Annotated in this window: 37 protein-coding genes; 18 read left to right on the forward strand and 19 right to left on the reverse strand. The window is 68.8% G+C overall.

Annotated elements, in window-relative coordinates:
* Positions 1-243 precede the first annotated feature (243 nt).
* From ACXAHD_RS14025 to serC, 7 genes are all read right to left on the reverse strand, one after another.
* Positions 244-1911, reverse strand: a complete 1668-nt coding sequence (locus ACXAHD_RS14025; protein ID WP_281550503.1) for a phospholipid carrier-dependent glycosyltransferase — start codon at positions 1909-1911, stop codon at positions 244-246.
* A 389-nt stretch (positions 1912-2300) separates the two neighbouring features.
* Positions 2301-3485 carry an acyl-CoA dehydrogenase family protein gene (locus ACXAHD_RS14030; RefSeq protein WP_281550505.1) on the reverse strand — a complete coding sequence of 395 codons (1185 nt, stop codon included), beginning with the start codon at positions 3483-3485 and terminating at the stop codon, positions 2301-2303.
* A gap of 122 nt (positions 3486-3607) precedes the next feature.
* Positions 3608-4270, reverse strand: coding sequence for a hypothetical protein (locus ACXAHD_RS14035; protein ID WP_281550506.1), 663 nt, complete (start codon positions 4268-4270; stop codon positions 3608-3610).
* 182 nt (positions 4271-4452) lie between these two features.
* Positions 4453-5067, reverse strand: coding sequence for a hypothetical protein (locus ACXAHD_RS14040; protein ID WP_281550507.1), 615 nt, complete (start codon positions 5065-5067; stop codon positions 4453-4455).
* Positions 5064-6401: a cytochrome P450 gene (locus ACXAHD_RS14045; protein WP_289213128.1), complete on the reverse strand. Its 1338-nt coding sequence runs from the start codon at positions 6399-6401 to the stop codon at positions 5064-5066. Before ACXAHD_RS14045 ends, ACXAHD_RS14040 begins: the two co-directional genes overlap by 4 nt.
* Positions 6388-7230 (reverse strand): 2-oxo acid dehydrogenase subunit E2, encoded by an 843-nt coding sequence (locus tag ACXAHD_RS14050; RefSeq protein ID WP_289213129.1) that lies wholly within the window; start codon positions 7228-7230, stop codon positions 6388-6390. Before ACXAHD_RS14050 ends, ACXAHD_RS14045 begins: the two co-directional genes overlap by 14 nt.
* Positions 7231-7242: 12 nt before the next feature.
* Positions 7243-8367 (reverse strand): 3-phosphoserine/phosphohydroxythreonine transaminase, encoded by a 1125-nt coding sequence (gene serC / locus ACXAHD_RS14055; protein WP_289213130.1) that lies wholly within the window; start codon positions 8365-8367, stop codon positions 7243-7245.
* A 115-nt stretch (positions 8368-8482) separates the two neighbouring features.
* Here serC and ACXAHD_RS14060 point away from each other — a divergent pair, with 115 nt between their 5' ends.
* Positions 8483-9052, forward strand: a complete 570-nt coding sequence (locus tag ACXAHD_RS14060; protein ID WP_289213131.1) for a hypothetical protein — start codon at positions 8483-8485, stop codon at positions 9050-9052.
* A 179-nt stretch (positions 9053-9231) separates the two neighbouring features.
* Positions 9232-11466, forward strand: coding sequence for a S8 family serine peptidase (locus tag ACXAHD_RS14065; protein ID WP_475050984.1), 2235 nt, complete (start codon positions 9232-9234; stop codon positions 11464-11466).
* Positions 11467-11541: 75 nt separating this feature from the next.
* Here the strand turns inward: ACXAHD_RS14065 and ACXAHD_RS14070 are convergent, their stop codons facing one another.
* Positions 11542-14220 carry an ATP-binding protein gene (locus tag ACXAHD_RS14070; RefSeq protein ID WP_475050986.1) on the reverse strand — a complete coding sequence of 893 codons (2679 nt, stop codon included), beginning with the start codon at positions 14218-14220 and terminating at the stop codon, positions 11542-11544.
* Positions 14221-14353: 133 nt separating this feature from the next.
* On the opposite strand from ACXAHD_RS14070, the gene ACXAHD_RS14075 reads away from it, so the two are divergent.
* Genes ACXAHD_RS14075 through ACXAHD_RS14085 form a run of 3 tightly spaced genes read left to right on the forward strand, consistent with a single transcriptional unit; the run spans position 14354 to position 16349 of the window.
* Positions 14354-15175, forward strand: coding sequence for a S1C family serine protease (locus ACXAHD_RS14075; RefSeq protein ID WP_475050988.1), 822 nt, complete (start codon positions 14354-14356; stop codon positions 15173-15175).
* A gap of 20 nt (positions 15176-15195) precedes the next feature.
* The gene (locus ACXAHD_RS14080; protein ID WP_475050990.1) at positions 15196-15843 is read left to right on the forward strand and encodes a hypothetical protein; all 648 of its coding nucleotides are present in this window, start codon (positions 15196-15198) and stop codon (positions 15841-15843) included.
* The gene (locus ACXAHD_RS14085; RefSeq protein WP_475050992.1) at positions 15843-16349 is read left to right on the forward strand and encodes a hypothetical protein; all 507 of its coding nucleotides are present in this window, start codon (positions 15843-15845) and stop codon (positions 16347-16349) included. Before ACXAHD_RS14080 ends, ACXAHD_RS14085 begins: the two co-directional genes overlap by 1 nt.
* On the opposite strand, the gene ACXAHD_RS14090 is transcribed toward ACXAHD_RS14085, so the two are convergent.
* Positions 16346-17224: a helix-turn-helix transcriptional regulator gene (locus ACXAHD_RS14090; RefSeq protein ID WP_475050994.1), complete on the reverse strand. Its 879-nt coding sequence runs from the start codon at positions 17222-17224 to the stop codon at positions 16346-16348. The genes ACXAHD_RS14085 and ACXAHD_RS14090 overlap by 4 nt on opposite strands.
* A gap of 176 nt (positions 17225-17400) precedes the next feature.
* On the opposite strand from ACXAHD_RS14090, the gene ACXAHD_RS14095 reads away from it, so the two are divergent.
* Positions 17401-18423: a zinc-dependent alcohol dehydrogenase family protein gene (locus ACXAHD_RS14095; RefSeq protein WP_475050996.1), complete on the forward strand. Its 1023-nt coding sequence runs from the start codon at positions 17401-17403 to the stop codon at positions 18421-18423.
* Here the strand turns inward: ACXAHD_RS14095 and ACXAHD_RS14100 are convergent.
* Positions 18401-19615, reverse strand: coding sequence for an NAD(P)/FAD-dependent oxidoreductase (locus ACXAHD_RS14100; protein WP_475050998.1), 1215 nt, complete (start codon positions 19613-19615; stop codon positions 18401-18403). The two genes, ACXAHD_RS14095 and ACXAHD_RS14100, sit on opposite strands and share 23 nt — an antisense overlap.
* Positions 19616-19716: 101 nt before the next feature.
* Entirely contained in the window at positions 19717-20661 is a 945-nt protein-coding gene (locus tag ACXAHD_RS14105; protein ID WP_475051000.1) for an RNA polymerase sigma-70 factor, read from the reverse strand.
* Positions 20662-20710: 49 nt separating this feature from the next.
* Between ACXAHD_RS14105 and ACXAHD_RS14110 the strand changes: the two genes are divergently transcribed.
* Positions 20711-21268: a dihydrofolate reductase family protein gene (locus tag ACXAHD_RS14110; RefSeq protein WP_475051002.1), complete on the forward strand. Its 558-nt coding sequence runs from the start codon at positions 20711-20713 to the stop codon at positions 21266-21268.
* A 14-nt stretch (positions 21269-21282) separates the two neighbouring features.
* On the opposite strand, the gene ACXAHD_RS14115 is transcribed toward ACXAHD_RS14110, so the two are convergent.
* From ACXAHD_RS14115 to ACXAHD_RS14140, 6 genes are all read right to left on the reverse strand, one after another.
* Positions 21283-22146, reverse strand: a complete 864-nt coding sequence (locus tag ACXAHD_RS14115; protein ID WP_475051004.1) for an MOSC domain-containing protein — start codon at positions 22144-22146, stop codon at positions 21283-21285.
* A 35-nt stretch (positions 22147-22181) separates the two neighbouring features.
* Positions 22182-23063 (reverse strand): hypothetical protein, encoded by an 882-nt coding sequence (locus tag ACXAHD_RS14120; RefSeq protein WP_475051006.1) that lies wholly within the window; start codon positions 23061-23063, stop codon positions 22182-22184.
* Positions 23063-24190: a hypothetical protein gene (locus ACXAHD_RS14125; protein WP_475051009.1), complete on the reverse strand. Its 1128-nt coding sequence runs from the start codon at positions 24188-24190 to the stop codon at positions 23063-23065. The genes ACXAHD_RS14120 and ACXAHD_RS14125 overlap by 1 nt, the downstream gene beginning before the upstream one ends.
* Before the next feature lie 87 nt (positions 24191-24277).
* Positions 24278-25123 (reverse strand): alpha/beta fold hydrolase, encoded by an 846-nt coding sequence (locus ACXAHD_RS14130; protein ID WP_281550518.1) that lies wholly within the window; start codon positions 25121-25123, stop codon positions 24278-24280.
* A 314-nt stretch (positions 25124-25437) separates the two neighbouring features.
* A complete protein-coding gene (locus tag ACXAHD_RS14135) occupies positions 25438-26799 on the reverse strand; it encodes a hypothetical protein (protein ID WP_281550519.1) in 1362 nt (453 codons plus the stop codon).
* Positions 26800-26842: 43 nt separating this feature from the next.
* Complete coding sequence (locus tag ACXAHD_RS14140) at positions 26843-27445, reverse strand: XRE family transcriptional regulator (protein WP_281550520.1); 603 nt, start codon at positions 27443-27445, stop codon at positions 26843-26845.
* 181 nt (positions 27446-27626) lie between these two features.
* Here ACXAHD_RS14140 and ACXAHD_RS14145 point away from each other — a divergent pair, with 181 nt between their 5' ends.
* The 5 genes from ACXAHD_RS14145 to ACXAHD_RS14165 all read left to right on the forward strand — a co-directional run bounded on the left by ACXAHD_RS14145 (position 27627) and on the right by ACXAHD_RS14165 (position 32958).
* Complete coding sequence (locus ACXAHD_RS14145) at positions 27627-28556, forward strand: HNH endonuclease (protein ID WP_475051012.1); 930 nt, start codon at positions 27627-27629, stop codon at positions 28554-28556.
* Between the two features lie 25 nt (positions 28557-28581).
* Positions 28582-29430: an endo alpha-1,4 polygalactosaminidase gene (locus ACXAHD_RS14150; protein ID WP_475051015.1), complete on the forward strand. Its 849-nt coding sequence runs from the start codon at positions 28582-28584 to the stop codon at positions 29428-29430.
* An 855-nt stretch (positions 29431-30285) separates the two neighbouring features.
* Positions 30286-31032, forward strand: coding sequence for an ATP-binding cassette domain-containing protein (locus ACXAHD_RS14155; protein WP_416596258.1), 747 nt, complete (start codon positions 30286-30288; stop codon positions 31030-31032).
* Positions 31029-32318, forward strand: a complete 1290-nt coding sequence (locus ACXAHD_RS14160) for a hypothetical protein (protein ID WP_475051017.1) — start codon at positions 31029-31031, stop codon at positions 32316-32318. The genes ACXAHD_RS14155 and ACXAHD_RS14160 overlap by 4 nt, the downstream gene beginning before the upstream one ends.
* A 355-nt stretch (positions 32319-32673) precedes the next feature.
* Positions 32674-32958, forward strand: coding sequence for a hypothetical protein (locus ACXAHD_RS14165; RefSeq protein ID WP_281550526.1), 285 nt, complete (start codon positions 32674-32676; stop codon positions 32956-32958).
* Between the two features lie 541 nt (positions 32959-33499).
* Here the strand turns inward: ACXAHD_RS14165 and ACXAHD_RS14170 are convergent.
* Positions 33500-35098, reverse strand: coding sequence for a 3'-5' exonuclease (locus ACXAHD_RS14170; protein ID WP_475051020.1), 1599 nt, complete (start codon positions 35096-35098; stop codon positions 33500-33502).
* A 394-nt stretch (positions 35099-35492) separates the two neighbouring features.
* Here ACXAHD_RS14170 and ACXAHD_RS14175 point away from each other — a divergent pair, with 394 nt between their 5' ends.
* From ACXAHD_RS14175 to ACXAHD_RS14190, 4 genes are all read left to right on the forward strand, one after another.
* Complete coding sequence (locus tag ACXAHD_RS14175) at positions 35493-35753, forward strand: hypothetical protein (RefSeq protein ID WP_282231370.1); 261 nt, start codon at positions 35493-35495, stop codon at positions 35751-35753.
* 20 nt (positions 35754-35773) lie between these two features.
* The gene (locus tag ACXAHD_RS14180; protein ID WP_475051021.1) at positions 35774-36412 is read left to right on the forward strand and encodes a hypothetical protein; all 639 of its coding nucleotides are present in this window, start codon (positions 35774-35776) and stop codon (positions 36410-36412) included.
* On the forward strand, positions 36409-37110 hold the full coding sequence (locus tag ACXAHD_RS14185) for a hypothetical protein (RefSeq protein WP_289213148.1): 702 nt from the start codon (positions 36409-36411) through the stop codon (positions 37108-37110). The genes ACXAHD_RS14180 and ACXAHD_RS14185 overlap by 4 nt, the downstream gene beginning before the upstream one ends.
* 229 nt (positions 37111-37339) lie before the next feature.
* On the forward strand, positions 37340-38650 hold the full coding sequence (locus tag ACXAHD_RS14190) for a hypothetical protein (protein ID WP_475051024.1): 1311 nt from the start codon (positions 37340-37342) through the stop codon (positions 38648-38650).
* A gap of 503 nt (positions 38651-39153) precedes the next feature.
* On the opposite strand, the gene ACXAHD_RS14195 is transcribed toward ACXAHD_RS14190, so the two are convergent.
* Positions 39154-39387, reverse strand: a complete 234-nt coding sequence (locus ACXAHD_RS14195; RefSeq protein ID WP_289213150.1) for a winged helix-turn-helix domain-containing protein — start codon at positions 39385-39387, stop codon at positions 39154-39156.
* A gap of 272 nt (positions 39388-39659) precedes the next feature.
* On the opposite strand from ACXAHD_RS14195, the gene ACXAHD_RS14200 reads away from it, so the two are divergent.
* Together ACXAHD_RS14200 and ACXAHD_RS14205 are read left to right on the forward strand one after the other, a co-directional pair.
* Entirely contained in the window at positions 39660-40001 is a 342-nt protein-coding gene (locus ACXAHD_RS14200; RefSeq protein ID WP_281550530.1) for a hypothetical protein, read from the forward strand.
* The coding region (locus ACXAHD_RS14205) for a hypothetical protein (protein WP_475051026.1) at positions 39998-40405 on the forward strand (408 nt) is incomplete at its 3' end. The genes ACXAHD_RS14200 and ACXAHD_RS14205, both read left to right, overlap by 4 nt.

The following is a 40405-nucleotide window of genomic DNA, read 5'->3' on the forward strand; positions in this document are numbered from 1 at the left end:
AGACCGGCACCGTCTACGACGAGGCGACCGCGTGGTCGCATCACCTCAGCAAGGCTGCTGCTTGACATTCAAGCTCCTGGGATGTCTTTCGACGCTGGACCACCCGATCGAACATAGAGGAAAGAACACCGGCGCCACACCTCCGCTCTTCGGCGCTGGTTCCGAGGCCGTACGGACGATCAGCGCCAGATGCAGTGATGCTCGCCGATCGGCGATGTGGAATCGGGACAGGCGGTCGCCGGGTCAGCGGCGAAAGATGGTGATCGAGTGACCGACCTGGTCGATCGGCTCACTGCTGTCGATCAGCTCGCGCAACTCACCGCCGGTGGTCGCCACCCAGGTGTTGGACACCACCAGCAGTCCGCGTACCTCCTCAGGCGGCACCTCGCGCGGATCGGTGGCGGTGATGCCGTAGTACTCCGGCACGCCGGCGCCCTTGTAGGCCAGCCACACCCGCTCGTCCGGGTACCGCTGCCGCAGCCGGTCGGCCAACCGGCTCAGGTCCTGCCCCCAGTCCACGTTCGAGTCGTGCAGGTGGTGGTAGGTGCGCGCCGGGCCGCCGAACGCCTCGTTGGCGTACGGCAGGTAGAACGGGAACGCGCGGGCCGAACTTGCCGCGACCAGCGCGACCAGCACCACCGCGGCCGGCCGGGCGTACCGGGCGGCCGCGGCGGGCCACCGTACGGCGGTCACGGCCGCCGCCGACACGGCCAGACAGACCGGGACGACGATCGCGTACCGGACGCCGAGGTCGCGGGATCCGGTCATCGCGACGGCCAGCAGTAGGCCGGCCGGCAGCAGCAGGTACCCGGCGGCCGGGCGCAGCCGGGGCACCGACAGCATCGCCACCGCGCCGACCAGCCACAGCACCAGCGCCCCGAGCGGCGTCTTCACCAGCAGCGCGGCCGGCAGGTAGTACCACCGGTGGCCGGAGTAGGGCTCACCGAACAGGTACCCGCCCCATTGCCAGTCCTCGAAGCCGAACTGAATCCGCATGCCGTCGCGGAACGACTCCGGAAACGGCAGCCAGTCGACCACGGTTCCGCGCAGCCCGCCGATCGCCGGCACCGAGCCGGAGGGCACCGTCTGCAGCCGTGGGTCGACGACGAGATAGCTGGCCCACACGGTCAGCAACGCGAGGAGTCCAATCGCGGTCGCGGCCGCGCCGGTGACGACGTACCGCCGGGCCCGGGGTGAGGACGGGCGGGGCGGCCAGGCCGGCCGGGCGTGCCGGACCGACCAGGCGGCCAGCGCCAGCAGCACCGGCACCGCCGCCAACGCGCTCATCTTGGTGGCCAGTGCCGCGCCGAGCGCCAGGCCGGCCAACGGCAGGTAGAGCCACGGTCGCCGCCGCGCCCGCCACAGCAGCCAGACCGAGGTCAGCAGGAACCCGGCGGTGGGCACGTCGAGGGTGGCCAGCGAGCCGTGCGCGATCACGTCGGGCGTGAACGCGTACACCGCCAGGGCAATCAGGGCACCGGCCCGGCCGGTGATGTCGCGGGCGAACGCGAAGACCACCAACCCGAACGCCAGGGTCAGCAGAATCATCGGCAGCCGGGCCAGTAGCAGCAGCCGGTCGGCGTCGTTGCCCGCTTCGTACAGCACGTGCCGCCCGAGGTCCGTCTGGTTGCCCTGGAAGGACGGCTCGATGTACGGGTCGGCGAACGCCAGGCCGGCCCCGATGATCAGTTTGCCCAGCGGCGGATGTTCCGGATTGACCTGCAGACCACCGCCCTGCAGGTAGAGCGCCGCCGCACCCACGTACACCGGCTCGTCGATGGTCGGCGCCTGCGCCACCGCAGTGGCGACCATCGCGAACGCCATCTGCCCCAGCAGCAACGCCACGACCAGCGGATACCACCAACGCCGGTGCCGTCGCAGCCAGCCGGGCCGATCCGAGTTCTCCGTCACCGTGGCCGGCTGGTCATCCGGGGTAACGGGTACATCCCGGTCGAGGGCTCCCGACCTGCGAAAAAGACTCACGGGCCGGCAGCCTACCCGTCACCCGACTACGATCGTCACCTCGCTTGGATGATGCCCCCGGGGGAAGGACGGACGACGGTGGCCCGGGGTAGCTGAAGCCGGCTACCTACCGAGGATCGCAAAGACTCCGGGGCCGAGTCGGGAGGCCGGCACGGTTCGATCGGAGTTCGGACGCCCTTAGCCATTTCCGCTCCGGCGAGCGGAACCGCCGCCGGCTCACCTGCCGGCGGCGGTTCCGCCTGCGATGCGGACCGTAGTGAGTAGACCGAGCAGGGGTGTTCAGGTGACCCGGGCGCCCCTGCCGGACACGGCCGTCCTCAGATCAAGTGCGTGTTGGGCTCCAGCCCGCACAGCACGCGCCCGTACAGCTCGAGGTTCGTGTCCGGGTGCACGACGCCATGCAGACTGATCGTCTGGACATCACGCTCAATGCGTTGCATCGGCTTGTCCGAATAGATGGACGACCCACCGCTGGCGGTGTTAAGGATCTCCACCGCCTCTTTTGCAAGTTGGGTGGACACACCCAACTCCATGCGCGCGAGGGCACGCTCCTGAATGCTCCAGGACTCGCCATTGCGGACCTTGCTGTCCACTCGCTCGGCGGCGCGGCGCACATGGAACTCGGCCTCGTCGATTTTCATTGCGGCCCGAGCCACCTGCAGATGAGTGAGAGCGGATTCGGCCTGGTGTTCGTTGCTGGTGTAGGCGATCTTCCGGCTCGGTAGTTGCTCGAAGAAGGCGTCTCGCGCAGCCTTGGCCATGCCCAACGGGACAGCGGCGGCGCCAGCTGCAGTAATTGGAGAGAAAGGCGCCCTCCACATCAGTGAACCGGCATTCAGCCTGGAACGATGCTGGTTCTGCATCACCAAGGGGGCGATCGGCAGAATGCGCCCCTCGGGGACGAACAGGTCCGCCACGATGGTCGTCACGCTACCCGTACCGCGCAGACCCACGGTGTGCCAGTCGTCGACGATCGTCATGTCCGAGGTGGGCACGGCGAGCATCGCCGGAGCGGGCTCGCCGTCTGCACCGGCCAGTACGGCCGAGTGGATGAACCACTGGCTGTGCAGCACACCGGTGCTGAACGCCCACCTGCCGTTGAGGACGGCACCACCCTCGACCGGGGTGGCGACACCGTTCGGGCTGACGCTGCTGCCGATGAGGACGTCGGGGTCGGCGAAGATCTCGTCCTGCGTCTCGTCCGGCAACAGGCCGGCCAACCATGAGCTAATCGTCATCGTGCTCACTGCCCACCCGACGGAGCCGTCGCCGCGGGCAAGCTCGGAGATCACGTCGCAGACGGCGCCCACAGAGGACTCGAAGCCGCCGTAGCGGATCGGTACCCGCATCTTCATCAGCCCAGCATCGGCGATCGCCTGGAGCACCTCCTCGTGCAGGACCCGGTTCTCCTCCTGCCACGTTGCGTACCTGCGGATTAGCGGTACCAGCTCAGTTGCCCGGTGGACGAGCTCGGCGCTCGTCGGCGCCTCGATAGCCGTCATCAATACTCCCAACAGGATGCGAGGAAGGAACATTGCCCCTCCAAGCTGGGCGCCGATTAATTACCGGCATTAACAACTTTGACATGCTGTTACATTAGCCAACTTCTCTCAAGTTGCCGAGTTTACACTGCATCCGCATGGCCCATTAACCACAGTTTCGATAGCCGAACAGAAGACACTCCAAAGACGGAACTCGCACCATTTCTGCGGAGTGGAGGATCATTGAATGCCTTTGCCGTACGCAGAACCCGGAATGTTGTCGCAGGTCCGGGTGATGTCGGCAGACTGCCGATGATCGCATCACGGCTCAGTTCGACATCGCCCTGATCGGCCAGCGACGCCAGCGTCTGCGCCGGGCCAACCATGGACAACCAGATCCTGCGGGACCTGTTCGACGGGGTCGCCCGGGCCAGCGAGGTCCTCGTGGCTGGCCGACTGGGTCGAGCCGGAGCGCAACCACCGGCACGTCTCCCAGTCTGCCCGATCATCGGCAGCCGGGCCAGCGACAGCACCTGGTCGGCGTCGTTGCCCGCCTCGTACAGCACGTGCCGGCCAAGGTCCGACTGGTTGCCCCGGAAACCGGGGTCGATGCGGGGCTCGGCGAACATCAGACCCGCCCCGATGATTAGCTTGCCGAGCGGCGGATGTTCCGGGTTGACCTGCAGACCGCCGCCCTGCAGGTACAGCGCGGCCGCGCCCACGTACACCGGCTCGTCGATGGTCGGTGCCTGCGCCAGGGCGGTGGTGACCATCGCGAACGCCATCTGGCCCAGCAGCACGACCACGACCAGCGGTTACCACCAGCGCCGGTGCCGCCGCAGCCAACTTGGCCGCCGCTGCGGGTCCTGCGCCGCCGGGGTCGGAGGGTCATCCGGGACGTGGGGTGCATCCCGGTCGAGGACTCCCGGCTTACGCAAATGAATCACGGGCAGCGAGCCTACCGTCAGCCGCCGATCGCCAGCGCCGCCTACTCTGCCGGACGACCTGGTCTGGTTCGGTACGTCATCGATCCGATCGGCCAGCGCAGGAACATCCGCTCCTCGCCGTCGACGGTCCGGCGGTCCAGCAGTTCGGCGCCGAGCAGCAGGTACGGGCGCAGCCGCCGACGGGTGCAGGTGGCGTAGGCGACGTCGAAGCCGCGCGACGCCAGGTCGCGGTAGCCGACGTCGCGGATGAACCCGGTGTACGTGGCACGGGTCCAAGTGCGCCCGCCACCGGCGTGCATGACGTTGAGGATCTCGCAGACCCGACCACCGGCACGGCCCGCGTCCGGTGACATGGGCGGGCTGAACCCGAAGGAGGCGGACTGCAACCCGCGTTCGACGGCGACGCTGACCGCCATGGCCCCGATCAGCCGGCCGGTGGGCTGCCGCCAGCAGTAGACGACCTGGTCCTGGTACGGGATCCGGGTCCGCAGCCGTCGCCCGGTGTCGTCCCACTCCCAGATCAGCCGGACCAGCCGGTTGTCGGTCAGGCCGACGTAGGCCCGGTAGAAGTCCCCTTCGTACTCGGCGACCTGTGCCGGGTCGGCCGGGTCGAGCACGCCGTAGAAGGTGCCGTCGCCCGCAGCGAGGGCGTTCATGCCGGACCCACCAGTTCGACGTTCATGAGCAGCCCGTGCCGGAGATACTGGGTGACCGCCGGTGCCGCCTCGACCGGATGCCCGTCGACCGGTGTCAGCCGCACCCGCTGCCCGGCGACCGCCAGCACCGTCAGCATCTCGGTGATCGCGAAGTTCGTGCCGATGCACTTGCGCTGCCCGGCGGCGAACGGCAGGTAGGCGCGCCGCTGGTCGGTGGTCAGCCGGCCCGGCGCGAAGCGGTGCGGGCAGAAGGAGTCCGGCTCCGGCCAGTACTGCGGCATCCGGTGCAGGGTGTGCAGCGGGATCACGAGGTTGTCGCCCTGGTGGATCCGCCGGCCGTCGATGTCGTCGTCGGCGGTGGCGGTGCGGGTGAGGGTGTAGACCGGCGGGTAGAGCCGCATCGACTCCTGGATCACCTGCCGGGTGTAGTCCAGGGTGCCCAGGTCGTCGTAGGTCGGGGCCCGTCCGCCGAGCACCCGGGCCAGTTCCTCACGGAACCGGCCCGCGATCTCGTCGTCGTGTTGGCCGAGCAGGTGCCAGGTCCAGGCCAGCGCGGTCCCGGTCGTCTCGAAGCCGGCGAAGAACAGGGTGACGACCTGGTCGCGCAGTTCCCGGCGGCGCCGGCCGGCCTGTTCGCCGTAGGCGCGGATCAGATCGCTCAGGATGTCGGGGTACCGGTCGGTGTCGGCCAGCCGTTCCTCGATCCGCTCCGCCACGAAGTCGTCCACCGCCCGCAGATGGCGGGCGAACCGGCGGTGCAGCCGGGTGGGGAACCACAGTGGCACCGTCACCGGGCTGATGTTGCGGCGGACCACCACTTCCAACCCGACCCGTACGGTGTCGACGAAGTCGTTGGCGGTCGTCTTCGGATCGTGGCTGAACAGCGCCACGGCCATGACCCGCATGGCCAGGGTCTGCATGTCGCTGAACACGTCGACCGGTTCGCCCCGCTCGCGGGCGCGGTCCCAGCCGTCGACGACCTCGGTCACCAGGGTGGCGGTGATCTCGACGACGCGTTCGAGCAGCGCCCGGTTGAACACCGGCTGGGTCAGCGTCCGCTGCCGCCGCCACATCTCGCCGTCACTGCAGATCAGTCCCTGGCCGATGATCAGCGACAGGTTGTCGTGCTGCAGGCTGCGACCGTAGCCGGGCAGGTTCCCGATGAACACCCGCTGGTTGGCGTCCGCATCGGCCAGCAGCGTGAAGACCCGGTGCAGTACGCGGTACCGGACGAATCCGTCGTGGTCGGCGACCAGTCGCTTCTGCACGCCCAGCAGGTCGGTACGCAGGGCGCTGAGCCGCAGCCGCAGCGGCGGGTGGTCACTTCGCGGCACTGTCTTCGCCTCCCTGCAGTGTGAGGGTCTCGGTGACGAACGTGTCGTCGAGACCGGCGGCGTTCTCGATCAGCCCGGCCAACGTCTCGCCGAACCGGGCTCCGGGTGCACCGTCGACGATGTCGTGGTCGACCGTGACGGTGGCGCTGAGGGTCTTACGGGGCGCGGCGGCACCGTCGATCCACCGCACCTTGTCGAACATTCCGCCGACGATGAGCGTGCTGGTCAGGAACGAGATCGAGATCCCCCAGGACGGGCGCGGGCTGATGAAGGAGCCGACATTGGACAGTCCGACGGTGCCCCACTGACGTTTGACCCGGGCCGGGTCGCGCCGCATCCACCACCAGAGCGCCCGCCGGGCCGGGCGCGGCAGCCGCAGGAGCTGGCGGCGTCGACGGACCCCTTCGTCGTCGTACAGGTCGGTACGGGCAGCGGCGCGCATCTCGTGGTTGACCTGCGCCAGACTCTTGCGGTTCGCGGCCCGGACCACGTAGATGACCGGTACCAGCGATCCGTCGGGCTTGCGCTTCTCCAGCAGTGTGTTGACGTCCACATCGTCGAAGACGACCAGCTTGCGACGGCCCTTGCGGAAGGCGTGCAGCATCTTGTGTTCGTCGACCGCGTGACCGAGGCAGTAAACCAGAAAGGCGGTGAACGACAGCCCGTCGGGCACCTGGGCCCGGTAGTGCGCGACCAACTCCATCGGGCGGGACACGTCGAACTCCACCATGCCGTGCGCCATGTGGGTTCGGTGACCGACGCTCAGCGCGTCAACCACGAGTTCCCGGATACGCGGCCAGGGCAGTTCCTGGAACGGAGCAGCATTCATCGTGGCTTGTCTCTATCGTTCGGTGGACGGTTCGGGTGGCAGGTCCGTCGTCCGGTTGCGGCGCTCGAAAGTGTGCAGGAAGTCGACCAGCCGTTCGACCGACTCGACGGTCACCGCATTGAACAGGCTGGCCCGGCAGCCACCCACCGAGCGGTGCCCGGCCAGCCCGGCGATACCGGCCTGCTGCGCCTCGGCCAGGAACTCCGCCAGCAGCTGCGGGGTGGGCAGGTCGAACACCACGTTCATCAGCGAGCGCGACGCCGGGTCGACGGTGGTGCGGTAGAACGGGACGCCGTCCAGGTAGTCGTAGAGGATCTGCGCCTTGCGTCGGTTGATCCCGCCCATGCTGGCCAGCCCGCCGATTTCGTCGGCCAACCAGCCCAGCATCAACCAGGTGACGTAGATGGCGAAGGTCGGCGGGGTGTGGAAGTTCGACCCGTGTCGTCGGTGCACCCGGTAGTCGAGCACCGCCGGCAGCTCACCGACGATGCCGTCCAGCATGCACCGACGCGCGACCACGACGGTCACTCCGGCGACGCCGATGTTCTTCTGCGCGTGGGCGTAGACGACGTCGTACGCCGCCGGGTCGAAGGTGTCGGACATCAGGTCGGAGCTCATGTCCGCGATCACCGGCACCGCGACGGCGGGTGCCTGGTGGAACTGGGTGCCCTCCACCGTGTTGTTGGTGACCAGGTGCAGGTAGCGGGCGTCCGGCCGGGGCCGGATCGAGCCGTCCGGTGGAACGTAGGTGTGGTCCCGGTCGGCGGAGGAGGCCACTACCGCCACGTCGCGTCCGAGGGTCCGTGGCTCACGGATCGCCTTGGCTGCCCAGTACCCGGTGTCGACGTAGTCGACCGGGTCACCGGGTGCCGAGAAGTTCATCGGGACCATTGCGAACTGGAGCGATCCGCCACCCTGCAGCAGCAGAACGTCGGACTCGTCGCCGAGGCCCAGCAGGCGACGGACCCGTTCGGTCGTGTCGGCCAGGAGGAACTCGACCTCGGGTGCCCGGTGGCTGATCTCCATCACGCTCATCCCGGTGCCCTGGAAGTCGTCGAGTTCGACGCGGATGCGTTCCATGACGCTGCGGGGCAGGCCGGTAGGTCCCGCGTAGAAGTTGAGAACCGCACGGTCCATCGACACTGCTGCCACCTCACCACCGCCCCCGCCCGGTCGGGCTGCGCCAAGATCGTCGCACAGTCGCTCCACCCGATGTCTGAGGCGGTGCTGAGGGAAAAATGAGGATTCCCTGGTGGGCTCCGGCCGTCCAGCGGCGGAGTACGGGTCGGCGGTAGCGTCCGAATTGTCCCGCGACGGCGACATGCTCGCCGCCATGCAGGCCGCGATGCACGGCCTCAGCTCCGAACGGACCAGCAAACAGCGGGTCGTCGTGCGTGGCTCCGGCAACGTACCGACCAGCTCCCGGCTGTCGCTGCCCAGCTACACCGTGCTGGACGTGTGCGGCACCATCAACGTGACCGGCTCCGGCTCCGGTGACATGGCCCTCGGTGTACCTGCGGCACCACCGATGTCAAGGTGCAGAACCTGCGGCTGTCCGGCGGGCTCGGCATCCGCATCGACAACCACGGCGACGACCGCGCGGTCAAGGTGCGCAACGGTCATCGCCAGCGGCGGCGGACGCGGCATCTTCTGCTTGTCCGAAAGCGGCGGGCGGGCCCGCAGCGAGTTTCCCGATCTCCCCCGGGATCACCTTCCAGAACCTGACCGTCACCAACATCGAATCGTGCAGAGCCCCTGCGGCGGTGCCAACAACGTCATCCGCAACGTCACCCGGGTCAACTTGTCGTTGAGCTGGTGCTGACCCTGGCCAGCTGATGTCGGCGTCCAATCCGGGCGTCGACCGGACGCCGACGCCACCCGCCGCCGCGCCACCCGGCAATCCGGCGCGGCGGCGGCTCTCAGAAGGCTCTGAATTTCCCGCCGCATGCTGTTGACGCAGATCCATGAAACGTCAGCTTCGACGCACCGGGAGGAACGAGCATGGTGTCGGCAAGAGCAGGAGTGCTGTTGACGGCGCTGCTGGCCCTGGTCCCAGCGGCACCCGGGGCGGCCGCCGCGCCACCGGAGGCGACCGTGCACGGCGTCGGCGGCGCCACCGCCGTGGCGGACTCGTACATCGTCGTCCTCGCCGACACGGTGGCCGGCGGCGCCGCCGACACCGCCAGCGGGGTCGAACGCACCGTGTCCGCGCTCGCCGACCGGTACCGGGGTGACGTCGCCCAGGTCTACCGGCACGCGCTGCGTGGCTTCGAGGTCCGGCTCCCACAGCGCCAGGCCCGCCGCCTGGCCGCCGACCCCCGGGTGGCCTCGGTGACGCAGAACCACACCGTGACGGCGGCGGACGTGCAGACGCCGGTGCCGTCCTGGGGCCTCGACCGGATCGACCAGCGGACCGGACCGCTCGACGACGCGTACGCCTATCCGGACGTCGCGCCGGTCGTGCGGGCCTACATCATCGACACCGGCATGCGACTGACCCACCACGAGTTCACCGGACGGGTCCGTTCCGGGCGGGACACCATCGACAGCGACGACGACGCCAGCGACTGTCGCGGGCACGGCACGCACGTCGCCGGCACGGTCGGCGGCACCACCTACGGGGTGGCCAAGAACGTGGAGCTGGTCGCCGTACGGGTGCTCAACTGCAACGGCGAAGGCAACGTCGCCACCGTGATCGGCGGCATCGACTGGGTCACCGCCGACCACGACCCGGGCGAGCCGGCGGTGGCCAACATGAGCCTCGGCGGTTTCTCCTACACGCCGATGGACCAGGCCGTGGCCCGGTCCGTCGCCGACGGCATCACCTACGTCGTGGCGGCCGGCAACGACGGCACCGACGCCTGCACCAGGTCCCCGGCCAGGGTGCCGGAGGCGATCACGGTCGGTGCCACCGGTCCCGACGACGCCCGCGCCCCGTTCTCCAATGTGGGCGGCTGTGTCGACATCTTCGCCCCGGGCGTCGACATCGTCTCGGCCGGTCTCGACAGCGACACCGCCGCCGTGCCGGCCAGCGGCACCTCGATGGCCGCCCCACACGTCACCGGCGCCGCCGCGCTGATCCTCGCGGACCACCCCGACTACACCCCGGCGCAGGTCACCGCCGAGCTCCTCGCCGAGGCCACGCCCGGGGTGGTGACCGACCCCGGCACCGGCTCACCGGACCGGCTGCTCTACGTCGACGACGTCACCGCCGACGACGACTTCAGCCTGACCGCCGGGCCGGCGAGCGCGACCACGCCGGCCGGGGGCACCGTCACCACCACCGTCACGGCGACGGTCACCGCCGGCGCGGCGCAGTCCGTCGGTCTCAGCGCGGTCGGGCTGCCGCGGGGCGCGAGCGCCACCTTCACCCCGGCCACGATCGGCTCGGCCGGCAGCACCACGCTGACCATCAGCACCGCGGCCCTCACCAGCGCCGGCACGTACCCGGTGGTGATCCTCGGCACCGGTACGGCCGCCACCCGGACGACCGGCTTCACCCTGACCGTCGATGCGCTGCCGGGCTGCGCCGCCGTCAACGACACCGACACGGCGCTGCCGTTCAGCGGAGCCGTCGACATCCCCATCACCATCACCGGCTGCGCGGGCAACGCGGCCAGCAACAGCACCATCGAGGTACGCATCGAGCACACCGCCATCCACGACCTGCAGGTGGAGCTGTTCGCCCCGGACGGCACCCGCTACTTCCTGCTGGTCCGCACCGGCAGCGGAGCCGGCCCCGACGTCGACCACACCTTCACCTACGACCTGTCGGACAAGGTGGCCAACGGGACGTGGCGCCTGCAGGTGCGCGACGCCGGCCCGCAGGGCACCGGATTCTTCGACTCCTGGGCGTTGAACCTCGCCGGGGCCGACCTGCCGGTGCCGGTGTGCGGCGGTGTGGCGACCGCCGACGTGCCGATCGCCGACCATGACGTCGCCGAGAGCCCGATCACGGTGACCGGGTGCGACCATGCACCGGGCCGCAGCGCCTGGGTGGACGTACGGGTGGTGCACCCGTGGTCCCGGGACCTCAGCTACCAGCTGGTCGCGCCGGACGGGCGGGTGTTCACCCTGCAGGGCGTCAACGGCATGGGTCTGCCGAACATGTTCCGGACCTTCGTCGTCGACCCGTCCGGGCAACCCGCGAACGGCACCTGGAAGCTGCGGGTCGAGGACCACTACTGGGGGGTGTCCGGGCCGGCGTACATCGACAGCTGGCGGCTCAGCTTCTGACCCGGCCGATGACGGGAGGTACGCGGCTGTTGGACACCACCGGCAGGCCGCGTACCGGTCTCGGACGGCGGCCGGTCAGAGTTCATCGGTGGTGATGAGGCCGTCCTGCAGGGCGCGGGCGACGAGGGCGGCCTTGGTGGGCGCCTCGCGGCCGACGTTGGCGTACTTGACGCGGACCCGCTCCAGGCAGGAGTTGACCCGGTGCACGGTCAGGCGCAGCCGGTTGGCGACCATCTCCTTCGACTCGGAGTGGAACCATTCGATCAGCACCTGCTGTTCACGCGGGGACAGCCGGGGGCGTTGGGAACGCTCGTCGGTGCCGAACGCACCGGCGAGGGCCGGCGGGGTGTACGGCGTACCGGCCGCGGCGGCGGTGACCGCGGCCACCAGGTGCTCCTCGCCCTCGGCCTTGGTCAGATAGGTGAAGGCACCGATGTCGAGGGCGGTGAGGGCACTGTCCCGGTCGTCGCGCATGCTGTAGACGACGACCTGGCGGCCGGCGTCGACGAGCCGCTTGAGGTCACCGTAGGCGGGGCCGGTGACGTCGAGCTGCAGGTCGAGCACGACGACGTCGGCGCCCGCCCCCGGGTCGAGCCAGGCGACGGCGACGGTGGGGCCGGCGGCGACGAGGCTGACGGTCACCGTCCCGCCGGTGCTGGCGACCGTCAGCCGGGCCGTGCCGCTGGCCGTGGCGAGGGCGGCGATCGCCGGCTCGACGAGCCGCCGGCGCACCGGCGGCGGCAGCTCGGGGCGGGTGCCGCGTTCGGCGAAGGTGACCGTGACACCGTTGCGTTCGGCCTGCTCGATGCAGGCCCGCAGCTCGTGGGACAGTGAGTCGGCGGTGCCGGCGTCCTCGACGATCAGCCGGCGCATCCGGGCGGCCTCGGCCGCGCACGACCGGCGCACCGCCTCGTCGCCGGGGTCCAGCGCGCCGCCGGCCAGACCTTCCAGCAGCGGTACGGTGGTGGCCGCCAGCGCCGACATCCGGTCGGCCCGGTCGGCGTGCAGGTGTCGGGCGACCGCCTCGGCGGTGCGTACCCGCTCGGCGGCGCCCATCGCCCGCGCCGACGAGGTCGCCATCTGGCGCAGCACGGCGGCGATCATCGCGATCGCGACCTGGAAGGCGAGCACCGCCCAGCTGGCGCTCACCGCGCCGGCGACGCTCAACGCCGCGTCACCGGCGAGGGCGGCCTGCCCGAACGTCATCAGGTACTGGGCGACGAGAACGGCCGCGAAGGCGGCGACCCGGGCGTCCATCATGAGCAGCACCACCTGCCAGCCGGCGTCGCCCTCCGACCAGTGCGCCGGGCCGAGCAGGTACTCCGGCCGCACCGACGAGGTCGCCAGCGCGGACACCCCGAAGACCAGCGCCAGCAGCGGCAGCCGCCACCGGCCGAGCGGGCGGTCGCGCCAGGTGGCGACACCCACGGCGAGGGTCACCGCGAGCAGGCCGGCCCAGGCGACGAACTGCGGCCAGAGCGAGGTGTACGCCTCGCGGCTGGTCAGCAGCCGGGCCAGGTCGAGCAGCAGCAGGATCGCCAGGCTCAGCACGACGACGGCCCAGCGCAGTCCCCGTTGGAACGAGGCCGCGATGACGCCCCGGTCGGTGCCGGTGATCTCGGGCACGGCCCGGGGGCAGGTCAGGGTGACGGTGGTGCCATGGCCGGGCCGGCTGTCGATCCGGGCCTGACCGCCGACGCGGATCATCCGCTCCGTCAACGACCGGGTCACCCCGTACCGGTCGGGGCCGACCTTGGCCGGGTCGAAGCCGACGCCGCGGTCGGTGATCGTCACCGTGACCCGCTCGGCGTCGTCCGTCACCCGGATCTCGGCCCGGCCGGTCCCGGCGTGCCGGGCCACGTTGTTCACCGCCTCGCGGACGCCTCGGCTGAGCGCCACGGCGTCGGCGGCCGGCAACGGCAGTCTGTCGGGGGTGCGCCAGGTGATGTGCAGGGCGGTGGTGCCGGTGGCGTCGCGCAGCAGCGCAACGAGGTCGGTCTCGCCCTGGGCGGCCTCGGCGGAGCGGTGCAGTTCCCGCAGATCCCGGCGGGCCTGCTCAGCGAGCCATGGCTCGTGGCGGGCCACCACACCGCCACCGACCACCAACAGGGTCGCGGCGGCGGTGTCGTGCAGCGCCGCGAGGTACTCCTGTTCGTCACGACGCCGGGCCGCCGCGACAGCCGCCGCGCGGCCCAGCCGCGCGGCACGTTCGACGGCCCGGTCGGCGACGCGGGCACCGCGCCGCACGAACCGGTACAGAGCCCAGGACAGCGCCGCCTGCGCGGCCGTCCACGGCCCGATCGCCGGGTCGGCGAGCCAGCCGCCCGGGTCGGCCAGGGTCGCGCCGACGAAGTACGTGGTCACGATGGCGGCGGTGGCCCCGGTGAGCAGCGGCCAGTCGACCTGCCACGGGTAGGTGACGACGACCAGGTTGACGACGACGAGGATCCAGGTCGACCCCCCGCGCGGGTCGGACACGACGGTCCAGCTCTGGGTCAGGCAGGCGCCGCACACCGCCGCGACGTCGACCAGTGGCAGCCAGCGGCGGGTATGCCGGGAGCCGCGCACCAGGGCGGCGGCGTAGCCCAGGCTCCACGCGTTGAACGCCACCACGACCGCCACGGCGGCCGCCCGGTCGGGTGCGGCACCGAGGGCCAGATAGACCGAGCTGGACAGTCCGATCACGACGATACGCAGATTGAGCGCGTACCGCAGCCCTTGACGGAGTAGCCGCTGTTCCACCGCGCCCGGCACGGAGCCGATCGTATCGAGGCCGTGCACGTTCCCGGGCCGTCGATGGGGGTCAAACGACTATCACCGGGCCACCACCAGCGCCGATACGCTCGATCACGCAGACGGGACGGTGGGTGAGTCTCATGGGGGTGTCATGGCGACGGGCGTGCTGCGCTGGGCTGCCGCGACGGGCGTTACGGCCGCACTGGTCGCGCTCGCGGCGGTCGTCGGCGTCCAGGCGGGGCAGATCGACCAGCTGCGGGAGGATCTGGCCGGCGCGCAGCGGAGCCAGCAGGAGGCCGCCGACGGCACCGATCAGCGGCTGGACAGCCTGGACGGCCGGCTCGCGGCGGTCGAGGAAGACGCTGAGCAGGTCTTCGACCCGCCGACGGTCGCGGCCGCCGTGCTGCCCAGCGTCTTCCAGGTGATCGCCGACGACTTCACCGGCAGCGCCTTCGCCGTCGGTGCGCCCGATGCGACCGCGTCCGGCGGGAGCGCGTCCGGCGGGACCGGCCGCACCAACGTGCTGACCGCCTTCCACGTGGTCGAGGCGGTCTGGTCGCGCAACGGCAGATCGGTGCGGTTGGAGCGGGACGGCAAGCGGTACACGGCGGTGATCACGGATGTGGACCAGTCGCAGGACATCGCCCTGCTGAAGGTCGACACCGGGTTCGCGGGCCTGCCCGCCGCCGCCGATCCCCCCGGTGCCGGCGAGAGCGTCCTGGTCGTCGGCGCGCCGCTCGGGCTCACCCAGACGATCACGACCGGTGTGGTCAGCGCGGTGCGTGAGCGTACCGACGGGCCCGGGTCGGTGATCCAGTTCGACGCGCCCGTCAATCGCGGCAACTCCGGTGGCCCCGTCATCAACACACGCAAGGAGGTCGTGGGGATCGCCAACGCGAAGGCGCGGGACGCGGAGGGCATCGGGCTCGCCGTACCGATCCAGACCGCCTGCGAGACCTTCCACGTCTGCTGATCGACACCATCGGAGGAACCATGTCGTACCCGTACGGGTCGGAGGACGCCCAGTACAGTGCCCCGGCGACCCCCGCGCCGACCTACCCGGCCGCCGCCTATCCGCCGGCGCCTCCGCCGCCCGTCTCCGCACCGCCGACCGCCACTGCACCGGGTGCCGCCCCGCCGACCGCCGCGCCGCCGGCGTACGGGCCGCCGACCGCCACACCGCCGACCTCCGGGCCGCCCACGTACGGGCCGCCGACGTACCCGCAGGTGCCACCGCCCGCGCCGAAGGGGCGGGCCACACTGGCTCTCGCGGTCCTGTCGGTGCTGCTTCTCGCCCTCGGGGCCGTCGGCTTCGGCCTGTACCTCAACGAGCGTGGCGAGCTCCGCGAGACCAGCTCAGATCTCAGCACCCAACTGCAGGAGCAGCGCGACATCGTCACCGAGCGGGACGAGAAGATCGCTGAGACCGAGGTACGGGTCGGCGAGCTGACCGACGAGCTGAACAGCACGAAGGAGAACCTGGCCGGCGTCACCGAGGAACGTGACGTCCTGCTGCCGTGCATGCGGCGGGCGCAGGAGATGTTCGACGCCGCCCGCGCCGGCGACGAGGACAAGCTGGACACCGCGCTCCGCCAGGCCGACACTGCCTGCAGCAGGGCCCAGGCCGGGGTGGACTCCTGATGACCACCACGGATGAACGCCGTCGCTCCCCTGTCGCAGGGTTCGCCGTAGCCGGCGCGGTGATCGCGGTGCTGGCCGTGGCCGCGGTCGTGGTGGTGGTGTTGGCCAGGGGCGGCGGACCCGCCGACGAGTTCGAGCAGGCCGCCGAGCAGTTCCACAGCCGGTACGAGCCGTTGGCGGGGCAACTCGCCACCAACGTGGACCGGGCCGGCGACGGTCTGATGGATGCCGGGCTGCTGACCGCCCAGCAGGACGCTCGGGCGTTGGCGGATCTGTTCGTCACCTACGGCGAGGCGCTGGCCGCCATCGAGTTCCCGGCGGAAGCCGAGCAGGCCGCGACGCAGCTGGCGAACGCTGTTGAGGCCGGCCGGGTTCTGATGGTGAACGCGGCCGGCTTCTTCTCGAAGGGCCCGATGGTGTCCATCTTGGATGATCTGCAGCCCAGGACCGAGGCCGTCATCGCCGAACGCGAACAGGCGTTGCGCCAGGCGTTGGGCGGTTCCTAGCGGTCGACGGTGTCCGGCTGCTGCTGGGAGGCGGCCCACGAAGCGAGCAGGCGTAGCGCGTCCGCCGACGGGCTGCCCGGCTCGGCCGCGTAGATCGTCAGGGTCAGTCCGGGCTCGGCGGCCATCTCCAGCCCTTCGTAGGCGAGGGTCAGCTCACCGACGACGTGGTGCCGGTACGTCTTCGTGCCGGTGCCGTGGTGGCGGACGTCGTGCGCGCCCCACCGGGTGCGGAACTCGGCGCTGCGGGTGGACAGCTCCCCGACCAGGTCGTGCAGGTCCTTGTCATGCGGGTCGCGGCCGGCCTCGGTACGCAGGATGGCGACCACGATGTCGGCCGCCGTCCCCCAGTCGGGGTAGAAGTCCCGGGCGGCGGGGTCGAGGAACGTGAACCGGGCAAGGTTCGGTGGTCGCTGCGGCTGCGCGTACACCTGGTCGTAGAAGGCGCGGGCCAGCTGGTTGCCGGCGAGCAGGTCCATCCGGCCGTTACGCACGAACGCCGGCCCGTCGGTGACGGCGTCGAGGGTCCACCGCAGGCTGGGGTGCGGGGTCCACTGCCGGCTGCGGCGACGCCGGGGGCGCATCAGGGTGCTGCTGCCCTCGGCGGCGCGGGCCAGGTCGAACAGGTGGGCCCGTTCAGCGTCGTCGAGCTGCAGGGCGCGGGCGATCGCGTCGAGCACACTGGTCGACACCCCGGCCAACGCGCCGCGTTCGAGCTTGGCGTAGTACTCGATGCTCACCCCGGACAGCGCGGCGACCTCGGCGCGGCGCAGCCCGGGGACGCGGCGGTTGGTGCCGGCGGGCAGCCCGGCCCGCGCCGGGCTGATCTTGGCGCGGCGTGAGACGAGGAACTCGCGGACCTCGGTGCGGTTGTCCACGTCACCGACGGTACGTGGCGCCGCCCGCCGGTGGGGTGCCCTGCCGGTACACCTTTCGGCAGAAACTCCCCGACCGGCCGCAGACCGGGTTTGCTGGGCAGTGCCCGGCCCCGATCGGCGGACCGCCGCGCGGGGACCGGCCCGACCATCCGTGTTCGTGTGAAGGAGTACGCACCATGCTCGGAACCGTCCTGCACGCCCCCGGTGACGTCCGGGTGGAGCAGCGGGAGCAGCCGACGATCGTCGCCCCGACCGACGCGATCATCCGGTTGGCCGCGACCTGCGTCTGCGGGTCCGACCTGTGGCCGTACCGGGGAATCGAGAAGATCGCCGGGCCGCAGCCGATGGGCCACGAGTACGTCGGCTACGTCGAGGAGGTCGGCGACGAGGTGCGCACCGTACGGCCGGGGCAGTTCGTCGTCGGCTCGTTCTTCGCCTCCGACAACACCTGCGAGATCTGCCGGGCCGGCTACCACACGCACTGCGTCAACCGGGAGTTTGCCACCCCCACCGGCTCGCAGGCCCAGTACGCCCGGATCCCGCTGGCCGACGGCACCCTCGTCGCCACCGCCGACGCCCCGGACGCCGATCTGATCCCGAGCCTGCTCGCCGCCTCCGACGTGTTGGGCACCGGCTGGTTCGGCGCCGTCGCCGCCCAGGCCGGGCCGGGCCGGACGGTGGCCGTCGTCGGTGACGGCGCCGTCGGCCTGCTCGGCGTCCTGGCCGCGAAGCAGCTCGGCGCGGAGCGGATCATCGCGATGAGCCGGCACACCTCCCGGCAGAAGCTCGCCCTGGAGTACGGCGCGACCGACATCGTCACCGAACGCGGTGACGAGGGTGTCGCCCGGGTCAGGGAGCTCACCGGCGGCCTCGGCGCGCACTCGGTCATCGAGGCCGTCGGCACCCAGGAGTCGATGCTCCAGGCGATCCGCTCCACCCGGGCCGGCGGGCACGTCGGCTACGTCGGCGTCGCCCACGGCGTGCAGCTGCCCGGCATGGAGCTGTTCTTCTCCGGCGTACACCTGCACGGCGGTCCCGCCCCGGTACGCCGCTTCCTGCCCGACCTGATCGACCTGATCCAGCGCCGGGAGATCGATCCGGGCAGGGTCTTCGACCTGACCCTGCCCCTCGACCGGGCCGCCGACGCCTACCGGGCGATGGACGAACGCCGCGCCATCAAAGTTCTGCTCCGGCCCTGACCCGGCTGGCGCGGCTGGCGCGGCGGCGGGTCGGCAGCCCGAGCGTCGGGTTGCCGACCCCCCAGGCGGCACCCTTGCAGACCAGCTCCTTGTAGACGGCGGCGAGCCGCCCGGTCAGCACCGCCGGCCTGGCCCGGTCGTCGGCGGTGACGTACTGGATCAGGCCCTCGCGGCGGCCCAGCGAGATGCACTGGTTGAAGTAGCGCAGCGGCGTGTTCGGCAGCTTCCCGCCGGTCATCCGGGCCGCGACCGCGTCGGCGGCCTGCCAGGCGGTCGGTATTCCCGAGGCGCACGACATCCGTAGTGGCCTGTCCCCGGGGCCGATCACCCAGGCCGCGTCGCCGACCGCGTACACGTTCGGATGCGAGACCGAACGCATGGTTTCGTCGACCACGATCTGGCCGCTGTCGGCCAGCGTCAATCCGGTGTTACGGGCGATCGGGTGGACGGCGAACCCGGCGGTCCAGACGGTGACCGCAGCCGGGACGGCACCGCCGTCGGCGGTGGTGACCCGGTCGGCCTCGACGCTGACGACGGCGGTGTGCTCGTGCACGGTGATGTCGAGCCCGGCGAGGACCTTGCGCAGATGCGCGCGGCCCTTCGGCGAGAGGGTGCCGCCGAGGCCGTCGCGCACGGCGAGGGCGACGTCGAGGTCGGGGCGGGCCTCGGCGATCTCGGTCGCGGCTTCCAGGCCGGTCAGTCCGCCGCCGACCACGATGACGGGTTGCCCGGCGGCAAGGCCGGCAAGGCGCTGCCGCAGCCGCAGCGCGCCGGGCCGGCTGGCGATCTCGGCGGCGTGTTCGGCGACGCCGGGGACGGCTCCCGGGTTCCAGCCGCTGCCGAGGGCGTAGACGAGGGTGTCGTAGCCGAGCACGTCGGTGCCGCCGGTGCCGTTGCCGGCGGCCGTGTCGCCGTCGCTGGCGGTGACCGTGACGGTTCCGGCGTCGACGTCGACACCGGTGACCTTCGCGATCCGCAGCTCGACGCCGGTGCCGGCGAACATCTCCCGCAGCGGTCGCGGCTTGAGGTCCTGGCCGGTCGCCAACTGGTGCATCCGGACGCGTTCGACGAAGTCGGTCTCGGCGTTGACGACGGTGATGGCGACGTTTCCGGGGTCGAGCCGCCGAGCGAGGCGGCCGGCGGCGCTGGCTCCGGCGTATCCGGCGCCGAGGACGATGATGCGGTGCCGCATGTCCTGCTCCTGTCTGTCTGCACGGGGTGTGACACCACCTGAACCGGGCAGCCCGGCGTTTGCTGACTCGACAGCGGCGTGAAGCACCTCACACGCAGTGGTCAGAAGGCGGTGAACAGCGGTTCCCCGTGGTCGGCGGCGGCCCAGGACGCGGTGGCCCGGTGCAGCTTGTCGGGGTTGACCTGGCTGCGGACCACGGCGACACCCTCGGCGGTGACCTGCAGACACATGACGCCGATGACCCGACCGTCGACGACGACCACGACCGCGGGGTCACCGTTGGCGGTCCACGCGTAGACCGCTGGCGAGCCACCGAGCAGCGCACGCTTGGCCGCACCCGGGGTGAACAGGCCGCGCAGGAACTTCGCGACCGCGACGGCCCCGACGACCGGCGTCGCACGGGCCGGGACGTGTCCGCCGCCGTCACCGATCGACACGGCGTCTCCGGTGAGCAGGCGTACCAGTGGTTCGATCCGACCGCTGGTGGCGGCGGCCAGGAACTCTTCGACGACCCGCCGGGCGGCGGCCCGGTCGACCTCGGCGCGGGCCCGGCCGTCGGCGAGGTGCTGCCGGGCCCGGTGCAGGAGCTGCTGGCTGGCGGCCTCGGAGACACCGAGGATGCCGGCGATGTCGCGGTGCGGATAGTCGAACGCCTCCCGCAGGACGTACACGGCCCGCTCCTGCGGCGTCAGCCGCTCCATCAGGGCAACGACGGCGTACGAGACGGATTCGCGCTGCTCGGCGGTGTCGGCCGGGCCGAGCATCGGGTCGCCGGCGAGCAGCGGTTCCGGCAGCCACTGACCGACGTACGTCTCCCGGCGGGCCCGCGCGGAGGTCAACTGATTGAGGCACAGGTTGGTGAGGACCTTCGTCAGCCACGCCTCGGGGACGTCGATCCGGTCGACGTCGGCGGCCTGCCAACGCAGGAACGTCTCCTGCACGGCGTCCTCGGCTTCGCTGGCGGAGCCGAGCAGGCGGTAGGCGATCGCCGCCAGTCGCGGCCTGGCCGACTCGAACCGGTCGACGTCGTCCCTCGTCAGCGCCATGGACTCGATGCTATGTCTGGCCGTCGACCCGGCGTTAGACTCGCCGGCCATGGGCCTGCTCACCTTCAGCCTCAACATCACCCTGGACGGTTGCGTCGACCACCGGGAAGGGATCGCCGACGACGAGACGCACGCCCTCTTCACCCGTCTCATGGACGGAAGCGGGGCGATGCTGTGGGGCCGGGTCACCTACGAAATGATGGAAAGCTACTGGCCGGCCGTCGCCCGCGGCGACCAGGCCGCGCCGCCGGCCGTCCGCGAGTGGGCGGTCAAGCTGGAGACCAAACCCAAGTACGTGGTGTCGTCCACCCGTACCGACTTCCCGTGGACCAACAGCCACCACATCGCCGGCGATCTGCGTGCGGGCGTGCAGAAGCTCAAGGACGCGACTCCGGCCGGGGTCCTCGTCGGCAGCGGCACGCTCGCGACCGAACTGGACCGGCTGGACCTGATCGACGAGTACCAGCTGCTGGTCCATCCCAGGATCGCCGGCCACAGCCCGACGCTGTACCAGGGTGGGCTGCCCGGCACCCGCCAGCTCGAACTGCTCTCGGCGCAGCCGCTGCGCAACGGCGCGGTGGCCCTGCACTATCGCCGCGCCCGCTGAATCACCGGGTACGGTCAGCAGAACTCGACCGGGTCACCGGAGTGGATGACGCCGGCCTCCAGTGGGCGGGCGTACACCCCGGCGCACGGCAGAACGCCGACGCCCGCCAGACGCAGCCGGTTGTGCCGGCTCAGCACCTGCAGCAGCGCGACCTCCGGCTCGACGTCACCGTGCCGCAGCGCCGGAACCACGCATCGTGGGGTCGCGATGACGACCTCGGCGACCATGTCGGCGCCGATCCGCAGCCGACGCCCCGGCCAGAGGTTCTCGACGAAGCCGGCAGCCGGGCCGGGCACCTCGACGACGATGTTGGGCCGGAAACGCCGGCTGTCGACCGGCCGACCTGAGTGGGCCGCGAGGCTGGCCAGCGTCGCGGTGGTCATCAGGTGCAGAGGCGCGAAGTCGAAGAACGTGCCGGGTGGGGAGCCGGCAGCCAGCACGGAGCTGGCGGTCTGCGCGTGCGACAGGTCGTCGTCGGTGCGTACCTGGTCCGGGTCCATCCGTTCGATGGTCGTGCCCGGCGCGGCCCGGTCGAGCAGCCGCACGTCCCGGCCCAGCAGCGTGGACAGCGCCGGATCGGGGCGGCCGGTCACCGTCACGGTCCCGGTCGTACCGTCCGCCATGATCAGCCGGACCGCCGGGGTGCCGGCGGCGTCGGGAGGCAGCAGCGTGGACCGTACGGTCAGCATGTCCCGCCACAGCCGCGGGTTCTTGGCGCTGGCCACCTTGCCGGTGACACAGTCGAGCACGGCGAACGCGCGGTCGCCGGCGATGCCTGCCTCGTTGACGTACGCCTGGTCCAGGTCCTCTCCCAGCATCGACTTGACCGGATAGCGCGACAGCTGCCGCACCGTGCCCACCTGACGATCGTGACCCATGCCAAGGAACCTAGCCGAGCATCTGAGGCTGTCGGTCAGCTCCTGGTGAGGTTGGTGACGAGGGCGCGCAGCCAGGGCTGCGCGAGTGCGTGGTCGCGTCCCACGGCGCGGGCGACGCCGTGGCGGCCGGCCCGACTGCGTCCGTACGCCACCAGCGCGGCGGCCTCGGTAAGGGCCTGCCGGGTGCGCTCGTCGCGGCCGGGTCCGGTGTCTTCGGCCAGCCACCGGTCGGGGTAGGACGAGCGGGTCAGCTTCACCTGACGGTCACCGAAGTGCGACCAGACCCACGGATCCAGCGACACGTTGGTCACGGCGGCGGCGGGCAGCGTCCGGGTCCAGTCGGCGTGCTGCTGCCACCGGTACGTGTTCGGGCTGGTCCTGGTCCGGCGGGTGACACCGACGAAGCGCAGCTTGCGGCGGATGACCGGCCATGGCTCCCGTTCGGCGTCGATCCAGTCGCGCAGCAGGGTGAACAGTTCGGTGAACGTCGCACCCCGATGCACGACGTCTACCAGGACCGCCGGCCGGTCCCGTCGGGCCAGCGCATGGGGCGTCAGCCCGACCGCGGCGAGGAACCGTCTCCCCTGGGCCACCTCGGCGCGGGTCAACGGACGCCGCCGCCACCGGCTCCCGGACCTGACCGCCGGGCGCTGGAACGACAGCGGCAGCCGATGCAGTCGCTGGACGCCGACGAGTCCGGCGAGGACTCCGCCGAGTAGGTCGAACATCGAGTCCAACGATCTGCCGACGAAGTACAGGTCACCGTTTCCGCTGCGGGCCAGCACCTTCCCGGTGCAGGTGACGAGCTCATCGAGGAACCACAGGTCCGGCGGCGCGGCACCGTCGAGCAACGTTCCGAGCTGGTCCGGTGTGACCAGATCCCACCGGAACGGCACACCCTCCTGCCAGGTCCGCACTACCAGGTGAAGCCGACCGTGAACGGGGTGTTGACCGGGCTGCCAGCGCTGTTCAGGCAGGTCACGCCGACGTTCATGTCGGTGGTGCCGACCGGGTGCCAGTACTGCACGTGGCAGTGCGCGTCCTGATAGCCGAGCGCGTACGCCACGGCGTGCCCGGAGTAGTCGATGATCTGCGGGAAGACCATCTCGTACCGTCCGGTGCCGGTGCGGGTGACGGCGTAGTCGCCGCTCACCGAGCTGTCGTTGGTCCAGGTGATCGCCGGTGCCGGCCCACCCGACGGGTACGTGTCGTCGACCGTCGCCAGCGCCGTCGGGGCGATCTGCTGCAGCAGGTTGTGCACGGTCCAGGTGATGGTGAACCGGGAGTCGACAAAGGCTCCGGAGGCGTCCCGGCACCGCACCCGGGCGATCCCGTCGGCGAGGTACGAGTCCACCTTGCACTTCACGGCCGCCGACGTGTAGGCGGTGATCTGGTAGAACGTGGTCTGCGTCTGGGCGGCCGAGGCGGGCAGCTCCACCGCGTACGAGCCGGGCGCGTCCCGCGCCACCCACGGGGTGCCGCCGCCGGCGTCGTAGCGGTACCAGCCGCTCGGGGTGTACATCGGCGAGGTTGGATTGTTGGACCAGAGGTACGACACGCCGTCGACGGCGAGCGTGGAGCCACTGGCTTCGACGAAGTTCGCCACGAAGTACGCATCCTGCCGGGCACCGCCGGCCCCGAAGCAGTACACGTTGACCAGCAGATCGGCACCGGACGGGTACCAGGAGCCCACGGTGCAGAACCGGGCCGCCGCGCCGTACGCCTGGGCGTGGGCCACTCCCCCGCCGCCGGTCACCAGCGAGCCGAGCCCACCGAACCGCACCTGGTATGCGCCGGCACCGGACCGGGTCACGGTGATCGGCCCGCCGCCGGGATTCTTGGCGTACGAGTAGTAGGTGCGGCCGCCGGAGGTCCACGTCGGCACCGTGTAGCTGGCGGCGGTGGGGTTGCTGGCCCACACGTAGCTGGTGACGGCCGGGGTGACGGCCGCCGCAGCCGGTACAGCCGCCGTGACGGTGGCGGCCGCGCCGACCGCCGCGGCACCGAGGACGGTCGCGATTCGTCGGAGAAGCCCACTGATCATGGCCCCGACGCTAACCACCGCCGTCAACCGTCCGCGCCGGTCACCTCGCGTCCCGGGTGACCGGCTGACCCAACGGACCGATTCCGATCAGCCCACTGCGGTGACGATGTCGGCGACCTGCTGGGGCATGGACAGGAAGGGCGTGTGGGACGCGTCGAGCGCCTCGACGGACGTCGGGTTGTCGGGGAACGCGGCGTCCGCGTCGACGATGAACTTCTGCTGGAGCGCGGGCCTGATCGCCATGTCCTGGGCGCAGGTGACGTAGGTGCGGGGGACGGAGCCCCAGCCGGACCGGGTCAGGGCGGTGGCGCCGAGCGCGATACCGGCCGGCGCGTCGGGGGTCAGCAGTGCGATGGCCGCGTCGGCAGAGTCTGGATCGATGTCGCCGAAGAACACGCTTCGAAGCTGCTGACGGTAGCCGGGCTCGACGGACCCGACGTCCAGCCTGAGCGCACCGACCGCGACGGGGTCCGCGCACAGCGACGGCCCGATGAGTTCGCCGGCGTTCTCCGGCATGTCGATGTAGGCGATCGCCGGTAGGCCCGACGCCGGCATGAACGCCGTCAGGTATACGGCATGGGCGACCAGCTCGGGTGCCTGCTCGGCCACCCGGGTCAGCACCGTGCCGCCCATGCTGTGCGCCACGACCGTCACCGGGCCGCCCCGGCCGACCTGCTTGAGCTGCGCGACGAGCAGGTCCCCGGCCTGGTCGAGGTCGACGGCGGCCACCGGGGAGACCTCGGTGGCGATCGCCTGCGGGTCGAACGGGCGCGCGTAGACCGAACGGGGCCGCCGGGCCCGCAGGCCGTGCCCGGCCATGTCCACTGCGACACTGGCCCGGCCGGCTGCCGCGACGCAGGCGGTGACTTCACTCCAGCACCAGGAGCCGTGCCAGTATCCGTGCAGGAACAACAACGGTGTCGACGAACTCATAGGAATCCCTTTGTGAGGCGCGCTCAGCTGATCGGTGGAACCGCCGGGCCAGGGGTGTCGACGACCCGCCGTGAGCGTACTCTTCCGTACGACGCCTCCGCAGACGAACCGAGCCCCCTGCTCACAGCCGAACTGCCAGCCGCCGCAGCCGGCACTGCGGGCGTGACTACACGGCCGCGCCGACTCCCCGCAGCACCGAGGACGGTCGCGATCCGTCGGGAAAGCCCACTGATCATGCGCCGACGCGAACCACCGGCGTCGTCCGTGCGCGCCACGTCGCGTCCCGCCAAACCAATAGGTCTGTCGCGCAACGACTACAACGCCGACTCGTCGAGGATGCGGCGCATGGACCCGAGGGGAAGCTGCGGGTTGGCGGCGGCTTCGTCGACGACCTCGGGATCAGCATCGGCGAGCAACTGCTCCAACAGGGCCGGGGTGGCATGGGCGTGCCGCGCCGCTCCGCGCCGGATGAATGCCTCGGAGTCGGCGGCAAGCCGTTCCAGCACCGCTGTCGGCAGGTCAGGATCCTCAAGGGCGATGTACCGGATATGAGGGTCCGGATCGTCGGCGAAGGCCCGCAGCCGGTGGCGTGGAAAGTTCGGGTGCTCGACGATCGGCGGCCGGATATGGAACATCGCGCCACCCGTACGCACGAGTCGTTCAAGGACGGCGGCGGGGGCGTCCGGCCGGGCGGCGGCGTACCGGCGCACCCGCAGGTCCGGGTCGTTGTCGAGCCGTTCCCAGGCGGCGTCCGGCAGGTCACGGCAGCTCGCCAGCACCCGACGGAACGGCGGATGCGGACAGTCCAGGTACGCCAGCCGCTCGGTAATCGGCACCTCACGGAGCCAGCCCGGTTCGTCGAAGTTCCAGCACAACGCAACGTAGGCGGCGATGCTGCCAGCGTCGGCCTCGGCCGCCACCAGCGCGAACAGCCGGTCTCTCGTGTCGGCGTCGATGTGCCGGCTGTACGCGACCGCCACCCGCACCTGCGGATCGTCCAACTCGATCAGCAGCTCGACCGCCTCGGCAGGCAGCTCAGGGTTGGCTGCCACCGCCCGACACGCTTCGAGATCCCCGCTGCTGATCAGCTCGGTCGCCTGCTTGACGGTCAACGGCACATAGCGCGCGACGTTGACCCGGGTAGCCGGGTCAGTGAGGCACCTCTCCCGCCATTCGACGGGTACCCCCGGATGGCGGCGCAGGGTCGCCGCAGCACGTACCAAGGGATCGGGGTCGGCGAGCAACCGCAGATGCACCGCGAGTGGCCGATCAGCCCAGGTGTCCGCGACCGCCGCCCGGAGCTTCGGATCCGGCGAGTCGACCAAGTTGGACCGGCTCTCCCCGAAGGTTTCCTCAAGCGACTCGATGCCCAGCGACGAGTTCAGGTCCACCAGGTCCCGGACGAAGTTGGCGTGGGCGTGTCGGATGGCAGGATCAGGATGCTCGGCGATCACGTTCCGCATCCGGGTGGAGATGCGCTCGCCGTTGAGGTGGATGGCCGACTCGCTTCCGCCGTGCTCCAGCAGAGCTTCCACGACGGTGTCTGCCAGCCGACCTCGCCGCAGCGATATCCCGTGGCGGCCGGCAGCATGGGCTGCCAGGCGTACCAGGAGATCGTCCGGGGTCGCCGGGTTCCTCCCCAGCCCGGACAGCTGGGGATGCCTCACGTTCGTCACGACGCCACGGTAGTTGCACGTGTCCGTCCCATCCGGCCTGGCATCAGGCGGGGTTGGGGCAGCTGCACCGAAGCCCCGGTTCACGTTCGTCGGTGCGCCGATGCCGGATGGCGTGGGCGTGACGGCCGACCTGTCGCAGCTGGTCGGCGGTCAGGCGGCGGGCCGCCCAGATCAGCTCGGCGACCTCGGCCGCGTCCGGGTGCGTCGGCTGGTCGACTCCAGCCAGGTCGATTCCGGTCAGCGTGCTGAGGTCGTCCCAAGCAACGTCGAGGAACGCGGCGAACCCGGCCAGCAGCTCGGGTGTCAACACCTTCTCGGCACCGCCGATCAAGCCGATCGTCGACCCCGACAGCGCCGGACCGTTGCCGATGCCGAACAGGTACTTGGCGGAGCCGTGCAGAATCAGGTTCCGGTTGTGCAGCAGCCGCACCACCAGGCCAGCGGCACCGCGCAGGCGCCGGTGTCGCGGTGGCACCGCTGGCGGCGAGGCCGGGCGGGGTTGCTGCGGCATCGCGCGTACGAGTTGGTGCAGTTCCGGCACGGCACCCGGCAGGTACGTCAACGACCAGGCCAGCGATCCGAGCGTGCTCGACGCGGTGGCGTCCAGCGGGGTGAGATCGTCCGGCACCGGCTGACCGGCGATCACGAACAGGTCGCTCCGATGCAGGCCAAGGACGGGTCCGAGCCCGACGGAGCAGCACCGGGTCCGGCTCGCCGGGGCATCAGCGTGATCCAACCGTGTCCGGCCCGCGCCGGCAAGGTGCACTCTCGACTGTCAGCCGGTCGGCCCATTCCGGGCTGCGCCGCCCGCCGAGCAAGATGACCGGGTGAAGGCGTTCGTGGGGGTCACCGACGGCGAGTGGCGCAGCTTCCTCGCCGCCCGACCGCAGATCAACGAGGTCAACTTCTGGCGGCCGGGCGGCGGCAGCTTCAAGGTCCTGACCCCCGGCGAGCCGTTCTTCTTCAAGAGCCGCTACCCGCACAATCGGATCGTCGGCGGCGGCTTCTTCAGCGGCTTCGCGAAGCTGCGGCTCTCGGAAGCGTGGGGGCTGTTCGGGGAGGCCAACGGCGCGGGTTCCCTGGCCGACATGGCCCGCGACATCGGCAAGTACCGCAGGGATCCGATCGGCCCCGGCGAGGACCCGGTCATCGGCTGCATCTTCATCCGCGACACGGTCTTCTTCCCCGAGGGCCGTCAGCCGGAGCCCCCGCCGGAGTTCTCGCCGAACCTCACCCAGGGCAAGACGTACGACCTGTCGTCGGGCACACACTTCGACTACTTCGAGCAGTTGACGAAACTCCTGCTCGGCGGCGAGGTCCGCGTCGATCCGGAGGGTGCCTGGCACCGGCCGGGTCCGGTGTTCGGCGACCCCCGGCTCCGGCCGCAGCGCCTCGGGCAGCAGTCGTTCAAGGCGGTCGTCCTTGACACGTACTCCCGGCGCTGCGCGATCACCGACAGCAAGCTGCGGCCGGCGCTGCAGGCCGCGCACATCCGCCCGGTGGCCGCCGGCGGCGAGCACCGCATCGACAACGGCATGCTGCTGCGGGCCGACGTACACATCCTGTTCGACCAGGGCTACCTGGGCGTCGACCCGAAGTACCGGCTGCTGGTCAGCCGACGCCTGCGCGACGACTTCGGCAACGGCGAACAGTTCTACGCCCGCGCCGGCACCCAGATCGCCGTACCCGAGCAGAAGGCCCGCCGCCCCGACCACGACCTGCTCGAATGGCACACTGACACGGTCTTCCAGCACTGAAGCTCAGGCCCGGAGGCCAGTCGGGGTGCCGCGTACCGTTGCCGTCAGTCTCGTCGTCGGTGCCGTCCTTGTCGGCGGGGCGCTGTTCGTCGCCGCCCGCGTCGGCGGCGGCCCGGATCCGGCGGCCGAGACGAACGCGACCCCGGCCGCCGCCGGGGTCACCCTGCCGCCGGTCGACGCCCGGTTCGACTACCAGATCGGCGATCCGTACGCCCCACCGAGCGGCGTCACGGTGGTCAGCCGCGACCGCGAGGCGGACCCGGCCGCCGGCCTCTACACCATCTGCTACGTCAACGCCTTCCAGGTCCAGCCCCACGAGGTCACCTGGTGGCAGCGCAACCACGACGACCTGCTGCTACGCGACGCCGACAGCGAGTACGTCGTCGACGGCGACTGGAACGAGATCCTGCTCGACATCTCCACCGCCGCGAAACGCACCGCGATCGCCGACATCGTCAACGGCTGGATCGACGGCTGCGCCGCCGACGGCTTCCAGGCGATCGAACCCGACAACATCGACTCGTACGACCGCTCCGACGACCTGCTCACCATCGACGACGCCGTCGAATACCTGAAACTGCTCGCCCCGCACGCCCACGCCGCCGGCCTGGCCATCGGCCAGAAGAACACCACCGAACTCGGCACCCGGGGCAGAGCCGCCGGCCTCGACTTGGCGATCGCCGAGGAATGCGGCCGCTACGACGAATGCGGCGACTACACCACGGTGTACGGCGACAATGTCATCGACATCGAGTACACCGACGACGCCTACACCACCGCGTGCGCGGCGGTCGGCGCGAACGTGTCCGTGGTCCGCCGCGACCTCGACGTCACCGCACCCGGCAGCCCGACCTACGTCTACCGGGCCTGCTGAGGACCGGCAGACCCTCTCGCGAGAAGGACGCCGGCAGTGTCAGGTCAGGTGCCCGACCGTACCCGTCGACGGGCGACGACCGTCGTGTTCCAGTCACCACCGGAGAACGTAGTCACCAGTCGACACCTTTGGCTACCCCAGCTCGCACCATGTTAGGTCACGAACTACATCAGACCACTTCGGATATAAACAGAGTCTCTACGTCAGCTTCATGACGTGGTCAGGTCCCAACGATCCATTGCCGGAAAAAGTGCTAGTAGGCACGCCTGAGCAGGCGGACCATCCGAGGTCTGCGCACTCCCATCCTGTGTCCGACATATCGATTACGAAGTTCCCTCGACGTTGACTCGACAGACCGCCGACATCTAGAGTCCAAGGTGGCCTCAGCGCTTGCCGAGGCCGCGCAGTCCCCGACCTGAGAGGATGTCATGCGCCCAACCACGAGTCGGCCCAAGTCACGCCTACGCGTACAGCTCGCGCAAGCAGCGGTGTTTGGGAGTGCTCGCCGCCGGAGCGGTCGGCCTCACCGTCGGTCCCGCATCAGCAGCGGGTACGTCCAGCAAGGCCGGAAACTGCTACACCCAGTGGTGGAATACCGCGTGGGCACAGAAGCGCGATCCCCCGTCCGGAGATTCCTACAGCACGATCTACCAGTCGGTAATGGAATGTAGTCTACAGGGCCTCAGGTCACTTCCCGTCTACCGCACGCAGGGCAACACGACGACTCACAGCGGCGCTGACTGCACTTTCAGCGCAGTCAGGGGAACGATCAACGTTCACTGACAAATTAGATCAATGGCGGGGAGTGCGTTGATTCGCACTCCCCGCCTCCGTGGGGTTAAGGATCAATATACTGTGACTACGGTTCTCGATTCACTGGTGCAGGGGTATGACAGGAAGACCGTCATCGACAGGCTTGACCTGACACTACGTCCGGGCATAACAGCCCTACTCGGCCCGAACGGCGCCGGAAAGACGACCTTGCTCCGGACTCTCGCGACCATCATGCCACCACGCTCGGGAACCATCTGTATCGACGACGTCTTGATTGACTCCGAACGAACGGCCCGCACCGTCCGCAATCGAATTGGATACCTGCCCCAGGACTTTGGTTTCGATCCTCAGATGACCGTCACTGATTTTGTGACTTATGCAGCGTGGCTTCGCGGTGTTTCCACAACTGATCTACGCCGACATGTTGATCAAGCGCTTGCACAGGTTGATTTGGCCGACCAGCGGCGGAGCCGGATGCGAAAGCTGTCGGGTGGGATGCGGCAGCGGGCCGGAATAGCATGGGCAATCGTCGGGCAACCACGCCTTGTTCTGCTCGACGAGCCCACCGTCGGACTCGACCCACGCCAACGGTTGCACTTCAGAAAGATCATTACCGGACTCAGCAATACAATCGTGCTATTGAGCACCCATCTGATTGATGACGTTGCCGCAACGGCCGACCGAGTTGTCGTGCTCCATGCCGGGGCAGCCAGGTTCGATGGCACTGTTGCCGAACTCGAACGTATGGACCGTGCAGATCTCCCGGGACATACCGCACTTGAACGCGCATACATACACCTGCTGCCAGAGGGAGAGCAGCGGATATGAGAATCCTGTGGCTCCATATTCGCAACTCACCGATCCGGGTGGCTGTGCCCATTCTGATTGCCCTGGACCTGGCGGTGCTGTTTTTGCGTAACAACTTTTGGATTGGCTCCTGGCCGGAGACTGGCGCCGCAGCACAGGTGCCCGCTTATCTCGTCGGCATACTTGGCGCAGGTGCCGCAGCATGGGCAGCAGGCGCGACGAACAGGCACGGGCTGGACGAACAAATTTCGACCGCTTCAGTTCGCACCCATAGGTTGGAGGCACACCGACTTGGATCGACCGCTATTATCCTGCTAGCCCCCTATCTAACCGGGCAGGCAGTTGCATTTGCAATAACCGCCCGATCATTTCCGCCTGGAGTACAAGTCTGGGCCGGATACTTTCTTCTTGGCATTTTCGTCACCCTGTTTGCCACAGCGATAGGCTGGCTGATCGGCAAGCTTTTCACCCCCGTCTTTGCAGCCATGACCGCCTCTGTTGGGTTCCTGTTCCTTCTTGCCCTGTTGGATCGAGCGGGCGGCTTCATCGTGGTAAGCGGGCATCCGAATGCCATGATCGACCCCCTCGGTATCACATTTCGGATGCTGACCATAGCAGCACTCATTGTTGGGTTGGCCTGGATTCCAACCAAGCCTTCCCGCACTCGCCTTCCCGTCGCCGCAGCACTAATCACCACAATTCTTATGGTCATCGGCGTGGCAGTAGCAAGACCGTTGGTTGTCGACCGCGAACCGATAGGGAGCAACGCCCTCTGCACCAACGGAACGGTCACGATATGCATCTGGCCCGAACACAAGAAGTATTTATCATCGATTACTGGTATCAGCGCTCGAATCGATCAGTTGCCGGCGGAGTTTGAGCGACCGGAACGTATCATCCAATTCGGGGTGGAGCGCACAGTCCGCATCGACGACGGAGTGATATACGAAATCGAGGAGGCTTCGCCCCACTTCTACATACTCGAAGGCAGCCCGTGGTCATATGCAAGCGACATCGCAAATGCCATCGTCACGGCCACTTTCCCGGGCCACTCCGGGGCAGCCTGCATCTGGGACTCATTGACCTCCGCAGACCAGGCCCGCCTCTCCACTCTGAACGCCTGGCTGGAAACCTACCTAGCAGGAAACGGACAGCCCGATTATCAAACCAACGCCCCTGACCACATGCAGGAAGCATTCGCGGCCGGACGCGCGATCGCTAACGATCTCAGACAGGATCAGCAGTTCGACTGGGCTCAGCGGGAGGTAGGTGAAATCCATGGAAGATACTGCAACAAGAGTTCGTGAATTATTCACGACCGCAGCACCTGAACGCGCTTTTCTCGCCGCTCGACGATTCAGCCACGTCCTTACCGCTACGACGATACTAGCCGCACTTGCTGCTACTTTCGGCGACTACGAGACAGCGCTACCGACGGCCACGCGAGATGGAAGCATCACCGTACCGATTTGGCGTTTCTTGGCCATGGCAGCCGCGACACTTCCCGTTCTCGGCCTGCATAGCCACCTCTCCACGCTAGAAGCGGTCGCGACCAGACGCTTTCGGCGCTGGCAGCGCGGATATCTCTGCGGCACCACGATCACATGCGCAATTGCCTATCTTGGGATCTCATCACTGACGACAAGCCCAGTCGTTCTACTGATGATCGCACGGTCCTGGCTCGCCTGGACCGGCCTGGCGCTTCTATCCGGCTTGTGGCTCGGCTGGCGGTTGGCATGGACAGGGCCGGCGCTGGTAGCCGTGATCCTCTTCTACTGGGGCACCTCCCGGCAGGGCGAGTACTTCTGGTGGGAGTTCACCGCACGCCCAGGAGATGACCTTGCATCGCTCCTACTCAGCGCGGCCATACTCGCCATCGGGTTGGGAGCCTACGCGGCGACGCCGTGGCGGCGCCGGCGGCTGAACTCGTGGCGACGGTCCCGGTGATACCCGAAGGCGTCACGTTTCGTATGCTATATACGGGTGTCGACGGCCGAACCGGCTGTAGCACCGTAGCCCGTAACGCGTCGACGATGAGTCGCACAGCCGGTCTCTGTGGTCCGCCGCGACCTCGACGTCACCGCGCTCGGCTGTCGCACCTACGTCTACCGGGCCTGCTACAACGCCCCGGGCTCACCGAACCGTTCGGTGCCCGGGTGGCGGGGGTGCTGTCGTCGCCGCCGAGCTCGGCCGCCGAGCCGCAGTCGCTCACCGCAACCATCGCCCCGACCAGCAGCAAACTGCCGGTCGAGGCGACTATCGCATCAGCATCGACTCGGGTTACCGGTCCCCGTTGACGGCCGGCGCTTCATTGAGGACCGCGTGCCGAAGGACAGCGTATCGATGGACGGCGTATCGATGGACGGCGTATCGATGGACGGCGTATCGATGGACGGCGTGTGGGTGCTTGCCGCGGTCTGCAATCGACGGTGCGTGGACCGCCTCGGTTTCTGCCTCACGGCGTGGCTCATTAGGCCCTGGTGCCGCGCTACGCCACGATCTGACGGACGAGTTCGGCGAGGCCGGCCGCGACTGCGCCACCGGCGAGGAGCACCACCGCGCAACCGCTGCTGCGCGTCGCCGACGCGGCCCTGGCCTGCCGCTCGCGAAGCTCCGCCATGTCGACCTGGTACACGTGCGGCTCGTTCCAACTCCGATCCCGCGCCACGAACGTCTGGTGGTACTGGGCGTCGGTCAGCTCGTACTTGCGCCAGGACCCGTGCCACTCGGGTCGGGAGCGTCGACCCTCATTGGCACGTTCGGCCGCGATCCGTTGGGCGACCTGTTCGCCGGTCTGGTCGGCAAAGAGCCCGGTCGCACGTTTTGCGGCCTCGTCTTCCAGCAGCTTGCGAGCATGCTCAGGAGCAAGAACGTCGACACCGGCCGCGGCCGGCTTCGCCAACCGAGGATCGTCAGCCAACGGGTCGTCGCAGACCACCAGGCGTACCGTCTTGGTGAAGCTGACGGCGGCCTTCGCACCGTGCTCCACGGCGTAGTCGATCACCTCGGTGACGGCGGGCGAGTCGCCGACCGGCAGGATCCGCCAGCCCTTGAGCGGACCGTTGGCCCTGGCCCGATTGGCGGCTGCCGCTTCCTCCAGGTCGCTGATGAGGTGCGACGATGCGAGTTCCCGACCAGCCCGCTGCAGTTCCCGGAGCTCCGCCGGCGTGACCACGCCGTCGGCCTCGGCTCGGGCTCGGGCGTCCGCCAGGAACTCTTCGTGCACCTGGCGGGCGGTGGTCTGGGTCAGTCCGGCGTTGGTGGCCGCGACCGCCAGTTGGTTGGCTTCCTCCCCAACGATCCGACCATCGGCCAGGGCGTGGCCGAGCAACGCCCGATAGTCGGCCAGCCCGCCCGGCCGGGGCTGCGGCGGGTACGCCATGCGCGGCAGTCGCGCGGTGAGGGTCGCCAGCCATCCTTCGGTGCCTTTGCGCAGCCCGGCAGCCCTGGGCGCGACGATGCCGGTGCGGGGTAGCGCCGGAATCGGTGCGGGTTGCGGCCCGATCCAGGAGAGCCGCTGCGGCGCCTCGTTGATGAACTTCGTCAGGGTCACGGCAAGTGCCCTTGCGTCGCCGAGCGCCGAGTGCACCGCGTCGAGCCACTCCCCCGTGACCAGATGGTGCACGTTCTCGAGCTTGTAGCCCCAACTGTCAATCTGGGTCCGGGCGGTGACCAACGAACACAGCCCGGGAAGACCACTGAGGTTGACGCCGAGCCGCCCGAACTCGGCGATCAGGAACTTCTCCTCGTGGTCGAGGTTGTGACTGACCACGACGGCATCGCGGAGATAGGCCAGCACGTCGCCGGCGGCCTGTTGAAAGGTCGGAGCATGTTTGACGTCGGCGTTGGTGATGCCGTGGTACTCGTCGTTGTTGATCCGCATGCCTGGGTTGATCAGGGTCGAGTACTCGTCGAGGACGACGCCGTCACCCCGCATCCGCACGATCGCCAGCTCGCACACGCGGGATCCCTTGTTCGGGTGCAGCCCGGTGGTCTCCAGGTCGATGACGGCGTACGTCAGGGCACGCGGGTCGGCGCCGCTTCGGCGAGTTAGTTCACCACGGGTGAACATAAACACGACCTCCATCAAAATCATGTCGATAGCGTCTGCCTCCGCATGATCAGCAGAGGACGGCGTTTCCGAGCTGACGCACGGCGATTCACAACCTCAGCCGACCGGCGAGCACGGATCAGGTCCAGGGGGCTCGAAGCACTTCTCTGTGGATCACTTCCGCTGACTCAGACCGGCACCTTACGTCGCTGGATTCCGCGTCCGGTTCCACCGAAGGGTTCATGTTCACGGTCTATGGTTCAGCCGCAGTCAGCCGGAGAAGTTCCTTCCACCGCCATGCGGGCTGTCCATCCGGCAAGATCGTTCCCCGAGTATCGTTCGCGAAGCCGACAGTATGAGGCCGACCGAGGACCTACTTCATCCGGTACGGTCGAAGCTACTGCGATTGTCCGGTGGGGAGGATGTCGGCGTGAGTTCGGTTGAGGAGGTCAAGGCGGGCGTCGCCCGGTTCGGTGACGAGGTCGGCCAGCAGGTCGGCGCGATCCGGGCCAGCGCGGAAGCCCTCGACCGCAGTACGGCGGCGCTGCGCGGCATCACCAGCGGGTCCAGCCACTCGCAGGTGTCCGAGACGATCGCCAAGGTCGAGCAGGCGAAGCAGAAGCTGGCCGAGGCGGCAGCGCTGACACAGAGCGCGATCGAGTCCAGCCGTGGCTACGCCGCGAGCTTCTGACCGGCTGGGAGGATCACCTGATGTCGACTGTGATCGTGCCCGCCGGCCTGAGCATGGGTCCCCGCTACCGGTACGTCCGCCCACCGGACCCGACCCCGGAATGCTACGAGGTGCACCTCGGTGACGACCTGGTCGAACTGACCGAAACCGAGGCCTCCATCTGGGCCGCCGCCTTCCTCTACCCGAAGCGGCACGCGAAACTCACGGTCAACCGCGATTCCCTGGTACGCATGCTGGAGACCGCGCCGAAGCCGGAGCCGCACGCCGCACGCTATGTCGACGACATGATCGCCCGTGGCCTGCTGGTCGAGTTCGACCCCGACGGCGACCTGCGACCAGTCTTCAGCCGCCACAAGCTGCTCCCCCTCGCCCAAGGGCTCGGCACCACGCCCGAGGAACCCGACCTGCATCGCATCGGCATCGGCGACAAGGCGGCGGTCGCGGTGCCCATCCAGGTCTACACCCAGTGGTCGTACGCCTTCCTGCACGCCAACTTGTGGGACGCGTGCGCCTTCTACGCCGACCAGTCGGAGGAGGAAGCCGCCGGCGAGAAGCTCCTGGAGCTGACGGCGGCGGGGGTAGCCCGCGACGTAGCGATCAACCTCCCGATGATGGTCGTCACCGGATGCGCCTTCCTTGACCCGGTCGTCCAGACATGAGGTACGGCCGGAAGCAGCGCAAGGGCCAGCAGCAGGCCGAGACCTTCGGCCAGCAGTTCCGCCGGGAGCTGTCGAAGGAGTCACTCGGCAAGTTGGCCGAGCTGGGCGGTGCCGCCGTCGGCATGCTGCTCGGGCTGGCCTCGACGAAGGCCGGTCTCCCTGTGCCGCCGTCGACAGCCGCGACCGGTGGCGCGATCGCGGGCGCGATCCTCGGAGTCCTGGGCAAGTCCGCAGCCGGTACGGCCGTGGACCGCCTCATGAGTCGGAAGGCCGACGAGGGCAAGCAAGAGACATCGGGCGGCAAGCCGCCAACGACGATCCTGGGTACGGGCGAGCCGAAGCCGGTGCTTCGAGCGGTCGACCCGGCGAGACGGGAACCACGACGTGCACCACCGCATCGGCCCCGCCGGCTCACCCAGCCCCGAGGTGGGTCGGAGCCCGGGTCGGCCGGTGGGTACATCGGGCGGCTCCGACAGATCCTCGACGAGATCGAGACCCAGCAGGCGAAGCTGGCAAACGTGGCCAACGCGATGCGTGCGAGCCAGCTCGGCCTGGCGCAACTCCTTGCCGGCGGCCGGCAGGACCGCACCCAGGAGATCTACACCTGGGCCGAACTGTCCCGCACCAACATCGAAGGAGCCGCCATCCTCACCCACCAGGCCACGCAGAACATCAGGGCATACCTCACCAATTTGTAGAAACCAGGCAAGTATGACCGATTGCATCAACTCCCTCCGATCACCTATTTGCATGGCTGGTTTGGCGGACGAGAGTCACGAGAATAATCAGGTTAAAAGCCTTTTCGCCGTCGATCAAGGCAAATCGAGCACCCCGACAGCATCACCGGCCGACGGCAACCTGATTCACTAATGTTGTCATCTTCAGCTACAGTTTGTTTGCACGGCAACCAAAGAGGGAACCTAGCACATGCCGATCGGAGATTCGATGCAAGAAACGTTCTGGCTATATGAATGGATGGATGAAGAGGGTATCACCTCCGGTAGCGATGCCAATCGGGTCCTAGCTTCTCAACAGCTACGCGCAAGGTTCGCGACACGAATTAAGGAGGAATGGGATAAGCGCCAGGTATTTAGGCCAGTTGATAAAAATCTAGACGTGGTGATGGCCGGCCGGGCAATCGATATGTCAGCTCACGCAAGCTGTGCAAGATGCGGCGGCCCAGAGGTGGTACTCGACCAAGTATTTCGTTCGGTCTGGCACTACTTCGATGCCGTCATCATGGAAGGGCTGAGCCCCATCACTGCAGGTAACATCCTTAACTCATACGATATATATCCAAGACTGGCGAAAGGCGAACTCGCCGCTCACATAAACGCACTTATCAAGATTCGCTCAATGGGAGCCGAGGACATGCTCATATTTCGACAAAAATACGTTCCCTGCTCCAAGCATTGGGACCACCACCTGTCGGAAACCGGACTTGACCTTATTAGATCTCGAGCAGGGCAAATAATTTCAACATTCGAGCATGAAGGCAGGCTCGAATCACTCTCCAAGACCGGCAATAAATGGTCATACTCATACCAACATCCACTCCTGGGCGATGGCCCCATCTTCGGCAACCTAATCCAGGAGGAGGACTCTGCGGATCCCGAGCTCCATCCCCGGCGCGCAGTGGCACAAAGCGTCTTCAAAGATTTTGCGGGCCGGACAGTGGCAGATGTTCGATCAGCGAGGGACTACGGTGTCCCGCTAGGAAGCGCAATAAGGCGCACCGCGCCGTTAGCCATAATTAATGACACAGATCCAGATGAAGCATCTGTCGCACTAGCCCTCCGACTACCGAGACTAGAAGGCGTTCCCGTCGATGACCTTATTCGGATCCGAAGAGATGAGTCACTGAGTTTCGACCGTTTTCGCGTTGCGATTCGTTCAGCGATCAGAGAGAGGGTCGCCTCCGCCGGCGCCGCGTCGTCGGAGGCAATAGCACGAGACATCCAGAAAGACATCATTGAGCCCGCTCTCCTGGAGATCGAAGGCAAGCTCTTGGCCGCCCGGAGGGTTCTTCGTCGCAAGACCGGCGCGTCTATTTTACTGACGTCTTTCGCCACCGCCGTTGGACTCGCCGCAAACATTCCATTGCTACTACCCGCCGGAGTAGCAATGGGCTTGGCTACCGCCACCTCCACCTACTTCGGAAAATATCAAGAAGAAGTACGAGATATTGAACTAGATAAACTATATTTCCTGTGGCGCCTTGGAGACTACCAACACTAGCCTAGTTGCAACTCCCCTAACAAGCGAGCGGCTGGATAGGCACCTGATGCCGGTAAGGCTATCTGCTATGGATGCTGATAGGTTGTTGGCGTTGAACACTGGGCTGGCCGCGCGGCTGGAGCAGGCGCTGACAAGGGTCGCCAGCCTCGATTCCCAGTCTGGGCGGTCGAGCAAATCGTCGAAGCCGCCATTCAGTTACGGGCTGACCAAGCCAGCGGCGGAGTCGCTGCGGGGTCATTCGGGCGCCGGTCGGGCCGACCAGCCCAGGGTAGCAAGGGCACTACCCTGTCCCAGGTGGCCGGTCCGGACGTGGTCGTTCGGCACGTGTTCGGATACCTGCGGTGACTGCTTGACCGATGCGACCGAGGCCGCTGTCACCCGCCGGCAGGTGTTCGACATCCCCAACCCCGGGTTGTGGTGACCAAGCCATCGCACCCAAAGCTGACCGTCAATATCTGCTGAGTCACCTGAAGGCCAACACCCACTGTGCATGCCAGCGGGGATCAGCCTTGCGGCTCGTTTGGGTCGACGACGAAGACGCCGACTCCCGGCACGCCCTCGACGACACGTTCGGCCTTCAGCGTGTTGATCGCCTGTCGCACGACGATCGCCGAGACGCCGTGCTCACGGCCAAGCTCGCTGGTCGATGGCAGCTTGTCGCCTGGAGCAAGGTCTCCAGAGGCGATCTTGGCGCGGATGCCGTCGGCTATCTGCGCCCACTTCGGTTTGGCGGGCATTGTCTACTCCCAGATCTGCACCTCACATTCGACCATGAATCGGTTGGTATGGCAAGCGATGACCAGCGCACTTGCTCGTACATCACTTGTTATATACGATGACCGGGCAACACGCTCCCAGGTCTGCAAACCCGGAGCCAGTTGCGCCGCAAGAAGCCCGGTCGACCGGCGCCGCCTGTCGGTCGACCGGGTGCGTCAACCTGCCCGCCACCTGCGACAACAGTCGCATCAGCGGCGGGTGCCATCTCCACGCGTACGGGAGGCAACGTCCGGTGACACCCGACCCCCGCCCCACCCCGACCGTCCCACCACCACCCACCCGGCAGCGCCCGGCCGGCGACCAACGCTCCGCGACCTACTACACCCGCTACGCCCGCGCCCGCGTCGTCGAAGCGCAACGCACCATCGACAGGCACACCACCTCGGCGTACACCGGCTGTTGTCTCGGCTGTGGACGGCCCGGACCGTGCGCGGACCTCACCGAAGCCGAAGCGACGATGCACCGCTACCACCGACTGCCGTTCCGCCGCCCCGGCGCGACGCTGCTCGACCCCAACCGGGTCGCCGACACCCCCGACCGGCCCCGGTTCTCCTGGTTGAGCAGGTCGGCATGAGCACCCGGGAGTACGCCGCCGACGCCGCAGCCCTGCAGGTCGCCGCCGACACGATCGGCGCGCTGCGGGCGGTCTGCCTGGCCCTGGAGACCGCCGTCACCCACGTCACCGAGCAGCTCGGCGACGCCCACACGCTCGCCCCGGACGCCCGGCTCGCCGTCGACCGCTACGAGGAAGCCCTGCACCAGGCGTGGGAGGCGTACGGCGACGTCTTCGACGCCGTCACCGTCGCCCGGCCGCAGCTGCCGGGCAGCCGCCCGGTCGGCGTCGCCGCCATCATGCGCGGCCTGCGGACCGCCCGCGAGCACGCCACCCACGCCGCCGGCGCCACCGGCGACGCCCGACCCCGGGTGTTGGCCGCCGCCGACCGCCTGGCCCGCAGCGACGACCCGTACGCCCAGGCC

This window comes from Micromonospora sp. ABR4_055, from assembly GCF_056160425.1.

Coding starts and splice junctions, on each gene's coding strand:
- ACXAHD_RS14030 (WP_281550505.1), bottom strand. CDS start 3,485: ATGACGGCTATCGAGGCGCCGACGAGCGCCGAGCTCGTCCACCGGGCA.
- ACXAHD_RS14040 (WP_281550507.1), bottom strand. CDS start 5,067: ATGAACGCCCTCGCTGCGGGCGACGGCACCTTCTACGGCGTGCTCGAC.
- ACXAHD_RS14050 (WP_289213129.1), bottom strand. CDS start 7,230: ATGAATGCTGCTCCGTTCCAGGAACTGCCCTGGCCGCGTATCCGGGAA.
- serC (WP_289213130.1), bottom strand. CDS start 8,367: ATGGACCGTGCGGTTCTCAACTTCTACGCGGGACCTACCGGCCTGCCC.
- ACXAHD_RS14065 (WP_475050984.1), top strand. CDS start 9,232: ATGGTGTCGGCAAGAGCAGGAGTGCTGTTGACGGCGCTGCTGGCCCTG.
- ACXAHD_RS14075 (WP_475050988.1), top strand. CDS start 14,354: ATGGCGACGGGCGTGCTGCGCTGGGCTGCCGCGACGGGCGTTACGGCC.
- ACXAHD_RS14080 (WP_475050990.1), top strand. CDS start 15,196: ATGTCGTACCCGTACGGGTCGGAGGACGCCCAGTACAGTGCCCCGGCG.
- ACXAHD_RS14085 (WP_475050992.1), top strand. CDS start 15,843: ATGACCACCACGGATGAACGCCGTCGCTCCCCTGTCGCAGGGTTCGCC.
- ACXAHD_RS14095 (WP_475050996.1), top strand. CDS start 17,401: ATGCTCGGAACCGTCCTGCACGCCCCCGGTGACGTCCGGGTGGAGCAG.
- ACXAHD_RS14100 (WP_475050998.1), bottom strand. CDS start 19,615: ATGCGGCACCGCATCATCGTCCTCGGCGCCGGATACGCCGGAGCCAGC.
- ACXAHD_RS14105 (WP_475051000.1), bottom strand. CDS start 20,661: ATGGCGCTGACGAGGGACGACGTCGACCGGTTCGAGTCGGCCAGGCCG.
- ACXAHD_RS14110 (WP_475051002.1), top strand. CDS start 20,711: ATGGGCCTGCTCACCTTCAGCCTCAACATCACCCTGGACGGTTGCGTC.
- ACXAHD_RS14115 (WP_475051004.1), bottom strand. CDS start 22,146: ATGGGTCACGATCGTCAGGTGGGCACGGTGCGGCAGCTGTCGCGCTAT.
- ACXAHD_RS14125 (WP_475051009.1), bottom strand. CDS start 24,190: ATGATCAGTGGGCTTCTCCGACGAATCGCGACCGTCCTCGGTGCCGCG.
- ACXAHD_RS14130 (WP_281550518.1), bottom strand. CDS start 25,123: ATGAGTTCGTCGACACCGTTGTTGTTCCTGCACGGATACTGGCACGGC.
- ACXAHD_RS14160 (WP_475051017.1), top strand. CDS start 31,029: ATGAGAATCCTGTGGCTCCATATTCGCAACTCACCGATCCGGGTGGCT.
- ACXAHD_RS14165 (WP_281550526.1), top strand. CDS start 32,674: ATGATCGCACGGTCCTGGCTCGCCTGGACCGGCCTGGCGCTTCTATCC.
- ACXAHD_RS14170 (WP_475051020.1), bottom strand. CDS start 35,098: ATGGAGGTCGTGTTTATGTTCACCCGTGGTGAACTAACTCGCCGAAGC.
- ACXAHD_RS14180 (WP_475051021.1), top strand. CDS start 35,774: ATGTCGACTGTGATCGTGCCCGCCGGCCTGAGCATGGGTCCCCGCTAC.
- ACXAHD_RS14185 (WP_289213148.1), top strand. CDS start 36,409: ATGAGGTACGGCCGGAAGCAGCGCAAGGGCCAGCAGCAGGCCGAGACC.
- ACXAHD_RS14190 (WP_475051024.1), top strand. CDS start 37,340: ATGCCGATCGGAGATTCGATGCAAGAAACGTTCTGGCTATATGAATGG.
- ACXAHD_RS14195 (WP_289213150.1), bottom strand. CDS start 39,387: ATGCCCGCCAAACCGAAGTGGGCGCAGATAGCCGACGGCATCCGCGCC.